Origin of the sequence: Polyangium sp. y55x31, from assembly GCF_029946505.1 — a bacterium.
Lineage (GTDB): Bacteria > Myxococcota_A > Polyangia > Polyangiales > Polyangiaceae > Polyangium.
Map to the genome: position 1 here is coordinate 1 of NZ_JARZHG010000039.1, position 57,671 is coordinate 57,671.

A 57,671-nucleotide genomic window follows, 5' to 3' on the forward strand; every position below is an offset into this window, starting at 1 on the left:
GATGCGCCTGCCGTCGGAGCTCCACGCCGCCGAAGAGACGCGATCCTGGTGCCCCTCGAGCCGCAGGGGCTTGCCCGTCCCATCGGCGTTCCACACCCGGGCGGTCTTGTCCAAGGAAGCGGTGACGATGCGCCTGCCGTCGGGGCCAAATGCCGCCGAAGAGACGCCATCCTGGTGCCCCTCGAGCCGCAGGGGCTTGCTCGTGTCATCGGCGCTCCACACCCGGGCGGTCTTGTCCCCGGAAGCGGTGACGATGCGCCTGCCGTCAGGGCCAAACGCCGCCGAATAGACGCGCTCCTGGTGCCCCTCGAGCCGCAAGGGCTTGCCCGTCCCATCGGCGTTCCACACCCGGGCGGTCTTGTCCCCGGAAGCGGTGACGATGCGCCTGCCGTCGGGGCTCCACGCCGCCGAATAGACGCGAGCCTGGTGCCCCTCGAACTGCAAGGGCTTGCCCGTGCCATCGGCGTTCCACACCCGGGCGGTCTTGTCCCAGGAAGCGGTGACGATACGCGTGCCGTCGGGGCTGAACACCGCGGAATAGACACGATCCTGGTGCCCCTCGAGCCGCAGGGGCTTGCCCGTGCCATCGGCGTTCCACACCCGGGCGGTCTTGTCCCAGGAAGCGGTGACGATGCGCCTGCCGTCCGGGCCAAACGCCGCCGCATGGACGCTGGCCTGGTGCCCCTCGAGCCGCAGGGGCTCGCCCGTCCCATCGGCGTTCCACACCCGGGCGGTCTTGTCCCCGGAAGCGGTGACGATGCGCCTGCCGTCGGGGCTAAACGCCGCCGAATAGACGCGATCCTGGTGCCCCTCGAGCCGCAGGGGCTTGCCCGTGCCATCGGCGTTCCACACCCGGGCGGTCTTGTCCAAGGAAGCGGTGACGATGCGCCTGCCGTCGGGGCTCCATGCCGCCGAATAGACGACATCCTGGTGCCCCTCGAGCCGCAGGGGCTTGCCCGTGCCATCGGCGTTCCAGACCCAGGCGGTCTTGTCCCCTGAAACGGTGACGATGCGCGTGCCGTCGGGGCTCCACGCCGCCGAATAGACGACATCCTGGTGGGAGAGAACCACGCTCGCGATTCCCTGGTGCTTGGCCCAGAGGGCCAGCTCGCGCCACCGCGGCGGAAGCTCGCCCGCAGGCTCCATCTCGCGTAGGAGGGCGAGGACCAGGGTCGGGTCGGACTGATGCTCGCGGGCGCTCGCCATACGGCTGGCATTCCGCGCCTCGGCCGCCCGCTTGTCCGCCTGGGCGGCGCTCTTCCGGGCGTCGTCGGCGCTCTTCTGCGCCTCCGCGGCGCTCTCTTGGGCCTCTACGGCCTTGTCATCGGCCCGCCTCGCCTGGCTTTTGGCCTGCACGCCGAGGAGCGAGACCACGAATGCAAAGAACGCGAGAAACGCAATGACCCCGCCGGTCACCTGGCGGCGGCGCCGCCGCGACAGCGACGCGAGCCGAACGACAGCTTCGAGATACCCCCGATCCCGCTTCCCGAGCCCGAGCGTCCCCTCCGCGTCGCCTTCGGCCTTCTTCCGCGCGAGCCATTGCTCCGCCTTGCTCGCCGCCTCGTCGCGCCACAAAAACCCCTCCGCCTTGCCGTTCTTCTCCCATTGCGAAGCCGCGCTCCGCAGCTCGACCAGGAACTCCGCGTCCTTCTCGTTCTCGTCGAGCCATTGCTCGAGCTTCGCCCACCGCTCGATGAGCGATTCATGCGTCAGCTCGACGGTCTTGCCCTCGCGCTCGCCGCCCGCCTCGATGGAGAGCAGCCGCGCATCCGCCAGATGGTGCACCACCTGCTCGGCCATGGACGCCTCCTCCGAGAGCGCGCAGAGCTCCTCCAAGCGCACCACCGCGCGCGTCCGCTCCGGCGTCACCAGGCGCAAGAAGATGGCCCGCGCGAGTTGCTGCTCGGACACGCTCATCCCCGAGAGGACCGCGTCCGCGTGCGCCGAGAGCGCGCCCGAGGCGCCGCCGAGCGCGCGATACGCCTTCCGGGTCAAGAGCCGCTCTTGCCGGTCGCGCGCCTCCCATAACTTCGTCGCCGTGAACTGCAAGAGCGGCAGCGGGCTCTTCATCCCTCCGAGATCGCCGAGCATCTCGTCGCAGAGCCCCTCGTCCTCGAACCGATAACGCGCCGCCTCGAGCGGCGTTTGGAGCGCGCTCCGCATCCCATCGGCCGTCATGGGCGGCAAGAACATGAGCCCCCGGGTCATCGCCGAGAGAAACCGCCGGTCCTCCGACACGCGATCGAGAAAATCCGCGCGGATCGTCACGATCACCCGCAGCGGCGACGACGCGTCGTCGGCCACGCCCTCGAGGCACGCGCAAAACGCGGCCCGCTCCGACGCTTCGCTCCCCAGCGTATACAGCTCCTCGAGCTGATCCACGAAGAGCAGAATACGGTGCTCGCCCCCGCGCCTTCTGCACCGCGCGCGCAGCCTTTCGCCGAGCGCTCCCGGCTGGGTCCGCAAGAGCTCGGCGAGCGCCGCCGGATCGGCTACACCTTCCGCCGCCGCGTCGCCCGAGCTATCCGCGAAAAACGCGAGCACGTCGGCGAGCGCGGCGAGAGGACGCCGCCCCGGGCGAAGGACGAACGCCTCCAGCTCGCGGCCCGCGCGCCGGAGCGCCGGGATGACGCCCGCTCGCACGAACGAGGATTTCCCCGCGCCCGAAGCGCCCGCGATGGCGACGAGCTGCTGATGGCGGAGCTTACCGAGCACCGCGGCGATCTCGTCGTCACGCCCGAAGAACCGCGCGGCGTCCGATTCTTGAAATGCCGAGAGGCCCGCGAAGGGGCTCTCGTCCTCGGCGAGCGCCGCGGGCTTCTTCGTCTCTGCGCCGAGCCGCTCGAGCAGCCCCACGAGCTCCTTGGCCGATCCGATTCGCTCGCTCTTGCGCTTCTTCAAGCACCGATCGATCACCTCCGCGAGCGCATGGCCCGCGCCGAGCTTGTCACGGGCGCTCGGCATGGGCGTATCGAGATTGGAAACCCCCATGAGATCCGGCAGGTCGAGCGGCGCGAGCGGATGCGCGCCGGTCGCGAGCTCGAACAGGATGAGCCCCGCGGCCCAGACATCGCTGCGCCCGTCGAGTGGCTCGCCGAGCCATTGCTCCGGCGACATGTACGGCATCGTGCCCACGAGCGCGCCATCCTGCGTCAGAGTGGACCATTGGGGTTTGGAGCCGACCGCGGCGGGCCATGTTTGCATGAGATCGAGGGAGACCTGCTTGGCGATGCCGAAATCGACCACCTTCACCTGGCCGTCGTCGGCCAGCAGGATATTTTCGGGCTTCAGATCCCGGTGGACGATGCCCATGGCGTGCGCGCAGGCGAGGGCGCGCGCGACGGGGAGCATCCGCTCCACGACCACGGCTGTGGTGTCATGCCCCCTCTCCGTCATGGCCTCGCGCAGCGTGCGCCCCTCGATATACTCGAGGACCATGTACGGAGACCCGTGCGCGTCGTCGACATCGTAGATGACGACGATATTCTCGTGCTTGCATTGCGCCGTCGCGCGCGCCTCGGCGAGGAAACGCGTTGCCGCTTGCCCCGTATGCTCGAGCAGAAACTTGATGGCGACGAGCCGGCCGAGGCGAACGTCACGGGCCAGAAAGACCATCCCCATCCCGCCCGCGCCGAGCTTACGAATGAGCTCGTAATGTTTGAGGACCGTGCCTGGCTGCAAATGGAGATGGGCGCCGGAGGCTCCCGCGGGCATCGCCCGATCGTGTGGAGTGACGGCAGGCACGGCGCTCGAAGGCGCGGCGAGCGTGTCCATCAGCGCATCCGCGGGCGCATGCGGTGTGGAGGCGCCTTTTCGAGCCGCGGAGGATGAATCGTCGGAGGAGGCCATGACGGTGCGACTTTAGAGACGTGGGGAGTGATGCTCGGCCATGTTCTTCCGACAGCGCTTCCCTGTCAAAGGACAACCCTCGCGCAGCTCTGGACCCGCGGACCTACGCATCGGACGGCGCCTTTGGCCATCGAGATCAAGACGCGGGCCGCATCGCGCAGCCGCTCGGGCCCTTCCCCTCGGGACAAGCGCAAGGGCCGGCGTCGACCTGCGGGTCGGATCCCGGGTCGGAGTCGAAATTTCCGCCAGCGTCCGGAGGCAAAGGGGCGAGCGGGTCGTCGGGCGCGGAGACGCAGCCGGTAAATGCGGACGCGATTGACGAGCACAGCGCAAGCTGCCAAGGAGAATTCATGCAGAATCGAATCGCTGTCTTCCTTTGCGCCATCGCCGGTATCGCGGGCGGCGCCGCTTGTCGTCCCGACACGTCCACGCCGAGCGAGAGCATCAGCCATGATACGGGCGGGCGCGGTGGGAGAGCCGGCGCCGGCGCGATGGAGCTCCGCGCGCGTTTTCCTCAGAAAGCGCCGGCGATCCTCGACGTAGGAGAGAGCTTCCTCCCTGTGGAGAACGGCTTCGCCTCTCCGTCCCCGCTCTCGCGCACCTCCGGCCGCAGGGGGCTCATGATGAGCCTGCCCGCGGCGGCGCCCCGCGCAGTCGTTTTGCATACGCCCGACGGATTCGAGATCCGCGTGCGAGAGCGAGGCCTCGTCGGCCCGGGCGCGCCCGAAAACCTCGCGGTCGTGTATCCTCGCGAGGGGGGTTCGTCCTTCTGGACCGCCGTCGAGGCAGGATATGAGGAGTGGCTCCTGCTCGACGAGCACGCGACGGCGGGGGACGGGCCCGTCGCAGCGTGGGACGTCGAAGGCGCCGCGCTCCGGCAGGACGGGGACGCGGTGGAGGTGCTCGACGCGGCGGGCGGGACGCGTGTGCGCGTCACGGCGCCGGCAGCCTGGGCCGAGGACGGGCGTCCTGTGGACGTGAAGCTCGTCGCGCGGGAGGCCACGATCGAGCTCTTCGCCGACATCGAGGGCGAGTCGCTCCTCGTCGACCCGTTGTGGACCTCGCCGCCGGCCATGACCACGCCGCGCTGGAACCACGCGGCGGCGCTCCTGCAAGACGGCAGAGTCCTCATCACGGGCGGCGCGACCACGGGCAACTGGGATTTACCGACGGCCGCCGTCGATATCTACGACGTCGCGACGAACACCATCACCGCCGCCGCGCCGATGCTCGTCCCCCGCAATTACCACACGGCGACGGTCCTTTCGGACGGCCGCGTCCTCGTGGCCGGCGGCTTGACCACGAACGGTGTCTCGCTGCAGAGCTGCGAGATCTACGACCCGACCATGAACACCTGGTCGTCCGCCGCGGCCATGAATGTCCGGCATCGCCGGCACGCCGCGGATATCCTCTCGAATGGTCAGGTCGTCGTTGTCGGCGGCTACGCCGACACCTACGCCACTTCGGCGGTCGAGCGGTACGATCCCGCGACGGACACGTGGGCGTCCGCGGGGAGTCTCTCGCTGGCTCGCGCGGATTTGCGCGTGACGGCGCTCCCGGACGACCGCGTGCTCGTGACGGGCGGCTTTTCGACGGTGCCGGGGGGCGCGGCCTACGTCTACAACGCCGACATTTGCAGCCCGATGCAGGGCACGTGTACGACGCTCGCGCCGATGAACGCCTTCCGCGGGATGCACACGGCGACGCTGCTCCAGAATGGCCTGGTCCTCGTCGCCGGCGGCCTGACGAACGGCTCGACGGCGACGTCGGCGGTGCAGCTCTTCGATCCCGCGACGAACGCGTGGCTGCCGGCCGCTTCGCTTGGCGTGGAGCGTGGCCACCACGTCGCCGCGCGCTTGCTGAACGGCAAGGTCCTCGTCGCGGGCGGCGGGTACGGCGGCACCTACCTGGCGAGCGCGGAGGTCTACGACCCGCAGACGAACACCTGGACGAACACCGCGTCGATGTCGGGGACGCGCATCCGGGCCACGGGCACGACGCTGCCGAATGGCAAGGTCCTCGTCACGGGCGGCTTCAACGGCACCCCCACCGCGAGCACGCGGCTCTACGATCCGGCCGAGGCCAACGGCGTGAGCTGCGCGGTCGCGAGCGACTGCGAGAGTGGCTTCTGCGTCGACGGCGTCTGCTGCAACACGGCCTGCGACGCAGGCGACTGCGACGCGTGCTCGATGGCGGCCGGCGCGGAGGCGGACGGCACCTGCGCGCTGCTCACGGGCCCGGTGTGCAACGATGGCGACGCCTGCACGCAGGTCGACACGTGTACCCATGGCGTATGCGAGGGGAGCAACCCCGTCACCTGCGCCGCGCAGGACCCATGCCACGAGCCCGGTACGTGTGATCCTGCCACGGGCGCCTGCTCGAACCCCGAAAAGCCCAACGGCTCTGTCTGCAACGACGGCAATGCCTGCACCCAGGCCGACACCTGCAATGCAGGCACCTGCACCGGCGCCGAACCCGTCACCTGCGCCGCGCAGGACGCATGCCACGAGCCCGGCACGTGTGATCCTGCCACGGGCGCCTGCCCGAACCCCGAAAAGCCCAACGGCGCGCCATGCCCCGGTGGTGCGTGCATGACCGGAACCTGCGTCCCGGATGGCGCTGGCGGCGGCGGTGGTAGCGGCGGCGCTGGCGGTAGCGGCAACGGTGGCTCCGGCGGCAACGGTGGCTCCGGCGGCAACGGTGGCTCCGGCGGCAACGGTGGCTCCGGCGGCAACGGTGGCTCCGGCGGCGCTGGCGGTAGCGGCAGCGGTGGCTCCGGCGGTGGTGGCGGCTCCGGCGGTGATTCCACGGGCACCGGCACCGGCGGCTCTACCTCCTCCGGCGGCAGCGCTCCCCCCCAGGACGGCGGTTGCGCTTGCCGCACCACTCCAACGCCCTCCGAGAGCCCCGCCCGCTGGGCCGCCCTCGTCCTCGTCGCCGCCGCTGCTGCGCACCGCCGCAGGCGGCCCCCGGCGCTACGCTAGAACATCGATCCGTTCGTTGAGCTGCGAACTTCGGGCTCGCATGAAACGTGAGGCCAAAGCCGAGCCGCGCGGTGCCGCCCACCAGCGTCAGCGCCGGCGTGCCGGGCGGCGATGAGGGTCTGCGCTATGGATGATTCGATTCCGCTTCGGTGACGCTCAGGACGGCCTGCGCGGAGCGGTCTTGCCAGCGGGTGCCGACCCAGATATCGTATCGGCCTTCCGGAGCGTTCGAGAAATCGATCGTCGGATTCCGCGTGCCGTACGAGTCGTCGGAGCAGTACCATTGGCCAGACGGGTCGGAGATGAGCAGCGTGGTATCTTCGCCCGACGTCACGTAGAAGCGCAGCAAGGTCGTGACGCCCTCGCGACGGACGCGGTAGTCTGGCGCATCCGCAACGAAGCCTTCGCAGCCGGAGCGGACCGAGCTCGCGTTGTTGTACCCACCCGCCGTGACAATCACGAAAAATGGGTCACTCGAGAAACCAGCCCGAAGCGTGGTCTCGCCCTCGCGTGGGTTCAAGGAAAAGTCGATCCTCGCGAACGCGCTGGTCGCCACCAATAGCGCGGTGAGGCCTGCGAAATAAGCCACGGATGACTTTTTCATGGAGTTCTCTCCTCCCGGTCGCTCTCGAGAGCGTCCTCTGGATCATGTTGTGATGTGGACGTCAGGCGGCAAGCGAGCCACGACCCGACGATGCGCGGCGAATGAATCCGTAACGGAAGCGGCTATGGAAGCGGAGGCGCACCTCATCGGCCCCCTGCACAGGCTCACGCGGCGATGAGGGTCCGGGCGTGCCGTCCGTCGCAGGACGGCACGCCTTCTGCCAGCTTGGATCACCCATGAGACACAAAAAAGGCGACGCCAGCCGGCGCTGACACACCGACCGGCGTCTGACCCGAAACCCGCAAGCACGGAGTTCCAGGCTATGGCCAAGGTAGACGTCCCCCCCGAATCCGCCAAGAAACCTACACGCATTCCCTCCCCGGAGGCGTCTTTCGAGCGGTTTTACCGCGAATGCCGCCCCTTCGTCCGCTCCACCCTTCTCCGGCGCGGCGTCCCGGAGCGGGAGGCAGACGACCTCGTGCAGGAGGTCTTCGTCATTGCCTGGCGCCGCCGGGACAACCTCGTGACGCCCGAGGGCGCGCGGTCGTGGGTCTCCATGATTGCGCTGTATGTCGCCTCGAATCATCGAAGGCTCGTGCGATATCGCGTGGAGCATCTGGCCGACGGCGATCTGCCGGAGCCGGCGTTCGAGCCGCGGGTCGTGGAGGCGATGGATGCTGCGCGACGGATGGAGCGGGCCATTCGGAGGCTCAGCCGGAAGGTGTGGGCGGTGGTCCGCGCGTATTTGATCGACGGCCGATCGATGCCGGAGATCGCTCGGACGTTGCGGATTCCGCTCGACACCGCGTATGCCCGGCTCGGGCTGGCACGTCGGCGGCTTTTGCTCTGACCTCACCCACCCCAACCCTCCCTTTCCACGGCAATCGAGCTAAGAGTTTCGCGCACTTAGCAGCCTGTGGAATTATCGTCGCGAGCGCCCCGAAGCTAGGGCGACGGAGCGAGGAATCCTGAAGGATTTCGAGCGATGTCGACCGCCGATTCGGGGCGCGCAGCAGATAAGTCCACAGGCTGTTAGCGAGATGAGATCCCTGGTCAGCCCACCACCCGCTTCCTCTTCCGCGCCCCCGCCCCCAGCGCCTCGAAGCTCGCGCGGTTCGCCTCATCCTTGGCGAACTCCATCCGCCCCGCGCCTTCGATCCGCGCGACAGCCGCCAGAATCCGATTCCCCATCCGATTCCGCTCCTGCGTCGTCAGCGGCGCGCTTGCGCGCTTTTGCTCCTGCACCGCATCTGCATTCGTGATCGCCACGAGCGCCGCCGCGAGCCCATCGAGGTCCTTCTGCACGATCCCGAGGGACGCGGCCTCGGCCGGGTTCTCCTTGGCGCGGTCGAGGATCTGCTGAATCGCGGCCTTCACGTCGCGCACGCTCGTCTCGTACACCTTCTGACCGATACCGTAGGCGTGTTTCACGTCGGTGGGGGCTTGGGCGCGCCGAATGGCAGCGCGCATCTGCCGCACCTGCGCGTACCCCTGCGCGAGCGCGACGTTTTGCGCGCTCGTGGCGGCGACCGCCTCGCTTCGGGCTTGTTTTGCTCCGGGGACGACGTCGCCGAGCTTCTCGATGTCGTCCGAGAGGGCCTCGATCATCCCCTGTGGAAGCCGCGGGCCGAGGGCGGCGGCGTGGGTGACGGCGAGGTTCAACGCTTTGAGGCCGAGTTGCGTGATCGCGTTGAAGTCTTTGCTCGGATATGTGCTCTTCACAATCGAAGTCGTATTCATGACGGTTCCTCCCTCGACGCGTCGTGGAGGTACGGCGTCGTGTGTCGGCCGCGGGCCGTCGCCCAGCCATGCTAAACACGACCCGGGACAAGCGCAACGGTACCCCGGAAAAGCGCAACACCATCCCGGATGAGCGCGACGACACCACGGAGGAGCGCAACGACGCTCCGGACGAGCGCGACGACATCACGGGTGAGGGCAACGACACTCCGGAGAAGCGCAGCAACACTCCGGAAGAGCGCAACACCATCCCGGAAGTGCACAACACCATCCCGGAAGTGCACAACACCATCCCGGAATGGCGCAACACCACACGGGAAAGACGCGATGACACTGCGGAAGAACGCGACGACGTTCGGGAACAGCCCAACGGCGTCATGGAGTGACAGAACCCACATCCGGAGGGCGGTGAGCCATCCGGAGCACGCTAGAACGAACCAGTGGACCGCTCCAAAACAGAGCAGCCCTGGAAACGACGAACCCCCCGCCCCCTTACCCTCCGAGCCTCCCCATCCCCGCCCCCGCCGCCCTCCCCGCGCGACCATGGAACCCTCGGATCCCGCGCCCTGAACATCACCGCGCCTCGTGCAACCAAGCCTCCCACGAGCCCGGCGCCCGTCTTGGCGCCCCACCCCCCCGATGCTAGGTTCCGACCCCCCAGGCACGGTTGCCGGACGCTCCTCAGAACCGCATGAAACGCGCGCTCATCACCGGCATCACGGGCCAGGACGGCTCCTACCTCGCGGAGCTCCTCCTCTCGAAGGGCTACGAGGTCCACGGCATCATTCGCCGGTCCTCCTCCTTCAACACCGAGCGCATCGACCACCTCTACCGTGACCCGCACGAGCGTGGCGTCCGCCTCTTCTTGCATCACGGCGACCTCAACGACGCCTCCTCGCTCCAGTCTGTCATCGCCGAGGTCCAGCCCGACGAGATCTACAACCTCGGCGCGCAGAGCCACGTCCGTGTCTCCTTCGACATCCCCGAGTACACCGGCGAGGTCACGGCTCTCGGCGCCATTCGCCTCCTCGAGGCCATGCGCAAGATGCGCGTCTCGGCGCGCTTCTACCAGGCGAGTTCGAGCGAGCTTTACGGCAAGGTCGCCGAGATCCCCCAACGCGAGACCACGCCCTTCCACCCCCGCAGCCCTTACGCCGCGGCCAAGGCGTATGCCTTCTACGTCGCGCAGAACTACCGCGAGGCGTACGGCATGCACATCTCGAACGGCATCCTCTTCAACCACGAGAGCGAACGCCGCGGCGAGACCTTCGTCACCCGCAAGATCACGCGCGCCGTCGGCCGCATCAAACATGGCCTCCAGCGCGACCTCTGGCTCGGCAACCTCGATGCCCGCCGCGACTGGGGCCACGCCGAGGACTACGTCGAGGCCATGTGGCTCATGCTCCAGCAGGACCAGGCCGACGATTTCGTCGTCGGCACCGGCGAGACCCACTCCGTGCGTGAGTTCCTGGAGCTCGCGTTCCGGCATGCGGGCCTCGACTGGCAGGAGTACGTGCGCATCGATCCCAAGTATTTCCGGCCGGCCGAGGTCGACGTCCTCCTCGCCGACCCCACGAAGGCGCGGGAAAAGCTCGGGTGGACGCCCAAGGTCACGTTCCCGGAGCTCGTGCGGCGCATGGTGGATTCGGACCTCGAGCTCGCGGCGCGGGAAAAGCGGGCCCGGGGATGAAGGGCGCGTTCGGGTACGTCAGCGGCAGGCCCGGCTCCCCGATCGACGAGGTCCGGTTCGCCCCGAACGCCGTGACGTCCCCCGACGGCCGCTTCACGCTCGTTTTCGACGGGGACGTCGCGTCCCCGGAAAGCGTCCTCGCCGCGTACGCCGCTCACGGAAAACGCGCGATCGAATCCCTCCGCGGCGCCTTCGCGCTCGGCCTTTGGGACGCAACCGAGCGGACCCTCCTCCTCGCCCGGGACCCGCTCGGCGTCCGGCCCCTTTATTTCGCCACTGCGCCCGGAAAACTCGCCTTCGCCTCCGAGGTCTGGCCGCTCGCCACCCAGGGTTTTGTCGAAAAACGTTTGTCCCGCCGCGCCGTCGCGAGTTTCCTCGCCACGGGCGCCGTCGCCGAGCCCGACACCATCCTCGAAGGCGTCTCGCCCCTCCCGCCCGCCACGATTCTCACGTACCGCGAGGGCCACGCGCGCAGCGCCACGTACTGGGAGATGCCGATCGAGCCGCGCAGGCCCCATGCCGGAGCGCCCTTCGAAGCCGTGCTCGCCGAGGCCCTTTCGACGCCGACGACCCCACCCCGCGCCCTCGACGAACGCGACATCGCGGAGGCCATCGAGGCGCTCGATCAACCGTCCACCTCGTTCCCGGGCGCCTTCCACGCCGCGAAATCCGCGGGCGGGGCGGCCTTTTCGGGCCTCGGCAAGAGCGCGCTTTTCCCCGCCGTGGGCCGCGTCCTGCGCTTCAGCGCGCTCCTCGCCGCGGGCCGATCCGTCGAGCGCGCGTACACGGAGCTTCGCAGCACGACCCCCCCCAACGAGCTTGCCTCCCTCGTTTCTCCGGATATCGCCGACGCCACGCTCCTCCCGGTCATGATCCCCGAGAAGCTCGAACCCGCCCTCGCGCGCCGCGCCCTCCTGCCGGATCGCGCCCTCGCCGCGCTCGACCTCGCGAACGACCTCCGGGACATGGCCCTGCGCGACGCCGACGTCGCGAGCCGCCGCCTTGGCATTCCGCTCCGCGCCCCGCTCCTCGATCGCGCCCTCGTCGAGCACGCCCTTTCCCTTCCTCCGCCGAGGTACCGGCTCACCCTCGCGCGCCCGGCGACCGCGCCGTTCGCCGCGTGGCTCAAAGGCCCGCTCCGCTCCTTTGCCGAACGCCTCCTCCTCGACGAGGCCCGGACACGCGCCCCTTTCCTCGACGTCCCCGCCATCACCCGGCAGTGGCGCCATTTCCTCGCGGACGAACGTGACCTCGGGGCGCCGTGTCTCTTTGCTTTGACCACGCTCGTCGCCTATCTGAAGAGCCATGACGCAACGATCTGACGGAGGACTCTGCTGACATGGGACTCGGCGCAGCACGCAAGACCGCGCTCGTCACGGGCGCCGCGGGTTTCCTCGGCTCGCACCTCGTCGATCGATTGCTCGACGAGGGCTACGAGGTCGTCGGCATCGACAACCTCATGACCGGCGACCTCGGCAACCTCGAGCGCGCCGGCCGCGACCCGCATTTCCACTTCCAGATGGGCGACGTCCGCGAGCCCATTCACGTCTACGCCGAGCTCGTCTTCAACTTCGCCTGCCCCGCCTCGCCCATCCATTACCAGAGCGACCCCTACGCCACGCTCACCACGAGCGTCATGGGCGCCCTCCGCCTCGTCGAAATGGCCCGCGGGCGCCGCTGCACCATCGTCCACGCCTCCACCTCCGAGGTCTACGGCGACCCCACCGTCCACCCCCAGCCCGAGAGCTACTGGGGCAACGTCAATCCCATCGGCGAGCGCTCCTGCTACGACGAAGGAAAACGTTGCGCGGAGACGCTCCTCAACGACGCCCGCCGCGCCTGGGGCGTCGACGTCCGCATCGCGCGTATCTTCAACACCTATGGCCCGCGCATGGCCTTCGACGACGGCCGCGTCGTCTCCAATTTCATCGTCCAGGCGCTCCGCGGCAAACCGCTCACCCTCTTCGGCGACGGCAAACAAACCCGCTCCTTCTGCTTCGTGAAGGACCTCGTCGAGGGCATCCTCGCCCTCGCCCGCCCCGAGCCCATCGAGGGCCCCGTGAACCTCGGCAACCCCGAGGAATTCACCATTCGTGAGCTCGCCGAAGAGGTCCTCCGGCTCCTCAACTCCGACCTCGACATCATCCACGCGCCTTTGCCTGCCGACGACCCGCGCCAGCGCAAACCCGACATCACCCGCGCCCGCGAGCTGCTCAACTTTGCCCCGCGTATCGGCCTCCGCGACGGCCTCCGCGCCACCGTCGCCGATTTCCAGGCCCGGCTCGCCGAGCGCAGCGCGAAAGGACGATAGGCCCACCCATGGTCCGGATCGCGATCCTCGCGACGCACCCGATCCAGTACCAGGCGCCGCTCTACCGCGCCCTCGCCGCGCGCGACGACGTCGCGATCAAGCTCTTTTTCTGCTGGGATTTCGGCGTCAAGGAGACCCGCGACCCCGGCTTCGGCAAGACCATCCGCTGGGACGTCCCCCTCCTCGAAGGGTACGACCACGAATTCGTGCCGAACGTCTCGAAGCGCCCCGGCACGGACCATTTCTTCGGCCTCGTCAACCCCGGCGCCTTCGCGCGCATGTCCACGTTCCGGCCCGACGTCATCATCGTCCACGGCTACGCCCACGCCACCGAGCACGACGTCATGGTGCGGGCCCACCGCAAGGGCATCCCCGTCCTCCTCCGCGGCGAATCGAACCTCCTCGCCGAGCGCCCCGCGCACATCGCGCTCGCCAAGCGCCTCGCCTTGCCCCCGATCTTCCGCCGCCTCGGCGGCGCCCTCGCGATCGGCACCCTCTCCGCGCAATACTTCGAGCATTACGGCGTCCCGAAAGAGCGCGTCTTCCTCGCGCCCTACAGCGTCGACAACTCGTTCTTCCAGTCCCAGGCCGACACCGTCCGCGAAGAGGCCCGCGCCTTCCGCAAGGAGCTCGGCATTCCCGAGAACGACCTCGTCGTCAATTACGCTGCCAAGCTCATCCCCGTGAAGGGCTGCGCCGATCTGATCCGCGCCTTCGCCGCGCGCCCGCGCCCGAATGCCCACCTCGTCCTCGTCGGCGACGGCCCGCTGCGCGGCGAGCTCGAATCCCTCGCGAAATCGCTCTCCGCCCGCGTCCATTTCGTCGGCTTCGTCAACCAGAAGCGCATGCCGGCCGCGTATGCCCTCGGCGACGTCTTCGCCTTGCCCTCGCGCTTCGAGCCCTGGGGCCTCGCCGTGAACGAGGCCATGAACCTCGGCCTCCCCATCATCGCCTCCGATCAGGTCGGCGCCGTCCCCGACCTCGTCGGCCCCGACAATGGCTGGGTCTTCCCCGCGGGCAGCGTCGCGGCGCTCACGCGTGTCCTCGACGAGGCCCTCGCGCACCACGACGCCCGCGTCTCTCGCGGCAAGGCCTCCCTGCGCCGCATCGCCGCCTGGGACATCCCGCAGACCGCCGAAGGCTTCGTCCGCGCGGCTCGCGCCGCCTCGTCGCGCTCATGAAGCTCGCGTTCCTCTGCCCCGACCTCGTCGACGCGCCCCACGGCGGCATCCCCACCGTGAGCCGCCAGCTCCTCCGCCAGCTCGAACGGATCGCCCGGGAACGCCGCGTCCCCCTCGATTACGACGTCTGGGCCCTGCACGACGCGCCCCACGATGCCCGCGACGTCGCCCGCGAGGTCGGCCTACAAACCCCGCCGAAACGCTTCCGCTCCTTCGGCGGCTCTCGCCTCGGCATGCTCGCGGCCGCCGCGCGCGAGCGCTCGGACGCCGACCTCGTCTTCACGACCCACATCGGCCTCGGCCCCGTCGCGCGCCTCCTCCGCCCTCGACGGGTCCCCGTCGTGCAGTTCCTCCACGGCGTCGAGTGCTGGCGCCCCTTGCCCGCTCACCAGCGCGTCGGTATTTGGGGCACCAATCTTTTGATCAGCAACAGTGCCTTCACGCTCGGCCGCTTCCACGACTGGAACCCGGAACACCGGTCCACGCCGAGCAAGGTTTGCTGGCTCGGGCTTTCCAATGACCGCGCAGTTGACGCTCGGGGGCTACGCTCGGACGAGCCGAGCTACGCACCCGAAGACACCGGCCTCTCCGCCCTGATCGTCGGCCGCATCCACCCCGAGGAGCGTTACAAGGGCCACGCCGAGCTCCTCGCCGTCTGGAACCACGTCCGTCGCCAGTGCCCCGGCGCGCGCCTCGACATCGTCGGCGACGGCGCCGCGCGCCCTGCCTACGAAGCGCAGGCCAAACGCCTCGGCCTCCTCGAAAGCGGCGCCGTCCGCTTCTGGGGCCGCATCCCCGACGACGAGCTCCGCGCCCTCTACCAGCGCACCACCGTCTTCGCCATGCCGAGCCGTGGCGAGGGCTTTGGCCTCGTCTACCTCGAAGCCATGGCCGCGGGCGTCCCGTGCATCGGCTCGCTCGACGACGCCGCGCGCGAGGTCATCGTCGACGGCGAGACCGGCCTCTCCGTGCGCTACGGCGACCACGAGGGCCTCGCGCGTGCCCTCGTCGAGCTCTTCAGCGACCCCGCCTTCCGCGCCCACCTCGGCCACGCCGCCCGCGCGCGTGTCCTCGCCTCCTTCACCGAAGACCATTTCGGCGCGCGCATCTGGGACGCCCTCGCCGCGCTCCACCCCCGAGCTTTCGCGGCAGGCACCGCATGAGCGCCGCCGGGGCCGAGCAAACCGAACGCCTCGGCGCGCCCGGCATGGCCGAGCGTGTCCTTCGTGGCGTCGCGGCGATGAGCGTCGTCGCGCTCGTCGGTTACGTCGGCCAGTTCGTCGTCGTCCCCATCGGCATGCACGCCTGGGGCCCCGCGCGCTACGGCGAATGGACCTCGCTCTCGGCCCTCGTCGCGTTCCTGACGATGACCGACCTCGGCGTCCAGTCGCATGTCGTCAACCGCATGTGCGCGCATCACGCGCGCGGCGATCACGACCTCTTCCTCGCCGACCTCCACAGCGCCCTCCGCCTGCAAACCCCGCTCGCGATCGGCATCTGGATCGTCGCCGCGCTCGTCACCGCGGTCTTGCCGCTCGAAACGTGGCTCGGCATCACCACCGCGACGCACCTCGAGACCTACCTCACGCTCGCGCTCCTCGGCATCGAGCTGCTCATCGGCGTCCCGCTCGGCGCCGTCCGCGGCACCTACCGCGCCACCGGCCAGCTCGTCCGCGCCGCGTATCTCACGGCCATCAAGCGCGCCGTCGAGATGGCCTTGCCCGCCGCGCTCATGCTCGCCGGCGCGCGTTTTCCCGTCGTCGCGCTCGCCCGTGTCGTCTGGGCCCTCGCGCTCGACGTGTACGTCCTGCGCGACTTGCACCGGCAAAACCCCTGGTTCCGCCTCACGCCCCTCGGCGGCGATCGCGCGACGGGCCTGCGCATGCTCGCGCCCGGCGCGCTCTTCTTGCTCGCGGGCCTCGGCGAGTTCCTCGCCAACCAGGGCAACCTCCTCGTCGTGCAGTCCGTCATCGGCGGCGAGGAGGTCTCTCGCTTCGCGACCCACAGGAACATCGCGAACATGGGCCGCATGCTCTCGATCCAGTTCACGACCGTCGTCTGGCCCGAGCTCACCGCGCTCGACGCCCTCGGTGATCCCTCGCGCCTCGTCCGCGCGCATCGCACCACGGCCAAGCTCTCGGGCTTCGTCATCGGACTCGCGCTCCTCGGCTTCTTGCCCCTCGCCGAGCCCGTTTACTCCGCGTGGACGCTGAAAAAACTCTCGCTCGATCTGCCCACGCTCGGGATGCTCGTCGCGCAGGCCATCCTCTGGGGGTTCTGGGGTGTCGGCTCCACCGCGCTCCTCGCGACGAACCGCCAGGGCCGCGTCGCGGTCCTGCTCACGGCGAACGCGGCGCTCGTGTTCGTCCTGTCCGTCCTGCTCGTCCCGCGTTTCGGCATCCGGGGCGTCGCGGCTGCCGCGCTCCTCGCGGATCTCGCCCTCGCGGCCTGGATCGTCCCGCGCGCCGCGTGCCAGGCGCTCGGCGACCGGTTCAGCGGGTATGCCCGGGAAATCCTGGGCGCGCTGGGCCTCGGCTTGCTCGTCCCGGCCGCGGTCTCGGCCGTATTTTGGTTTTTCCTCCCCGAGGGCCTCGTCCGGGCTGTCGTCGTGCCGCCCGTGTTCGGGGCCCTCGCGCTCACGCTCTTCTGGATCGCGCTCGCCCCCGAGGAGCGCGAGACTGCCCGGGGGATCGCCGGGAAAATCCGTCGAAAGCTCGGCGGCACGCGGGGAGATGCCGCATGATCCGTACCTGCGACACGAAGGAAAGCGCCTCATGAAAGACAAACACATCCTCGTGACGGGAGGCTTCGGCTTCCTGGGCAGCCACCTCGTCGAGCGCCTGCTCGCCGACGAAGACGCCCGCGTCCACGTCGTCGACAACCTCAGCACGAGCCCCCTCGACCACGAGGCCTACGTGCGCCGCGTGAACGACCCGCGCCTCACGTACGACATCCTCTCCGTCGAGGACTACTACACGCGCGGCTCCTTCGCGCCTTTCGCCGAGATCTATCACCTCGCCTCGGTCGTCGGCCCCGTCGGCGTCCTCGCTCATTCCGGCAAGATCACGAAGAGCATCACGGACGACACCTACCGCGTGATCGACATCGCGAACCGCACGGGCGCGCGCCTCTGCGACGTCTCCACGAGCGAGATCTACGGCGGCGGCCGCGACGGCTACTGCTCGGAGAACGACAACAAGATCATCACGCCCAAGGTCTCGGTCCGCCTCGAGTACGCCGTGGCCAAGCTCGCGTGCGAGATCGCGCTCGTCAACACGTGCAAGGTCTCGGACCTCTTCGCCGTGATCATCCGCCCCTTCAACATCGCGGGCCCGCGCCAGTCGGGCAAGGGCGGGTTCGTCTTGCCGCGCTTCATCAAGCAATGCCTCGCGGGCGAGCCGCTCACGGTCTACGGCGACGGCAGCATGATCCGCGCCTTCACGCACGTCGTCGACGTCGCCGAGGGCATCGTCCGGGCCTTGCGCCTCGGCCGCCGCGGCGAGGCCTACAACATCGGCAACCCGCAGAACAAGATCAGCATCCGCGACCTCGCCGAGCGCACCGTGCGCCTCACCGCCTCCGAGAGCCGCATCGATTACGTCGACCCGAAGGCCCTCTTCGGCCCGCTCTTCGAGGAGGCGAACGACAAGTACCCGGACGCCGACAAGGCCATGGGCGAGCTCGGCTGGCGTCCTCGCGCAGACCTCGACACCGTCATTCGCGACAGCGTGGAGTACATTCGTGCGGGGCGCCTCGACTGATCCTTTGCCTCCCAAGCTTTCCCCTCGGCCGCCGCCACGCGACGGAGAAGCGCCCCCGCGTGTCTCCGTCGTCATGCCGACGTACAAGCGCGCGCGCCTGCTCGGCGCCACGCTGCGCTCGATCCTCGCCCAGACATTCGGCGATTTCGAGCTGCTCGTCCGCGACGACGGCCCGGGCGGCGACGGCACCGAGGAGGCCGTGCGCGAGGCCGCGGCCGGCGATCCGCGCGTCAAATACCACCGCAACCCGAAGAACCTGCGCATGCCGGCGAACCTCAACGCCGGCATCGAGGACGCCGCCGGCGAGCTCATCGCGGTTTGCCACGACCACGACCTCTACCACCCCGACTTCCTCGCCGAGCTCGTGCGCCTGCTCGACCGCCACCCGCGCGCGCTCTTCGCGCACACGGGCCTCGAAATGGTCGACCAGGACGACGCGCCCCTCGGCGCGGTGCACGTCGGCCCCTGGCCCGAGCTCACGCGCGGCCGGGCTTGGCTCGACTTCATGCTCCGGAGCTTCAGCTCCCCGGTCTGCGCGCTGACGCTCGTCCGGCGCGAGGCCCACGAGCGGTATGGCCTCTACGATCCGACGTATGGCTTCATCGCCGACGTCGAGATGTGGATGCGCCTTTGCGAACACGGCGACGTCGCGTATGCGGCCCGCCCTCTCGTCCGCGTGCGCAATCGCGAGGACGGCCACGACGTCGACGTCAATCCCTGGCCGATCCACGCCTTCTCCTTCGCCATTCACCGCAAGTACGTCCCGCGCCACTTCCAGGGCCCTTTGCGCCTCGCGAAAGAAGCCGCGCTCGCGCTGCGCGCGGACAAACAGGTCCTCCACGAGGTCGCCTCGCGCCTCCGTCACGGAAAACCCATCGGCCTCGGCGCCTCGCTCGGCCCGCTCCGCGAAAGCGCCGGCCCGCTCTCCCGCGCCCTCTTGCCCCTCGTGGGCCCGCTCGAATCCCTTCTTTCGGAGAAACGATCGTGAAGACCTCGCTCCTCGTCGGCCAGAGCCCCCTCGGCATGATCCCGCGTGTCCTCGACGAGATCGAGGGCACGCGGATCCTCGACGTCGGCTGCGGCGTCGGCGTGTACGGCTTCATGCTCCGGCACCGCTGGCAGGACACGCCGCTCGGCTTCCGCCAGGTCCGCGAATACGACCGCCGCGACCCGCGCCTCGACGAGCCCGAGCTCCTCAGCGGCTGCGACCTCACGGTCCACAACCTCCGCCGCACCGCCCATCACCGGAGCTACGACGAGCTCGTCCTCGCCAGCGCCGATGCCCTCCCTTACCCCGACGATTACGTCGACACCCTCCTCTGCATCGAGGTCCTCGAGCACCTCGACAAACCCGCGGCCCTGCGCGCCCTCCGCGACTTCGAGCGCATCGCCCGCAAACGTATCGTCATCACCGTCCCGCGCGAATCGCTCGACCCGCACACCGGCCACGACGAGCGCGCCTTCTTGCGCCTCGACACCCCCGATCCCGACGTCCAGGCCTGGACCTTCGCCGAGACGCACCGCTCCGCCTTCACGCCGGCCGAACTCCGCTCGCTCGGCTTTCGTTGTGGCCGCAAGGTCGAGCCGGGCCCGCGCGCCCCGCTCCAGCTCGCGATGGCGCTCTGGCAGACCTACGGCCCGCCCGGCGGCCAGCTCCTCGCCGTGAAGGACCTCGACAAACCCGAGCGCGCGGGCCGCGGCGCCCTCCCGAAGGCGCCCACGACGACCGAAGGATTCCCCGATTACCGGCCTGCGGAGCGCCGCCCGGCGCATACCCCTGCCGTCGAGGTCGGCTGAACCGCATTCCGCATGGACGCGACGCTTGCCAGGCCCTTCACGCCCGCCGCGGGAGCCCGCGCGGGAGGCCTCCTCGACCGTCGGTACGGCCCGCTCGTCCCCCATGCGCTGCTCCTGTTCATCGGCTTCGTCACGCTCTGGCTCTCCAACGAGCCCTCGACCACGCTCTACGTCACCGGCGCCGCCGTCATCGTCGTCTTTCCGTGGATCATTCTCCTCGAGGTCCGACGCGCGCCGCTCGGCCTCAGCCCGATCTCGTTTTATTTCGGCTGGAACACGGTGTCCCTCGGCTTCGCGGCCATCCACCACGCGAACAAGCTCGCGGACGGCATTCCGATCCGCTTCAGCGTCCAGCACATCTACCCGGACGAGCTCGCCGCGGGGTATCTCATGTACCTCGTCGGCTCGTTCGGGCTCCACGCGGGGCTGCAGTTCATGCGCCCCATCCCGGAGCCCGGCGATCGTTCGCCGCCCGTGGGCTCGGGCTTCTTGCTCCTCTGGGCGCTCGGCATCGCCATGCGTTTCGCCGGCCCCATCCTCGGAAGCCTCGGCGCCTTGCGCGGCATCGTGCAATGGGGTTCGCTCGCGGCGCTCACCGGGTATGCGATCCACCAGGGCGGAAACCACAGGCGCGCCTCGTTCTGGATTCTCTTCACCATTGGCACGGCCGCCGAGTTCGCCGTCAACCTGCGCGCCGGGTCGAAGGCGTTCCTCATGTTCAGCTTCCTCCCGGCGGCCCTGCTCTTCGCGCGCCAGCGCCCCTTGCGCCGCTGGCTCCCGGTCCTCGGCATCGCGCTCAGCGTGTTTTACCTCGGCGTCATCGCGCCCGTCGTCTCCGCTGCGCGACAGGCGTCCGAGGTCGCCGGGGAAAACCAGAGCGACCGCATCGTCCGCACCTACACGCAAGGCGATTACGGGGACGGCGACAGCATCACCGATCAGGCCACCGCCTTCTTCGAGCGCTCCTTCGAGCCCATCCCCGCCTCCTTCCTGTACGGCGAGGTCGAGCGGCACGGCTACCGCTATGGCGACACCCTCGATTACCTCGCGTACGCCTTCGTCCCCCGCCTCTTCTGGCCCGACAAACCCGCCGTCTCCCGCGGCGCCTGGTTCTACTATTACATCGGCGCCGCCCGCTCCGAGGACGAGGCCACGACCTCCATCGCCCAGACCGCCTCCGGCGAGCTTTACTGGAACTTCGGCTTCCCGGGGGTCGTCTTCGGCATGGGCGCGCTCGGCGCGCTTTTTGGTGTCCTCTGGCGGCTCACGACGCCGTTCCCCGAGCAGGATCCGATCCGGCTCGTCCTCTATATCGCCCTCGTCTTCAACATGATCGACATGTCCGAGGCGGGCGGCACCCTCGTCAACATCGTGTTCCGCGCCCTCATCCTCGTCCCCTCGATCCTCCTCCTCGACCGCACCGCGCGAAAAGGCGCGGAGGCCCCTCCCGGGGCGCGAGCCCTCTCATGATCCCCGCCGCCCTCACCCGCCTCGCCCACGCATTGCCGCCGGTTTGTCACGCCCGATTGCCGCGCACCGGCCTCGGCAACATGCTCCTCGTCTGGGCCCGCGCCGCGGCGTTCGCCGAGCTCAACGGATTGCCCCTCGTCACCACGGGCTTCGGGGCCGTGCGCGTCGGCCCGTGGCTCCGCGGCGAGCGCCAGAAGCGCATTTACGTCGCCGATTTCCTCCCGCCCTCCCCGGCGCGCCTCGCGCACGCGACCACGCTCGCGCTCGCCGGCCGCGTCGTCCGCGAGCCCCCCGTGGCGCGCCTCCCCGAGGGCGCGGACAAAAACGGCACGGTCTACGTCTACGACACTCTCCCCGACTTCTTCATGAGCTTCGCCGAGCACCGCGATTTCTTGCGCCGGAGCCTCCTCGCGATGCTCGCGCCCACGCGCCGCCGGGCCCTCGACGCGGCCGCGGCTCCGTTCATCGGCGTCCACGTCCGCGGCGGAGATTTTGGCCCTCTCGCGCCGGGCCACGACCTCTCCCGCTCCCTCGGCCCCACGCCGCTCTCCCATTTCATCCGCCTGATCGAAGGCATTCGCGCGATCGCCTCCGAACCCGTCCCCGTCACGGTCTTCTCCGATTCGAGCGACCACGAGCTCGCGCCCTTGCTCGCCCTCCCGCGGACCACGCGCGCCCCCGAGCGCCCGGCCATCGTCGACCTCCTCTTGCTCGCGCGGAGCCGCGTCGTCATTCCCTCCGCGTGGAGCACCTTCAGCATGTGGTCCGCTTTCCTCTCCGACGCCCCTGTCCTGCTCCACCCCATGGAACACGAGCACCTCCGCTCGATCCGCCCCGCCTCCCTCAATCGCCGCTTCTACGAGGGCACGGTCCCCCAGAACATCGCCGACTGGCCCCCGCTCCTCCGGGAAAACCTCGCCGCCTTGAAAACGAGGACACCATGAGCGGCCTGCGAACACGCCTCCTGCAAGCCGCTCGCCTCGTGGGCCTCGATCCCGCGGCGCTCCGCGACATCACCCGCGGCCTCCCGCGGTTTGCCCGCGACGCCCGCGCTTATCGTTCGGCGCACGGCGGCCGCGGCCCTTTCCCGCTCGAACCCTCCTCGCTCTATCCGATCGTCACCGACTGGCAGGAGAGCGCGGGCCTCGCGAGCGGCCATTACTTCCACCAGGACCTCTGGGCCGCGCGGAAGATTCATGCCCGCCGCCCCGCGCGCCATGTCGACGTCGGCTCGCGCATCGACGGCTTCGTCGCGCACCTGCTCGCCTTCATGCCCGTCGAGGTCGTCGACATCCGCCCTCTCGAAAGCAAGCTCGAAGGCCTCACCTTCGTGCAGAGCGACGCCACCACGCTCGACCAGTTCCCCTCCGGCAGCGTCGAATCCCTCTCGAGCCTCCACGCCGTCGAGCATTTTGGCCTCGGCCGTTATAGTGATCCCATCGATCCGGACGGCTGGCAAAAAGCGATGCGCTCGCTCGCGCGTATCCTCGCTCCGGGCGGCCGCCTCTATTTCTCGGTCCCCATGGGCCGAGAGCGCCTCGTCTTCAACGCGCATCGCATCTTCTCGCCGCGCACCGTCCTCGATACGTTCAACTCCGCGGGCCTCTCGCTCATCTCGTTCGCGGCCGTGGATGACGCCGGCGACCTCGTCGAGAATGCCGACCCTGCCCATTTCGAGGCCGCGCGCCACGCGTGTGGCCTCTTCGAGCTCGGCCGATGAGCGAGGGACGAGGCACGACCGAACCGGCCCGTATTGCTGGCCTCGATACGCTCCGCTTCATCGCGGCGGCGATGGTCGTCCTCTCCCACCTCGGCCCGCCGCCCTTGCTCGCGGGCCTCGAACGCACGAACCGCGTGGCCTTTCTCCTCTCCGCCTCGTATGGCGTCGCGTGGAACGGCCCGGCCGCGGTCATCGTCTTTTTCGTCATCTCGGGCCTCTGCATCCACTGGCCCACGCTCACGCGGCGCCCGTACTGGCCCGAGTATTTCGCCCGCCGCTACGTCCGGATCGGCATTCCCCTCCTCGCCTCGATCGCCCTCTCCACCGCGGTCGGCATTCCCTACGTCGGCCTCTCCGAGTCGATCCTGTGGAGCCTCCAGTGCGAGCTCATTTATTACACGCTGTATCCGATCCTCCTCGCGCTTCGTGACCGTTTCGGCTGGCGCCCGCTCATTGCCGCCTCGTTTGCCCTCGCGACCGCGGTCATCGTGCTCGTCGATCCCCGCGCGCTCCCTTATCCGGCGTACGGCTGGGCGCTTCAATGGATCATCGGCTTGCCCTGCTGGCTGCTCGGTTGCTTGCTCGCCGAACGGATCCACGAACGCCCGGCCCGGACGAACCCCCGCATCTGGGCATGGCGCCTCGCCGTCTGGCTCGCGAGCGCGGTGGCCCTCGCGCTCCGGTTTCATTCTCCGATCGGTTATCCCTGGACGCTGAACGCCTTCTCGCTCCTCGTGTACGCGTGGCTCCTCGTGGAGATCCCGCACCTCGCGACCGTACGCGTGCCCCGCTTCTCCGAGCGCCTCGGCCTCTTCAGTTATTCGCTCTACCTCGTCCACCTCGCCGCGTGGGAGGTCTTCAAGAAATACTATCACTGGAAGCTCGGCTACCTCGTCGACTGGTCGCTGCTCATGGCCCTCTCGCTCGGCGTCGCGTACCTCTTTTTCCGCGTCTGCGAGGATCCCTCGCAAAAACTCGCGCGGCGCCTCGCGAAATCGCTCCGCCCGAAACCCGCGGCGCCCCTCCCGGCCGCCTGACGCGCGCCATGCGCTCGAACCTTCGCGCCGCCGCGCTCCTCGCCTTCACCTTCGCCGCCGGTGCGCTCGCCGGCGCGCTCGTGATGCGCCGTGCGGACAAACCCGCCCCGTCTCCACGCCCCGAAGCCACGATCCCCGCGCGCGTCGCCCTCCCGCCCGAGCACCTCGGCGCGCTCTCGCTCTTCGTCCTCGCCGGCCAATCCAACATGTCGGGCCGTGCGCCCCTGCCAAACCCCCTCCCATCGGCCATTCCCGGCGTCTACGTCTTCGGCAATGACGGCCGCTGGCACGAGGGCCGCGAGCCCGTCGATTTCGCCGAGGGCCAGATTGACGACGTCTCCGCCGACCCCGGCGCGGGCGCCGGCCCCGCCGCGGCGTTCGCGGCCGCGCTCCGCGACAAACGCAAAGACCGCCCGATCGGCCTGATTCCGTGCGCGAAAGGTGGCTCATCCCTCGCGGAATGGCGCCGCCACCTCGGCGACCACACGCTGTACGGCTCGTGCCTGAAGCGCGCCCGCGCAGCGTCCACCGCGGGTACGATGGCTGGCGTCCTCTTCTTTCAGGGGGAAACGGACGCGATGGATCCCGCCCTCACGGCTGCGGACGCCCACCCCGACCCTACGAACTGGGCTGCTGCATTCGAATCGTTCGTGCGCGACCTCCGCCGCGACCTCGGCGCCCCCGATCTCCCCGTCGTCTTCGCCGAGCTCGGCCCGCAGCCCAAGGACGGCCGATTCCCCGCATGGGAGCGCGTCAAGGAGCAACAACGCGCCGTCACGATTCCCGGCGTCACGCGTATCCACACGGACGACCTGCCGCTCGGGGATGCCGTGCATTTCGGGATGGAAGGGTATGAGGCGATCGGGAAGCGGTTTGCCGAGGCGATGGATGGGCTCTTGCAGCGGTAGCGGGACAGGGGCTCGGTCCCAGAAATCGCATGTGGGGGACGGGACGTTGGCTGGAGCGCCAAAAACTAGCCCCCTCCCCGCGCCCCCGGCTACGCTCACCTGGCCCCTCCCTGGGCACGGGTGACCCATGGCCATTCAAATCGCTTCCGGCGCCACCGCGATGTGCAGCTTCGGCATGGCGCCCTCCTCGATCATGGTCCTGCCTGCGAACATGGTCAATGCGACCGCCTCCGCCGCGAACATCGCCGACATGGTGGCCGCGACCAATGTCCTGCCTTTCGGCGCTTGCACGTCGATGTCGAATCCCACGGTCGCCTCGGCCACGGCCGCCGCCCTGGGCGTCCTCACCCCCATGCCCTGCGTCCCCGTCCCCGCCGGCACGTGGATCCCCGGCAGCACCAAGGTCATGCTGAAGAGCCTGCCCACCCTCCACAACTCCTGCCAGCTCATGTGCTCGTATGGCGGCGTGATCCAGATCCTGAGCCCGGGCCAGTTCAAGGTCATGGCCGGCGGATGAGCTCCCCGTCCCCCGCGCCCCCGCCCGGGAACCTGCTCCTCGAATTCACCCGCACCGCGCAGGCCGACGAATCGTTTGTCTTGCCAGACGGCGAGGTCACGTACGTCCTGCGCACCGAGGGCGGCGGCGCCGAGACCGTCACGATCGACTGGACACCCGCGCTCTTCGCCGACCTCGACGCCGTCCGCCGCCCCGGCTGCGATCCGGCCATCGTCCAGCGCCTCGGCCGCGCCCTCCGGCGATTCCTCGCGCCCGCGGGCTGGGCACGCCACGAGGAGAGCATCCTCGACGCGTCCTCGCGCGGCGATCCGGTGCGGATCACCCTCCGCTCGAATGCCGCGGAGCTTTATGCTTTGCCCTGGGAGCTCTTGACGCTCAAATCGAGCGGCCAGCACCTCGGCGAGCTGCCCAATGTCCTCGTTCGTTATGCCTGGCCCGAGAGCACCACGCGCCCCGAGGATCCCTCGCCCATGCCCGAGGGCGGGCGAATCCTCTTCGGCTGGTCCGCCGCGGCCGGCGCCGTGCCCCTCGCCGAACAATCGAATGCCCTCCGCGCCGCCGCCGAGCGAGGACATCAGTCCTTCGATCCCTCCCGCGACGTGATCGACCACCTCTCGCTCGGCCGCCTCTCCCGCGCCCTCGAAAAGGCCGCCGCGTCGGGCGAAATCATCAATGTCCTGCACCTCCTCTGCCACGGCACCCAGGTCGGACAAACCCACGGCCTCGCCTGGGACGCCGACGACGGCAGCGGCGAGCGCGCCCTGCTCGACGCGGGCAAGCTCCGGCAGCTCCTCGCGCCCCACGCGGGCCGCATTCGCCTCGTCGTGCTCTCGGCCTGCGACAGCGGCAATCCCGGTCAGATCGGCAATCACCTCGGCAGCGTCGCCCAGAACCTCCACCAGGCGGGCATCCAGGCCGTCGTCGCCTCCCGCTTCCCCCTCTCCGTCGCCGGCTCCATTACCTTCACGGAAGTATTTTACGACAAACTCCTCGTCGAGCCCACGTCCGTCGAAGGCGCGCTCCTCGCGGCCCGGCAGCGCCTCCTCCGCGAGGGCGCAGGAAGGCTCGACTGGGCGAGCCTCACCCTGCACGCTCGCCCCGAGGACGAGGGCGATACCCGCCCGATCGCGTTTCGCCCTTATCGCGGCCTCCTCGCCTTCCACGCCGCCCATCGCCGCTTCTTTTTCGGCCGCGAAGCCGAAATCGAGGAGGCGCTCGCCGACCTCGCGGCCCTCGCCGCCTCGGGCAAACCTCGCTTTCTCGTGGTCGCGGGCGCCTCCGGCACCGGCAAATCCTCCATGGTCCTCGCCGGCGTCGTCCCGCGCCTGCTCGATCGCGGCGCCACGCGCGTCGACACAGCGGACGCCGACGACGTCAGGCGCACCATCGAGCGACTCGCGCAGCTCCTCGGCCGCAGGAGCCCGGGCGCCGCGGCGCAGCAGGCGCTCTCCGTGCTCCACCGCGAAATCACGGCGCTCGCCACGGCCGCGGGCGGCGCGTGGGAAGCCGTCGTCATGCGCCCCGGCGGCTCTCCGCTCGCCGCCCTCGAATCCGCGCTCGCGGCGCGCCGCGACAAGGACATTCCATTCCTCCTCGTCGTCGATCAATTCGAGGAGATCTTCACCCACGTGCAGGATCCGGCCGAGCGGCAGGCGTTCGTCGCCGAGCTCTGGAAGCGCTGCTCCGGCGAAGACAACATCCATTGCATCACCAGCATGCGCGTCGATTTCGTCGGCGAATGCGGGCAGATCGTGCTCGACGCGAGCACGGGCCTCAGGCTCGATCGCGTGGCCTACGACGAGGCGCACCGCGTCTTCGTCGCGCAGATGGGCCCGGCGCAGCTCCGCACCGTGATCGAGGAGCCCGCGCGCAAGGTCGGCCTCGCCCTCTCGCAGGGGCTCGCGGGCCGCATCATCGCCGAGGTCGGCGCCGAGCCCACGGCCTTGCCGCTCGTCGAATACGTCCTCGACCTCCTCTGGCAGAACCGACGAGGAAAGACCCTCGACGCGGCCCGGTACGAGGAGCTCGGCGGCGTGTTCGGCGCGCTCGAACGAATGGCGGATGCCGTCGTCGACGAGCTCGACGAGCCCTCGCAAAAGCTCGCCCGCCGCCTCTTCTCGCGCCTCACCCATTTCGGCGAGGGCGGCGCCTCGAACACGCGCCGCCGCGTCCCTTTGGCGCGCATCCTCCCCACGGATCCGGAGCGGCGCGCGCGCTTCGAGGCCTTGCTCGAGCGATTCGTCGCCGCGCGCCTCGTCTCGCGGCAGGACGAGGGCGGACGCATCGTGGTCGAGGTCGCGCACGAGGCCCTGCTCCGGCGGTGGAACCGCCTCGCGACCTGGCTCGCCGAGGATCGGGCGCGCGTCATCGAAATGGGCAAACTCGAACGCTGGGCCGCCGATTACAAGGCCCACGGCGCCCTCCTGCGCGGCGCCCAGCTCGGGTATGCCAAGCAAATTCGCGCGCAGGCCGAGGACGAGCTCGACGAAGACACGCGCGCCATGATCGAGGCGAGCGAGCATGCGGAGGAAACCGAGGCCGAAAAGGCCCGCGAAAAGCAGCGCGTGGAGCGGCGCAAGCTCGTCCTCGGCGCCGCGGGGGCGATTGCCGTGGCCGTCGCCATGACGCTCCTCGCGCTCCGCACGACCCGGGCCAAGGCCGAGGCCGACGCCTCGTGGAAGCAGGCGGTCGAGGATCGCGCCAAGGCCGAAGAAGCGCACAAGCAGGCCGACGCGGAGCGCGCCATCGCCGAGAAGCAATTGCGCATCGGCGGCGCCTTGAACCTCGTCGCGCGCCACCAGTACGCCGCGGCCGCATCCGTCATGTCGGACCGGAGCGGCCCGTTCCCCGAGCTCCGCACGGACTTCCGGCACCTCTCGCTCGCGCAGACCCTCCTCGCCCTGCCCATTCCGAAGGTCACGCTCTCCGGGCATTACGAAAAGTTGTGGCACGCCACCTGGTCCCCCGACGGCCGCCGCTTCGTCACGGCCTCCGAGGACGGAGCGGCCCACCTCTGGGACGGCAATGGCCGGGGCAAACCCATCGACCTGCCCCACGGCGCGCCCCTCTCGTCGGCGGTCTTCGACCGCGAGGGCCGCCGCGTGCTCACCGCCGCGTTGAATGGCATCGCGAAGATCTGGGACGTCTCCGGCCCGGAGCCGCTCGTCGTGGCCGAGCTCCGCGGCACCTCCCAATCCCTTTGCGCGGCCGTCTTCTCCCCCGACGGGACGCGCGTGGCCACGGCGACGAGCGAAGGCGCCATCGAGATGTGGGACCTCTCCCCGGTCACCGGCCCCGTCCTCGAAAAACGTTTTACCGGGCACGAGGACGTCGTCGCGGCCCTGGATTTTGATCCCGAGGGCAAACGCATCGTCAGCGCCTCGTGGGACCGCACGGCATGCCTCTGGGATGCCCGAAAAGGCACCCGCGCCTGCCTCGAAGGGCATACGGGCCCCCTCTCGTCGGCCGCGTTTTCCCCGGACGGCGAGGCGATCGTCACGGCCTCCTACGACGGCACCGCGCGCATCTGGGACGTCGAGACCCGCAAGACGACGGCCGTGCTGCGGGGCCACATGGGCCCGATCAACCTGGCGGTCTTTCATCCGAAGAGCGGCCGCGCCGTGGCCACGGCCGGCGACGACAACACCGTCCGCATCTGGGCGAAAAATGGCGAACAGCCCGGCACGTGCGAAGCCGAGTCGGCCTCGTACGTGGAAGTCGCGGTCCTGAATGGCCACGAGGCCGACGTCACCACGGTCGCCTTTTCGCCAGACGGCCATCGCCTCGTCACCGGGTCCTGGGACGAGACCGCGCGCATCTGGGACCTCGGACGCCTCCCGCGTCCCGTCCTCCCGCGGATCCTCGAGCATTACGTCACGTATGCGCTCGAAAGCCCCGCCCAGGACCGCGTGCTCCAGAACGCGCCCACGGGCGAGCTCGCCGTGTACGACGTGCACCCGAATGCCGAGTTTTACGACGGCATTCACCCGTTCGGCCTCCTCTCCCATGGAAAGCGGCGTATCCTGACGGCTGCGTGGCGCCCGGATGGCAAAAGCATCCTCACGGGCGACGAGGCGGGCAACATCGCCATCACGACCATCGGAGAGCGCCCCGCCTCCCGCGAGCGGCTCCCCCCGCTCCCCTCGCGGCTGCTCCCTCCACAACACCACGCGTCGATCCTCGCGCTCGCGTGGAACCAGAGCGGCGACCGATTCGTCAGCGTCGCGGGACAGGGTGCGCCGCTCGTATGGGACGCGGACAAACCCGAGCGCCCCCCGGTCCCGCTCCAGGTCTCCGCCGAGAAATGCGACAATCCCGGCGCCTCCACGTCGGGCAAGCACGTCTCCGCGAATGCGGGCGGCTTCACCTCCGTCGCGTGGAGCTTGCGCCCGGGCGCGCGGGAAATCGTCCTCGGCCGTGACGACGGCTGCGCCTGGTGGGTCGACCTCGACGGCCGGGACAAACCCAAGGTGCTCGGCCGCCATCACAGCACCATCACCGCCGTCGCCTTCTCCCCCGATGGCGAGCGTGTCGCGACGGCCTCGCAGGACCGGACCGTGCGCGTCTGGAAGCGCGACGGCACCTACGTCGAGCTCGTGCATCCCGCCCCGCTCCTCTCCGTCCTGTTCGACGCGCGCGGCGAGCGTGTCATCACGCGCGCCCGGGACAACACCGTCGACGTGTGGAAAGTGGACGGCTCCGGCCAGGTATTCGCCCTCGCGGGCTCCGCGTCCACCTTTCCCATTGCCGCATTCGACGTGAAGGGCAAAGGCATCCTCACCGTGGACGCGCGGGGCTTTCTCCAGCGCTGGGATGCGGAGCCCGACGCCATCATCGCGAGCCTCGACCGCGCCAATGACGACTGCGCCACCGCTGCGCTCCGCGAGCGCTACCTGGCCGAGGACAAGGCGGAGGCGGAAAAAGGCTGCCGCGCCTGCGCCGAGAAGCAGGGCCTCGATCCCGACAATTGCACGCGCGACGAGAAGACCGGCTCGCTCAGCTCCAAGAAATGATACCGTCCGTGTGAATCGAGGACGCCATGCCTGCGAATGCCCTCCACCTCCTCCTCAGCCATGACGACGACGGCAGCGCCTTTCTCGAAGGCGGCTTGCCGACGGACGCGGCCGCGGAGCACGAAGAGCGCCCCGAGGCGCGCCCCGGCCCGACGCACCTCTGGGACGAAGGCGACGACCCGGATGACCTCACGGCCCAGCGCTGGGGCGTGATCGCACCGGAAGGACAAACGGGCGATCGATTGCTGGAGCTCGTACGCCCCCTCCTCGAAGCGCGCCGCGCGGCCCAGGGAGGGCACGCGATCAAGATCTTCCGCGCGCCCGCGCGCCTCGACATGGCGGCCGCCGCGCGCTGGCGCAAGGACATCTTCGATCGGGGCGCCGACCTCGCCGTCGATTTGCCGCGTTATCAGCTCATCCTCGGCGATCTCGATCAGGTCCCCTTCGCGCTCCAGCAGGTCCAGCAATCGGACGGGTTCGTCGGACGGCTCGCTTTCCCGGACGAACGCGGCTACGAGGCCTATGTCCACAAAATCCTCGCCGCCGAGCGCGCGGCCGCGCTCGCTTCGCCCCCGCACGCCACGTTTTACACGGTGCACGACGGGACGGCGGCGACGGCGGCCACGTACCGCGCGCTCGTGCGTCCGGGCCTCGATCTCGTGCGCCAGCGCCTCGATGCCGGGCAATTCCCCGCGAGCACCCTCGAAGAGCGTGGGCGCATGGACGCGCCTTCCCCCGACGAGCTCCTCGAGGTCGCCTCGCGCCCCGATCCGGGCGTGCTTTTCAGCGTCAGCCACGGCGCGGGCGCCCCGCGCGAGGGCTGGAAGAGCTTCGCCGAACAACGCGCGCGCCAGGGGGCCATGCGATTCGGCCGCGAGGGCACGTTCGCCGCGAGCGACCTCGGCGAGCGCCCCTTCGCGCCGGGCGGCATCTGGTTCATGGTCGCCTGTTATGGCGGCGGCACGCCGGATCGGAGCGCTTATCGCCACTGGCTCGAACGATTGCAAAGGCTCGGCCATTACGGTGGCGAGGCCGAAGAGGTGCTCAAGGCTCTCCCTCGCAATGCGCCGCCCTTCGTCGCCTCGCTGCCCCGCGCCGCGCTGGCGAACCCGAATGGCCCCCTCGCATTCCTCGGGCACGTCGATCTCGCCTGGACCTACAGCTTCGAGGAGCGCGACGCGGGCACGCCGATCGCCCGCCCGGCGCGCTTCATGTCGGTCGTGCGTTCCCTCGTGCGCGGCGACCGCGTCGGCGTCGCGTTCCGCGAGCTCGTGCGATTCTTCGAACAGGCGAACACCGAGCTCACGAGCCTCTACGATCAGGAGGCGAGCGGCGGCCGGCGCGACGAGGTGCGGCTCGGGCACCTCTGGATGCTCCGGCAGGACCTCTCCGGCTACATCCTCCTCGGCGATCCCGCGGTGCGCCTGCGTGTCCCGAAGGCGCAGAAGAACCTTCCCGTCGAGGCGCCGGCCCCGACGGCGGCGACTCTTTTCGGGTTTGGCCAGGCACAAGCGCCCGCGCCTGCGCCTGCGCCTGCGCCCACGCAAACCCCCGCCCCTGCACCGTTGCCGATCGCGCAGGTCGAACCCGTGGCGCTCCCCATGGAGCTCGAGCGCCTCGAAGAGGCCTTCGGCCACATGCTCGTGGGCGAGCGCGGGCACAAGGAGATCGCCAAGGAATACGGCATCGAGCTCGGCGAGCTGCGCAAGCTCTTCGACCGGTACAAGAAGGGCGGGCGCGGATCGCTCGGGCACGGCTGAGCCGAGCAGTTGGCCGTGATTCGCGACATGCCATAGGCTCGGAGCGTCGCCTCACGCCTCGAGATCCACATGCCCGACGATCGTTCGCGCGCCCCTCGCCCCCCGCACCCCGCGACCGCGCACCGCCCCGGCGCAGCGCAGCCGAAGCCGATGGCCACGCCGCGCCCGCCGCATGCGGCGACCTTGCCCGGCGATCGAGCCGCGCAACCCAAGACGGCGAGCCCGCCGCGCGCGCCCCATCCGGCGACGGTCCCGAAGCCCAGCGCGGCGCAGCCGAAATCGGCCACGTCGAAGCCCGCGACGTCCCCCCGTCAGCCCCATCCGGCGACGTTGTCGAAACACGCCGCGCAGCCGAAAATGGCGTCCCCGCGACGCCTGCCGCACCCGGCCACGACCCTTCAGGCGAAGGCTGCGAGCGGACCGACGAGAACGGTGCAACGAATTGCGGAGTTCCGCGGGCGGCTGCAGATCACGCGTCTCGGCGACGGCGACATGGAAGACGTGAAGGAGCTCGTCCTCCGCGCGCTCGACGACGAGCTCAGCGAGATCGACGAGATCGACGGACAGGACCGAAAGATCGCCTTCCTGTCGAACTACGCCGAGAGGCACGGCTACGACGTCCGCGAAGACTTGCTCGCAGATGCGCTCGAAGAGCTCCTGATCGAAGCGGAGAACGAGGACCAATCCGCGGGCGTCGTCAGCTTCAGGGACACGGACGGCGAGACGGTCTGGTTCGAGCAACACCAGGGCAAGCACGTCGGCGGTGGCTTTTATGGCTACAAGGGGAGGAAGGGCACGGTCTTCAAGGGAGTGAAGGCGTCGGACCTCAGCGCCCTGGAGGACATCTGGAACGCGGCGAAGGATTTCGGACTCCAGAAAGAAGAGAATCCCGACGACGCCATCGTCACGACGAGCTCGAAGACGGACACGAACGACGCGTGCGATTATGTCCGCATCCAGTACTCGTGGAATGGAGCCTCGTGGTCGATGCACATGTATCCCACGACGACCGACGACAACGAGCTGAACATCGGTTACGTTCGAATCTAGTGCGCCCATCCCCGCGAAGCCTCGCCGTCTCCATGGCCGCGCTCCTCGCGCTCGCCGCCCCCGCGCGCGCGGACGACATCGCCCTGCCCCGGTTCCAGCCCGCCTTCGCCGGTGATCGCATGCTCGGCGTGCAGTCCCCCTATGCCGCCGGGGACTTCACCTTCCACGGCATGCTGCTCGTCGATTACGCTCGCAATCCGTACGTCCTCAAGACGACGGACGGCGTCACGGCGTCGGAGATCGTGGGCCGGCAGCTCTTCCTCCACGCGAACGCCACCTATTCGATGTGGAATCGCCTCTCGGTGAACCTCGACGTGCCCGCCGCGCTCTTGCAGACGGGCGACGCCGACACGTCGCCGACCACCGCCGATTTCGGCGACATCCGCCTCGGCGCCCGCGTGAGCATCTACGGCGGGTACGAGGATCCCTTGCAGATCGGCATCGGCGGCTATTTCTGGATCCCCACCGGCACGGGCGCGTACGTCACCGATAGTTATGTGCGTGGCCTGCCGCAGCTCCTCCTCGGTGGACAGCTCGGGGACCGCTGGGTCTGGTCCTTCGCCGTGGGCCCCGAGATCCGCGACAAACGCGCGACGGAGGACGGCGTCGTGATGGGCACGGCCATCACCGGCGGGGCCGGCATCGCGATCCTCCTCGGGGAGGACCGCGCCCTGCAAATCGGCTCGGAGCTCGACATCTCGCAAGTGCTCCTCGACGCGAGCAGCCAGAATCGGAACATCGAGCTCGCGCTCCAGGGCCGATACCGGTTCCTCGACGACTTCGAGGCGGGCATGGGCATCGGCGCCGGCCTGAGCGAGGGCATCGGCACGCCTCTGTTCCGCGTGGTCGCGATGGTCGCCTACTCCCCCTTCCTCTCGGAGCGCCTGCGGGACAGCGACGGAGACGGGATCTTGAACGATCGGGACGCCTGCCCCGAGGTCCGCGGCGATCGCAGCGTGTACGCCGTCGAGAATGGGTGCCCGTCCGTGTACCGCAAGCGCGCGAACGACGCCGACGGCGACGACGTCATCGACGATCAGGACGCCTGCCCGCGGGTCTACGGCATTCCCCAGAGCGACGAGACCCGCAATGGTTGCCCGCTCGACGACGAGGAGGAGGCGGCGCTGCTCGAACAGTACCGGGACAATCGGCCCGATTCGAAGGGCGACACCGACGGCGACGGCCTCGGCGACGACGTGGACGCTTGCCCCGAGGAGAAAGGCGCGCCGAGCGACACGGCCGCGAAAAACGGCTGCCCCGAGGCCGTGCGGGTCACGGACGGCGAGATCGTCCTCTTGCGTGATCTCCTCTTCGACACGGGCCGGGCCACCCTGCGCGCCTCGTCCCGGCAGATGCTCGAAGAGGTCGCCGAGGTGCTGCTCCAGCACCCCGAGATCACGAAAATCGAGGTGCAGGGCCACACCGACAATCGAGGCACTCTACCTCGAAACGACGCGCTCGCCCTGCAGCGGGCCCAGGCCGTGCGGGACCTGCTCGTGCGCCGCAGCATCGACCCGAAGCGCATCGTCATCAAGGCGTTCGGCCCGAACGCCCCGGTCGCGACGAACACGACGCCGGAGGGGAGGCAACGCAACCGACGCGCGACGTTCGTCATCCTGGAGAGAAAGCCGTCGCCCGCGCCTCCTTCTCCTTCCCCTTCCGGCGTCACGCCGGCGCCGTAGGAAGCCACTGCGCTGGGGCGCTGCCCCAGCAAAGCGGCTTCGAGATGAAACCAATGCTCAGCCCCAGGGTGGATCCGGCCGAGGCCGATGGGCGTACCCTCGGAATGAGTACGCCCATTTTCAGCCGCTTTCACTTCACCCACCTCCTCTTGCTCGCGGCCACCTGCGCGGGCGCGACCGCGTGCCTCTCCGCCGGGGACGAAGGCGACGTGCGAATCGGCGACGCCCCTGCGGGCGACATCCAGGGCATCACGATCGTGCCCACGAACCCCACGTCGCCGCCCCCTCCACCTCCACCTCCGCCGCCCCCGTGCGTCACGAACGTGAATTCGAATCCGGCCTTCGCCTGCCTCACCGCGGCCTGGATCTACGGCCCGGGTGTGGGGCTCGAATCCATGCTGAGCTCGGCCACCGGATGCGGCTGCGAGGCCGAGGTCGTCACGACCGGCGTGGTGCCCGCCGCGTGCAACGTGCAACGCGTCGCCGTGAGCTGCAGCAGCGGCACGCCTCCGTTCAATGCCGTCTCGCCCATTCCTCCGGGCGAATATCCGTGTGAAGGCCTCACGAACGACGACGGAACCCCGAAGGTCGTCGAAGTCAACACGAACGAGCTCCCATTCATGGGCATCCACATCGATCCGGACAACAACGGCCAGCTCTGCGACGTCACCCTCGATCCCTTCGTGGGGCCCATCGACCGCGAGATCAAGGAAAAGTGCTCCAGTTGCCACACGGACAACGAGCCCAATTGGTGGCCCGAGGTGGCCGACACGGTGGAAATCGAGCTCCACGAATAAATGAGGCGCTCGCCTCCTTCAGGCGACGCGCCGACGCCGCCGGCGCACGCACGCCCCGGCAAGGACCAGCCCGAGGAACCAGCCGCCCTCGCCCGCCTCCGAGGCTGGGCCGCCCGCGCTGCGGCACGCGCATCCGCCGCCGCTCGAAATCGACCCCTGATCGGGACACACCGTGCCGCTCAGCGGGTAATCGCAGATGCCCGTCAGCGGGTTGCAGACGCCGTCGCCGTGGCAATCGTCGGGCGGCGGCAGGCATTCCACGAGCTCGGAGCCCGTGCACGCGCCTGCCTGGCACGTATCCATCCTCGTGCATGCATTCTCGTCGTCGCAAGCCGTGCCGTCCTCGGCCGCGGTGAACGAGCATTCTCCCGTCGCCGGATCACACGTCCCTTCGCCGGTCTGGCAGGCGCCCGGGGCCGGACAGACCACCGGCGATCCGCCCGTGCACACGCCGTCCTTGCAGAGATCGAGCGTGGTGCACGCGTCGCCGTCGTCGCAGACGAGCCCATTCGGCTGATTCGGATGGACGCACGCGCCGGTCGCCGGATCACAGGCGCCGTCCTCGTGGCACGCGTCGGGCGCCGGGCACGCTTTCGTGGTGCCGCCCGTGCAGACACCCGCCTTGCAGGCGTCCGCGTCGGTGCACGGATTGCCGTCGTCGCAGGCGATGCCGTCGGGCAACGTGCCGTTGCATTCGCCCGTCGCGGGGTCGCAGATGCCCGCGACGTGGCATGCGTCGGCCGCCGGACAGGACTTCTGCGCCCCCGCGCAGGTCCCCGCCTGGCAGGCGTCGTTCTCCGTGCAAGGATCGCCGTCGTCGCACGTGTAGCCGTCCGGCAGCGTCCCCGTGCATGCGCCCGTGAGCGGATCACACACGCCCGCGATGTGGCATTGGTCCGGCGCCGGGCAGCTCTTTTGCGTGCCGGCGCAGGTGCCTTGCGCGCAAGCGTCGTTCTGCGTGCAGGGATTGCCGTCGTCGCAGGGGACGCCGTCGTCCTTGTCGACGTACGTGCAGAGGCCCGTCTGCGCGTTGCACGAGACCGACTTCTGGCAGGCGTTCGGCGGCGGGCACATGACCGGGTTCGCCCCGACGCACGTTCCCCCCTGGCAAGCGTCCGCCTGGGTGCAGGCATTGCCATCGCTGCACGGCGTGCCGTTCGGCAGCGCGGGCGTCGAGCACGCGCCGGTCTGCGGATTGCAGGCGCCCGCGGCGTGGCAATCGTCGATCGGCTGGCACGTGAGGAATGGGCCCGCCGTGCAGATGCCGCCCTGGCAGGCGTCGTTCTGCGTGCAGAGGTTTCCGTCATTGCACGGCGCCCCGTTCGGCTTCACGGGATTTGAACACACGCCCGTCAGCGGATTGCATACCCCCACGTCGTGGCATGCATCCTGCGCCTGGCAGGTCATGGGGTTGCCCAAACAAGCCCCGGCCTGGCAAGAATCGGCCAGCGTGCAGGCGTCGTTGTCGTTGCAGGGCGTCCCGTTCGCCTTGATCGGCGTGGAGCACTGGCCCGTCTGCGGGTTGCACGTCCCGGCATCGTGACAGGCATCGAGGGGCACACAAACCACCGGCGCGCTGCCGGTACACACGCCGCCCTGGCACGAATCCGCCTGCGTGCAGGCATTGTTGTCGCTGCAGGCGGCGCCGTTTGGCTTCGGCGGGTTCGTGCACATCCCCGTGGCGGGATTGCACACGCCGGGATCGCTGCACGGCCCTTGCGCCTGGCAGGCGAGCGGCTGGCCGCCGACGCAGATCCCATTCTGGCACGAATCGTTCATCGTGCAGAGGTTGCTATCGTTGCAGGGCGCGCCGCTCGGCTTGATCGGGTTCGAGCACTGGCCCGTCTGCGGGTTGCAGACGCCGGGGTCGTGGCATGCATCGCTCGGCGGACACGGTACGGGCGGGCCGCCCATGCACGCGCCGTTCAAGCAGATGTCGTTCTGCGTGCAGACGTTGTTGTCGTTGCAGGGCGTGCCGTTGAACTTGGGCGGGTTCGAGCACTGGCCCGTCTGCGGATCGCAGACCCCTGCGTTGTGGCATTGATCGAGCGGCATGCAGGTGACCGCTGGCATCCCTTGACAAACGCCGTTCTTGCAGGCGTCGTTCGCCGTGCACGCATTGCCGTCGTCACAGGTCGAGTCGTCCGGATCATTTTGCGCGGCGCAAGCGCCGGAGGCGTCACACACGCCCGACTTGCAGACGCCTGGGTCCGGACAGTCCACGGTACCGACGCAGATCCCCTCCACGCACGTATCCGCGGTGGTGCAACTCGCGCCGTCGTCACACGGGGCGTCCGACACGGGTACATTGAAGCACCCAAAGTCCCCGAAGCAAAGGTCCTGGGTGCACGGGTCATCGTCATTGCAATCGAACGGGTTACATACCTCCGGCGAGGAGGGTTCCCCCGGACGATCGCCTGCCGGCACATCTCCCTTCGAGGCCCCGGCCCGCGGCGCCTCTTTGGCCCAGCGAATCCCCGCGAGCGCCGCCTCGCCCCCCGCATCCACGCCGAGCGCCACACGCGCCTCGTCCACCCAAAGCCGCGCCGTCACCTCGCGCCCATTCGCCGCGTGGGCCTCGGGTGTCGTCACCCGCACGCGCACCACGCCGCGCTCGTCCACGAGCACGACCGCTCCCCCGTCCTGCCGCGGCGTCGCCCCCTCCACGTCCCACGTCGCCACGACGCGCTCCTCCGCGACCCCGGGCCCGAGGAGCAGCCACGCCTCGATTCCTCCGGTCGCGGCCGTCCAGAACGACGAACCCCCCTCGCGCCCGTACACGACCGCGCCCTCGGCTTTCGCCCCCGCGCCGCGCATCCCGGGCGAGCGCACGCGGATCTCCGCGCCGTCCGGCAAGACGAGCACGACCGCCCCGTCGCCCTCGCGTGGCAGGCGCGCCCCGAGCCCCTCCGATTGTGATTGGAAGACAAACGATTCGTCTCCCACGACGAACGCCTCTTCGCCCGCAAGCACGCGCGGCGCCTCCCCGGGGAAGCGGGTCCGAAGCTCCACGATCGCCGCCGGCTCGGCCTCGCCGCAGCCAAGGCACCCCTGCGCCACGGCGCCGAGGAGGACGAGAGGAACGAGGATCGCGAGATGCCTACCGAGAGGACGAATCTGCATACGAGCTCCGAGCGTCGAGGCCGTCGGCCGGCTCGGAAGAATCTCAAAGAATCGCGACCACGTCCATCGATTCGCGGGGTCGTGCTGCGTGCGTCAGGGCGCGCCCGGCACGCACGTCTCGCCGGACTTGCTGACGCGGCACAACCTGCTCCGCTCGATGCGCACCTCGATCTTCTCCGGCGGCGGTGACGACAGGAGCACCCGCCACGCGTCGCGGTCCGGCCGTTCGAGGAGCGCGTAAATCGCGAGCGTCCCCTTCTCCGGCACCGGCAGCTTGATCACCTTCGTCTGCCCGGGCAGCACCACCACCGATTTCTGCACCGACTCGTCGGGCGTGGTCACCCGTGCCGCGACGGACTCGTACGACTCCGCGCCGAACGTCTTTTCGTCGATGGCGCGGGCGAGCACGTACACCGAGCGCGCGCCATTCGCGTCGGCCGCCGGGCGGAGCACGAGCTCCACCTGGGAAGCATTCGACGACGCGCAGCCGGCCCCGAGCGCCGAGGCGAGAAGCGCGGTCAGGCCGCAGAGGGAGGCGTGACCTCGCACGAGCGCAGTATCAACGAGGCGTCGAGGCTTGTCCACTTAGCGTCGTGGAGGGCGGCGGCCGCGACGGGCAACGATACCCGCGGTTCGGCGGCGGGAGCAGCACGTCCCACGGATCCGAGCCGAGATCGAAGGCCACACGCGCGCCGAGCATCCACGACACCGTCGACCCTCGCCACGCCGGCGCCTCGCAAACGAGCCGGAGCGTCTGCCACGCGTCGCCCGTCCCCTCCTCGGACCGCGACGTCTTGCCGCCGCTCGAAAGGTCGGTGAGCTCCGCGCTCACGATCGCCGGCGTCGACGTCGACCAGGGCACGGGCAGCGATTTCCACGCCGGCGCCTGATTGAACCCCGCGACCGTCGTCTCCCCCGCGCTGAGCGAGGACATCGTCACGGCCACGCGATCATCGCGCTCCACCTTCGGCAGCGCATGCGGCCGCACCGAAAGCGCGATCGCCTTGGGTTTGCCCGCCTCGTCCCAGAGCAGGCTCGAAAGATCATCGAACCAGCCGCCGACCTCGAGCGCCTCTTTCGGGAGCACGACGGCGCGATAATCGAGCGGCCGCTTCGCCACCCACGCCCCGCCGTCGCTCCGCCGCGCGGCCGGCGCCACGCCGTCGTTGAAGGCGAGGCGCATCGTGCCCTTCACGCCGAAGACCGAATCGACCTCGCTCGGCGGCGCCTCGACCTTCGCCGTCGGCATGAATGGAAACCGCGCCCAGAGCGGCTCGCCGAGCGGACGAATCTCGCTCTTGTAGATCTTCTCGACGGCCTTCTCGACGTTCGTCAGGGCGTACTCGTAGACCTGGTTCACCGGCAGAAGGAAAGGCCTCCGCATGTCCCCGCCGGGAATCCGCGCCGCGTCGAGCCACGCTTTGACCTGCGGCATCGGGTGCTTCGGGTCGGGGTCGAGCAGGGACAAACCGAGCTTCCCCACGAGCGGCAAACGATCCCCGAGCGGCGCGCCCGCCGCCTGGAGCGGCCCGTCCTCCAGCGAGGCGATGAGCGGGGTCAGGATCGCGTAATACTTGTCGAGATTGACGGGTTTGCCCTTCTCGGGCTGGAGCGCCACGATCGGATCGAACGAGCGGAGCGCATTGCGCAAGATGGCGAGGTTCGGATCACTCCCCGGATCGACCGCCGCATTCTCCGCCACCGTGGTCCAGAACTGACCGAACCACGAGCTCGGCGTGGCCATGTCCTGCAGATCGGTCCGGAGCGACGCGAGCGAGCCCGCCGAGAAGCCGAAGCCCTGCACGTAGGAAAACAGCGCGTTCTGGTAGGCCGTCGCGTACTGGTCCATCCCGTCGCGCACGAGCCGCGCGAGCTCGTCGCGCTCCGTCTGCTGCACGCACGCCCCCGTGAGCGCGGTGTCGAGCTTCGTGAACGCGGGCACGAGCTCGTCATTGACGGCCCGCACCGTGTAGAGCCCGGGCAAGGGCCGGCTCGGGCCGCGCCCCGGCATGTCGCTCGCGCCCACCGCGGGGAACGTCTGGTTTGGCCCGAAGAACGGCGAGCGCTGCTTGGCGCGGACATCGTCCACGAACGCCTTCACGTACGCCGACGACTTGCTCGACGCGACGAGCCGATCCCAGTCCTCCGCGCGATAGACGCGGTTCTTGTCGATCGGATACGTCTCCTTCGAGGCCGCATCCCCCGCGGGGCATTTCATCCCCTCGAGATCACCCACGATCTGCCGCAGCGTCCGGTTCTCCGCGCTCGGCACCTCGACCTTCGAGCCGTCGACCTCGCCGAGCAGCCCTTCGAGCTCCTTGCTCTTCTGCTGTGCCCAGTCCGGGATTTGATGGCTCCCTCCGGGGCCGAGCAGTTTGTCCGCATCCTCCGGGCTCTCCGTGCGGAGCAGGGATTCGAGCTCCTTCTGCGAGGGAGCGTCATCCACGCCGCGCAGCGCATCCGAGAGCCTGCGCGCGCTCTCCGAGAGCGCGCCGATCTCGCCCGGCGGGACCGCGCCCTTCTTCAACGACTCGTCGAGCGAACCCAGAAACCCTTCCCAGTCGCCCCGCGGAATGCCCTGGTCGAGCCCCTCGATCGCCCCTCGCCACGGCGAATACGAGAACGTCACGTAATCGCCGACCACGCTCTCCGGCACCTCGAGCACCCGCGCGAACGTCTCCTTGTCGCGCAGCGCGAGCTCGCCGAGATCGTTCTCCTCCGAGGCCCGGAGCAGCGCCACCGCATAAAGCCGCACCGGCAGCGAGGACGCCCTCGCCGCCGGCAGGAGATACACGTCGCGGATCTGCCGCAGGAACTGCTCGCGTTCGCCGCCTCCGTCGCGTTCGGTCCGCGGCCGGTCGATCTCCTCTTTTGCGTTCGGATACGCGAATCGCAAAGGCCACCAGCGTGGCCGGAGCGCCGCTCGCAGCGCCTTCGCGGCTTTCCCTTCGGCCCGATCGATCTCCACGTTGCGCGGCGGGCGCAGCGTGGAAAACCCCGCGACCTGCGCGGACACGGCCTTCACGTCCTGCCAGTGCCACAGATACAGCCCGCCGATGAGCCCCGCAATGGCGGCCCCGACGACCAGCGCTCCCAGCGTCCGCCGCTGCTCGTGCGCATTGAAATCGGATTGCACCGCCTGCGCGTCGAGGCCGAGCGGCTCGCCCACCATCCCCGCGTCCGCGCCCTCGGGCAAACCCGAAACCACGATCCCGTCGAGCGCGGGCGTCGCGACCTGCGTCGCATTCCCCACGAATGCATCGAGGAACGGCTCGAGCGCCGCGAACACGCTGCCCCCGCCGCCCGCGAGCAGCTTCGTCACCGCCGCCGTCTGCGCGGCCGGCAGTGTTTTGATCGCCGAGGACAAACAAGGGTCGAGCGGCGCGAGCAGCCCTTCGAGGTCCGCCGCGCGCCGGCCCGCGGGCTTCAAGGTCTGCGTCGCGTGGCCCTCGTCCTCGGCCACGCGCGCGAGCGGGACGAACCCTTCGAGGCGCTCGTCGAGGTGTGAAAGGACGACGCGCACCCGCGGCGCGCGCCCGCGCCGGAGCGACGTGAGACGATCGACCACGTCCCGCCCGAGCGCGCCGAGGCGCCGGAGGCCCGCGGGCGTGAACGAAGGCGCGCGCGCGTCGATCACGAACAGCACGACCGGCACCCGGAGCGCGATGGGCTTCCAGAGATCGGCGAGCGAAGAGCGCGCCTCGGGCCGCGTGTCTTCGAGCAGCTCGCCGCTGATCTCCTGCACGAGCGCGTGCTGGCCCGCGAACATCGAGAGCCGCGCATCCGACGTATCACTCGGCGCGACCTGCGAGGCCGAACCCGAGCGCGCGAGCCCCGTCTGGATCACGCTCGTCTTCCCGGCCCGACGCTCCCCGAGCACGACGACGATCGGCGCGCCCTGCACGCTCTCCGGCAGGCGGCGCACGAATTCGTCCCACGTCCGGCCGAGCGAACGCGGCGAGGGCGCCTTGGGCGCCTCCTCGCCGGACTTCTTACGAGACCGTACGAACAAATAAATGCCGAGGACGAGCAGCAAGACCCCCACGAGGGCGATCGCGGCGATCACCCAGGGGTTCAAGGACGCGACTTGCGTTGCGGCCTGCTGCATCGCGCGCGCCTCCTCGCCGCCCTACCCCCCCGCCGCGGGCGCACGTCGCCCGGCGAAGAGAAAGGCCTCGAGTAGCTCCTCCACCCGATCGAAAGCGAGCGCGAGCGCCTTCGGATCCCGCGCCTCGGGCGGCAACGCGAGAGCCTCGCGGATGGGCTTCACGAACGGCGCGAGCACGTGCGGAGGCACGACGCCCGCGGCGCCCGCCTCGACGGCCGCGAGCAGGGCCGCCGCGTCCGGCGGAGGCGGCGAGCGGGGCGCGGCGTCGACCTCGATCCGGGGAGGCGGTGGGGGCGCGGACGGACGCCGCCCACTCGCTCGCCATCGTGCGAGCAGCGAGGACTGCGTATCGCTCTCCTTGCCTCCGGCCGCCATTCCCTCGGCACTTCACCACAGAAGGCTGACGAGGGCAAAAACCGCGTGAAAACCTGCCGCGACGCCCAGGGCGAGGAGGGCGTACCGCAGCGCAGGCCGGGCCCGAACCGTGGGGGCCGCCGTCGTCTTCTGCGCGGCCTCGCTCCGCGGCAGGCACCGCGCGAGCTTCTCCTTCCAGGCGCGGATCTCCTGGGGCTCGTCGAAATGACGGCCCACGAAACCACACTCCAGGCAATGCAGGTACGTCGCGACCACGAGCGGCTCGGGCTTGCTCTCGGGCGTGAGGAGCGCCGCGCGTTCGTAAAACTCGTCGCCGCCGTCGGTCTCGCCGAGCAGGTCCCATTGAAGGAGCGGCCACGGCGGGCTCTCGGGATCACCCTCGCGCGCGAGCCGCGTCTGCACGCGTTCGTCGAGGAAAACGACGAGCGGGACGAGGACGCCCTCCATGGTGCTTGGCGAGACCATCTTGTCGAGCTTCGTGTCGAGGTCGTCGAGCCTCTTCCGGAGCTTCGCCCGGAGCGCCTCGACGTCACGTGTCCTGTTGTTTCGCACGGCCGTGTCGAGGATCCGCCCGGTATCCTCGATGCAGGCGACGATCTCCGCGAATGCGCGGGTATCGAGCGTGCCCGTCGCGCTCATGGCTTCGTCCCTCCGGACAGCGCGCGCTGGCCCGCCATCGGGCGCGTCGTGATCTCCACGTCCACGGGCTCCTCCGTCCACGCGTCGAGCAGCGCGGCGATCTGCGCCGAGAGCCGACGCACGAGCGGCGCCTCCTCGGGGCTCCTTTGCCGCACCGCGAGCCGATACACGCGACGAATGCCTCCCGCGCGCCGTGCCGGATCCGGCGCCTCGCGAGAATCGAGCTCGTCGACGAGCGTGGCAAACCCTCGATACGCCCCGTCCCCGCTCGCGCCGAGGATCTCCAGCATCCCCACGAGGTCCCGCCGCCCGAGCGCCGGCCGCATGCGGAGTGAAAGCACGTCGAGGCACCGCGCCGCATCCCGCGCGAGCGGGCTCTCCGCGGGCGCGCGCATGCTGCCGACGAGCCGGAACGAGACGCCCGGCAAATGCCGCGTCTGCAAGCCGAGCGCGAGCTTGCCCGGCGACGCCGACCAGAGCACCGGCTGCGAAAAACGGGCCTCGGCGAGCACCTTGCAGGGCTGCTCGAAGGCGCCGTCGATCGAGAGCTTGAGCTCCGTCACCCCGTCGCCTTCTTCGATCTCGTACGTATCGCCGTCCTGCGCGAGCGCCGCCGGCAAAATCGGTACGAGGCCACGATCCGTGGCCTTGTAGACCCCGCGCACCCCCGCGGGCTCGACGCCTTCGAGCAGCGGCGAGGGCGAACGCACGGGCGCCGTCGTGCGCGTGCCGTCCCAGAGGATCGGCTCGGCGAAATCGACCCACGCGTTCTCCACGGGCACGACGTGCAAGCGGAACGTATCGTTCGAGACCGACAAAGTCGTGGGGAACTCCTCGTCGAGCTCCAGGAAGAGGTCGAGCGTGTCCCACGGGGCGCGGGTCTGCGGCACCTCGACCTGCACGAAAAGCTCCTGCTCGGGCAGGTGGAAAAACGAGCGAATGCGGGCCAGCGAGCCGCGGTCGTCGCCGTCTTCGAGGGCGCTCGCGCGCGGGGCGCCGAAGGAGACGCGGCAGGTGATCTCGGGCCCGTCCGAGCCGGCGACGGCAAAGGCGCGCGTGAGGTGGCGGGAGAGCGCATCGTGCAGCGCGAGGGAGGCGCGATAATCGTCGAGGCGCCGCACGTAAAACGAGAGCGTGGCCGCGTTTTTCCAGGAGCGCCGGGCGCGGAGGCGGATCCGCACGAACAGCCGCCGGTTCTGCTCGACGAGCCGCGCGCCCGCGACGTCGATCGGCAGGATCGCGAGCGGTCGCATCATCGCAAAAAGCCCGACCTTGCCCTCGGTCGACATCGCGCGGAAAAGCGTGCCTCGCGGCAGGACCGCGGGCTCGACGCGCTCCTCGCCGACCACGCATTCGACCATCATTGACGCGGGCGCCGGCACGAGCAGCTCGTCGAGCGTGCCGGCGGCGATTCGACGGACGGCCGCGGCCGTCGCGCGCTGGGCGGCGGCGCGTGTCCTCGCCGAAAAAAACGCCTGTGCTTCGAGGATCCGGCGCACGTCGGGATCTTCGGCCCCGAGCGAGAGCGCGCCCTCGGCCTCGCGGCGCGCGGCGAACGCGTCGAGCGCGGAGAGCTCCTCCAGGAAGAGCGAATTCAAGGTCTCGACCTCTGCCATCGTCCCCTCCTATCCGAGATTCACCAGGTTTCCCTGCACGTTCGTCATGGCGCCCTTGAGGGTCGCGATTCCGGACGATTCGAGGTTCATCGTGCCATCGGCCTTGGCCTCGATCATCGCGCCCTTGGCCGAGATCTGGCTCGTCCCTTCGAGCGTGAGCGTCGCCGACGTGGACAACGTCGCGCCCGCGCTCTCGAGCGTCAACGTATTCGAGCTCGCGCCCGTGAGCCCCACCTTCGACGTCCCCTCGACGGTGACGTTCTGCGCCCCCGAGATCGACACATTCGCGTCCGAGGCGATCGTCGCGTCCTTCGTGCTTTGCACGGAAAACGTGTCCTGGCTCGTCCAGCTCGACGCCTTCGTGGAGGTCATGGTGATCGTCTCGTCGGCCGTGACCTCGAATTGCTTGCAGGCGATCGCGATCTTCTCCGACGTCTGCGTGATCGTGCTCGTCGCCGAATCGCCGGCGACCTTGATCTCGATCTTCGTCCCGTCCATCACGATGGTCTGCGTGATGCTGGCGTCGGCGTTGACCACGGTCACGGTGATCCCCGCGGTCTTGTCCATCTCGATGGTGCAGACCAGCGGCATGACCGATTACCCTCCCGTCTCCTCGACCTTGAGGGTCATCTTGCCCTCCTCCAGCCGGAGAAGCACGGTGTCCTTGTCGTTCGTGCGCAAGACACGCAGGACCGGCTTTTCGTCCTGGTAATCGTGGAGCACGGAGGTGTTGTTCGTCGAGGTTTTCCCGAGGAAGAGGTGCTGCCCCTGCCCGTCCTTGGCCACGCGCGCCTCGGCGCGCCAATCGAGCATCCGGATGACCGTGGCCTTGCTGAAATCGAGGGCCACGAGCACGCGCTGATTCTTGTAGAGCGGCAGATACAGGTTCCCCGCCCCGCTCTCCGGCTCGTACGGCGCGGTGATCTCCTTGTTCTCGAAGAGCGGGATCTTGACCGTGTATTGATCGATCGACGTATCCTCGTCCGTCGCGAAATCGTACGTGATGTCCGTATCTTCCCCGACGGCGCTCACCACCTTGCCTTCGAGGTGACCGGGGAAGCGCGGATCGACGGTGGACGGCAGGCGAACACGCGCCTCGCTCTTCTCTTCGAGGCGAGCCGTGCATTCGACGGAAAAACTCGCCGCGGTGTCGCCGTAGGTCGGCTCGGACCCGTCATCGAGGGCGCGCGCTTCGAGCGAAAGAAAGAACACGCGGAACGATTCGGTCGCCGCGATCAGGTTCGAGCTGTGTCCGCCCTTCGTGGAGATGTCGAGCAAGCTGCCCGGCGAGACGGCCACCGTGGGAAAACGTCGAAACGAAAGCTCGACTTCGCGCTTGGGCAGGAGGGGCCGCGCGGTCTCCAGGGTGACGCGATCGTCGACGTCTTGCGCGATCGGCGTGCGAAGGAGCGTGTCGCGATACATGCCCGTGGCGGCATTCGTGTTGTCGACGAGCTCGGTCGCCGTGCTCTCCGTGTACGAGTTCAGGACGCGCGGCTTGTAACGCGGGACCTCGGGGAAAAACGAGGTCATGGAGGAGAGATCGTCGAGCAAAAGCTCCGAAGCCTCCCCGCTCGTATCCTTTGCTCCCTTGATCGAATACGTGCCCTCGGCGTGGTCGTACGTGAAGACGCCGTTCCGGTGGCGCACGTACCAGATCACGAGATCGTAAAAGCTCGATCGCGCGGCCGGATCGAGGTGGAAAAAGATCTGCGACGCCGTCGTGGTGATGACGTCCCAATCGTAGGTCAGGCTGATCTTGTCGCCCTTGTGGGCCTCGATCACGTCCTTGAACGTCGTCTCGGTATAAAGCGCGCAGGGAAAATGCTGCCGCCAGAGCGCCTGCGCCGGGTCCACGAACGTCACGCGGTAGCGCCGGACGAGCACCGCCGGCTCGTCCATCACCCGCTGCATCGTCTCCTCGCGCACCGACTTTTCGAGCACGAGGCCACTCGTCGTGATCTCCGCGTCGTCCGCCTCGGTGTCCGTTTCGAGGTGCCCCGGCTTGATCGAAAGCGAGACCTCGCCGAGATCGGCCTTCACGAAATCCGCGAGCAGGTCGTCGGTGTATTTCCCGCCCCACGACGAGTCGTCCTGCATGACGAACTCGACGGAGCCCGAGACGCCCCACGCTTCCATGCGCAAGGAAAAACCCCGCACGTTGCCGCCCGGGATCGTGTGCTCCGTCCCCCCGACCGTGAGCGCCAGCGTGATTTCGAGTTTTTCCTTCAAGGCCCGCCTCCGCAGGACGAGCCTACCCGCGGCGCACGGAGACGTTCCGGAAGACGCTGTGCATGAACACGTGATACGTCACCGGCTGTCCGCCCACGAGCCCCGTGAGCGTGAATCGCACCCAGAGGCCCTGGTCGCGGCCGATCAGGGTGAGCTTCGGTTCGCGCAGCCGCGGCTCGTAGGCCCGCACGACCCCGAGCATCTCGGCGCAGAGCTCGTCGAGCAAGGGCTTCGTCGCGAAATGGCCGTCGTACCGGCCGAGCCCGTACACCTCGACGGCCGAGGCATAACCGCCCTTCGCGTTGAGCGACACCTCGAGGTTGCGCGCGATGCTCTCCAGACGGGGTTCGTGATCGCCCCTGAGCTTGCCGAAGAACGACAACGACGGCCTCCTCCGCGGTCCCTTCTATCACGACCGCCTCCAGGAGAGCAGCACCTGCAAGCCCTCGAGCTCTTTGGGCATCAAGAAACAGATCGCCCGCTCCCGGAGCACGGCCCCCCACTCGCGCGCGTCGTCGCCCGCCGACGAGCCCGCCCCCACGATCCGATAAAAATCCACCGGCCCGCCGAACCGATGCCGGAATGGCGGGTTCGGCGAATACACGAGGCGCATGCCGCGGAGCGCGTGCTCGCGCACGAGGCGGAGCCGCCCCGGGCTCGAGAGCACCGTCCCTTCGAGCGGCAGTTTGTCCGCGGTCCGATTCTTGAGGACCACCACGTAAAGCTCGGTCGCGCCGAGGGCCTCGGGCGGGAGATCCCCCGCGACGAGGCGCCCATTCTCGGAGACGAACGAAATCGCAGGCTCCTCGGGCGTGGGCACGCGGGCGCGCGACGAGATCTCGTCGAGCACGACGCCGAAAATGCGGGCGAGATCGTGGTGGTCGTAAGGAGGCGCCGAGAAGGGCGCGGCCCGCTCGTCGAGCAGGCCGAGCTCGAGCGCGAAATTACGCAGCGCCGAATAGACCGGATACGGGTGCAGGTGGACGCCGCGGTCCATGTCGTCGAGCAGCCCGCTGAGCTTGCGGGCCTCGACGCGCACGCGAAAGAGCGGCGCCGCCGAATCCCCGCGCGCCACGGCCTCCAGCGCGAGATCGTCGAGCGCGCCTTCGATCTCGGCGAGCTCGCCGCGCAGGCGCGTGAGGCGCGGCGCGAGGTACGGCGTGGGGCCGATCCGCACGAGCGGCGGGATGAAATCGGTCGAGAGGCGGAATTGCCCCCCGGTCGTGACCTCGAATTGGCCGAGCTCCGCCCGGCCGATGCTGCCTTCGATGCTCGCCTCGGCCGAGAGCACGACGCGGAGCAAGACGCGCGGGATTTCCTTGGGCGAGGGCGGTTCGAGCGCCCCCTCCGCGTTCGCCTCGTCGTCCGGAGGCAATACGTGGGCGAACACCTCGACGCGGCGCCGCCCGGCGGCCTTGAGATCGAGCGGCGCGCTGAGGCGGGCATTGCCGGGCACATCCACGAGCGCCCCGTCCGGCAGGACGGCCGTGAGGCCCGACACCCAGAGCACGCCATTCTTGGGATCGTCGCCGTTCCATTCGAGCCGCGCGATCCCGGTGAGGGGCAAACCGATGTGGCTCGCCCTGAGCGCGGCTTCGGCCGAAAGCGCTTCCTCGAGGCCGAGGAAATGCTCGGGGAGCAGGACCTGCCCGATCCGCCATTTCGGCCGTGCCAGCGCCGTCACGGTTCGTCCCGGCTAGCTTTGCGCCAAGCCCCAGAGCTTGGCGAAGTTTTTCCCCTTGCCGACGGCGACCTGCAGCGATTGCGCCGAGGGCTGGGGCTTGATGCCGGTGTTGAACGTGAAGTTGATGGGCGACTGCACCTCGGTCGACGCGTCGTCCGCCACCGAGAGGTTCAGCTCATCGCCCCGCTTCTCCAGGATTCCATTCATGTCGGTCGAGTTCGAGTGGAAGCAGAGGTAATACTCCTTCTGCACCGGATCGTACTCGTAGACCGAGAACTGGAACGTGACCAGCACGTTCGTCATGGAGGTGTAAATCAGGAGGGCGATGTTTTGCTTGTTCGACGCGGAGACCTGCCCGGTCAGATACACCGCGTCGGTGACGCCCGTCTCCCAGAGGATGTCGCGCAGGACCGCGACGACCGCCAGATCCTCGGTCGGGTTCGTGGGGTTCTTGCACGTCAGATCGGCGGTCAGCGTCGTATCTCCGACTTTGATCGACGTGATGAAACCGACCGCTGTCTGCTTGTCCTTCTTGTAGTTGAAGCCCTGATAAACGTCGAGGACTTTACGAAACTCCGGCATGGCCGTTCATCCTTTCCTGAATGCTCGATCCCGTATCAGGGCCCGCCCAGGGCCGCTTCGAGCCGGAGCTCGACGTCCATTCCTTCGAATTGCGCGTGCGGCAGAACCGAGATGACCGACTTGTACCAGCCGAACGGACCCGGCTTCGGCTCCACGCTCACGCTCACGGCCTTGAACGGATAGAACCGCAAGGTCAGATCGTCGGGATTGACGACCGTCGTGACGTACCCGCCGAGCCAGTTCGCCAGCACCTGCTGGATGTACGGCCCGTCGGCCGTGCTGCCGATGTACTCGCGCATCATGCGCTTGACGAAATGCGCGATGCGCGTGATCGAGAACGAGTACGCGAGGTTCGTGACGAGGTGCGCGTTCTTCGTGTTGAGATCCTCGACGAACGTGCGCGGCTTCTTGAGCGACTGCGCGCTGAAGAACGTGGCCACGGCCTCGTTTTTCTTGTGCACGAGCGGGATGAAGCCGTTCGAGGCGAACTGCAGCTCGCGGTAATCGGGGATCGCGATCTCCACGGGCGGCTGCTGGTGCTCGTAGCCGTTCTTCTCGTACGTGTAGACCGTGAGCCCCTCGACGATGCCGCCGCCGCGCGGCCCGCGAATGTGCTGGGCCCAGCCCGAGCCCTCGAAGGAACGGACCATGTTCTTCGCGAAGAGAATGGCCGCGTTGCCCCAGAGGAAATTGCTCGCGTCGTCCGTGCGGCCCGGCTGGACCGTCTCCTTGTAACCGACGAGGTTGCCCGCTTCGAGCTTGTACGAGTGGCCGAACGGGCGGCGCAGGAGGTAGCGCGGCAGCACGAGCCCGAGGTACGCGGCGTAATCGGTGTCGCGCAGCTCGTTGTACTTGCCGAAATGCGGGTGCGTGAGCACCGCGTCGAGGTCGCCGATCTCCGCGACCTCCTGCATCGTCTTGCAGGGCGAGAAGAAGTCCGGCGCGACCGACGAGACGAACGGGCAATGCGAGGCGTTCGCCACGCGGCCCATGGCGCGCAGCCAGTCGATGTCCTCGTCCGACGAGTCGAACTCGTAGAGGCCGATCATCGTGGCAAAGGGCTTGCCGCCGTACCGATCGTACTCCTGGATGTAGACCTTGTTGAAGAGGCTACCGCCGAAGATGTCGGTGTCGTGATCGATGACGTCGGCGCCGATCTCGGCCTTGCTCCCGTCGAGGAAATCGATGATGACGTCCTCGCTCTCGACGCCCGACGCGAGGTGGTGCAGCCCCCGCCAGACCGCCTCGAGGGCCTGGAAATCGTCGTCGTGGAAGACGTCGTCGAGGTGCTTGCCGAGCTTCTCGTCGACCTTCTGCGCGACGAGCGCGATCGCCTCGACGACGTTCGAATAACTCGCGAAGACGTGCAGCGGTCCGAGCTCCTCGTCGCGCGAGAGCGTGAGGTCGTCGCTGCAATTGACGAGCAGCGCCGCGAGGTCGTTCATGAACCGCGCGCCGTCGTTGATGTTGACGTTGCGGTCATCGAATTTGAGCGGGGCCGTCGCGCCGGAATCGTCGGCGAGGGAGAGCGCGCCGTCCGTGGAGCCCGTCGGCTGCGCCGCCGGCTTGACCTCGCTGATGAGGAGCTTGAGCGAGTCACCTTCCTTGAGGTCGCCCGCGGTCTCGCCGAACGCCCCGAGAAGATCCGCTTTGAGTTCGTCGGCGGTTTTGGGAGTTGTATTCGTGACAGGCATGATCGCTCCTCGACCTCAGATGGCGAGCACCTTGTAATTGTCTTTCGCCCACTTCTGGAGCTCCTTGAGCCCGTCGGGCGAGGCGAGCGCGCGCTTCATCTGGGCGCGCAGCTCGGGGCGGTTGCGCAGCATGGATTGGAGCTCGAGCATCATCAGCTTGATGACGCGGAGCCGCTGGAGCTCGGGAATGCTGCTGGCCACCGCGTCCGGCGTGAAATCCTTCATCGACGCGAAGGCCACCGTGCGCTCCGCGCTGACCTTGAGCGGCGTGGTGATGGGCAGGACGTACACCCGACCCTTCGAGACGTCGTCGTCGTCGCTGTCCTCGGCCTCGGGCTTGGGCACATTCGCCGCGTCCAGCGCGACCACGCGATTGCGCAAAAGGCCCGTCACGAGGCCGACCTTCTTGCGGGTCGACGGGTCGATCGTATCACCGGCGACCTCGCCGGAGAACGTGATCGTCGCGCCCTGGACCTCGAGGTTGCCCCCGTCGTCGATCGATTTCACGTCGAGCGTGCCGCCCACGATGATCTCCCCGTCGACGCGGCTCAGGCCGTTCTCCTCCGGCGTGCTCTCGAAACGCGCCTTGCCGGAGAGCGGATATTTGCCGGCCTCTTTGCGGGCGATGGCGCCGCTCGGGACCGTGCAGACGATCCGGTCGAGGGTCACGGTGCCGGGCAGGCTCGATTTGAGGTGCGAGAGCGCCTTCGGCAAATGCCAGGTCGGGACGATCTCGCTCAGGTGATCGTCCACGGTGGTCCCGCGCTTGATCGAGCGGACGTTCCGCTCGGCGAGGGCGGGCAGGAGGCCCGCGGCGCGCTTGGAGCGGCCCTCGAACTCACCCAGGACCAGGACCCGGTAGGGCAGCTTCTCTTGCTGCGGCGTGCCGGTGATGTTGGTCCGATAGGTGATGGTGAGCCTGGACTTGAAAATCTGGTCCTGGATATACTTGCTCAAGATCGGTTCTCCTTCCCCACCACCTCGTCCAAACGAGGCAAGACGCGCGTTTGCCAGCGATGCGACGCTCGCCTTTGCCCCCCTCGTGCAGAAAACCCGAGGACCGAACCGTGGGGGCTCGGGGCTTTACGGTTCCAATCGCGCATAGCGTTCCACGGGCGCGCTCCCGGGGACAAATTTGCCGTCAAGCCGGGCGTTCGGGCGGGCGCCCCTCGAAGAGCGTGTGGATCTCGGAAGGCCGCGATTTGGCGAGCGGATCCCAGCCGAGCTCGCCCGGCCCGCGGACGATGAGCTTGCCCGACGCCTCGTGATCGACGAGCAGCACGCGCAGGTGCACGGCCGCGCCGGCGAGCGCGGGCAAGACATGATCAAAAAGACGAGCGCGCGCCTCGCGTGTCCACGGTTCATTCGTCCAGGTCCGCGACGCGTCGGTCACCAGAATGGCATCGATCCCGGGCACCGAGACCTCGGCCTCGCCCCCGAGCGCGGAAATGCCGAGCGTCGCCTGTCCAATCCGCGCGTCGGGCGCGGGCAAGCGACGCTCGTGCCCAGCGCGGCGCACCGAGACTTCGAGCTCGGGATACACCTTGCGAAAGAGCCAGCCGAGCGTGATCGGCGACGAGGGGCGGGCGAGCGCGAATGCCGAGCCGCGCAGGGAACGAGGGCGCGGGACGAGGCGCTCGCGCTGCACGGGCGCACGCGAATCGGCGTGATCGGCGAGGAGCCGATGGTCGGCGAGCGCGACGATGCCTTCGAGCGCGGGACCCGCTTGCGGATGCGCGAAGAGCTCCTGGAAATACGAGGGCAGCGGGGTCGTGACCGCGCGCAGGCCGAGGTTCAGGGTGACGATGATATGGTCGCCGAAAAACTCGACTGCGCGCACGAGCGTGGGTTCGAGCGCGAGCGAGGGGTGGCTGCGAAATCGCAAGAGGCGGTCGGGAAAACGCGCACGGAGCAAGCCCAAGAGGGCCGGGAGCTCGAAGGCGGGGGCCGCGCGCGAAATGGCCTCCTCCAGCGCGACGCGACCTGCGCCGGGCGGGGCGGGGGGCATTTCGGAGGACAGCGGCGCCGGCCCGTCCATGCGTCAGGTCCCGACGAACGCGTCGAGGTCGACCTGATAGAGCTGCTCGAGCGCCTGCCACGCCGGGCCGCCCTCGGCCTCCCAGTGGGGCGCGATGTCGCCGATGTGCGACGAGAGAAGGCGAAAATGAGGGGCGAGCAGGGCGGGCAGGTACACGCGCGGATCGAATCGATCGACGACGCGGCGCACGTCCTGGGCCACGATCGCGGCCTTGCCCATCTCGCCGCGGCTCACGAGGAGCTCGAAGGCTTCGAGCTTGCGGATGAACTGCTCGAGCGCGGCCGAGACCTCGATCGTGCGGGCGGGCGGCGCGCTGGGATGGGGTTTTTCCGACTCGAACACAGGCTCGGGATCGGAGGGCGCATTCTCCTCGGGCTCGTCCAGGGCTTGCTCCTCGATCGGCTCCGGCTCCGCGGGCGTGACCTCCGCCGGGGGCGGCGGCGGGGGAGGCGGAGGCGGCGGCACGCGCTGGAAGACGCTCTCGCTGCGGGCGCGCAGCGCGGAGAGCTCACGCACGGATTGTGGAGATTCGATCGCGGCCGTGATGGCCTTGGCGAGCGCCTCGGCCTCGGCGGCGGTCTTCGTCAGCAAATCGCGCGGGATCGTCGTGGCCCAGGTCTTCCACGTCGCGTCGCGCTTGGTTTCGTGGAAGTCGATGGACGCTCGAATCCCGCGGAACAAAAGCGTCCAGGCCGAGTCGGCCACGCGCGCCTTGCGCTGGAAGGGCCGGAGCGCGCGGAAGCCTCCTTCGAGGGCGAAACGTGTGGTCGCGAGGATCTCGGGCAATGCCATCGGGCCTCGCTCGGCGAAGACGCCGAGCAAAAAGGCCGCGACGAGCCGGGCGTCGGTCGCGCCGGCTTCGATCGAGAGCGAGGCACGCTCGGCGGCGGCGCGCAGCTCGCCGCCCTGGGCGAGGCGCAACGTATCGTCCACAGCCGCGGTGGTCGCATCCATTCCGGGGCCGGAGAGGGCGTGCGTGACGAGGTTCGGATCGAGCATGACGAAGACCTCGGACCGAGGTGTATGTCGGGACAGACCCGTCAGGTCCCGAGCATCTGCGCCCGGAGGCCGGTCAGATCGCGGAAGACGGGGCTTTCCGCCTTCCGCAGGAGGATGCCCGAGGAGTATTGCCGATGGCACCAGTCGAGGTCCAATTCCTTGCCGACGCGCCGGGGGAAGAGGGGGAAGATCTCGACGCGCTGCGGGAGGAAGTCCTCGCCGAGATCATCGCGGATCGTGCGGGAAACGAGGGCGGAGACATCCTTTGCGGGGACGTCGCTCGCGCCCGTGAAGACGAGCAGGAGGAAGGCCCAGCGGGCGCCCGGTTCTCCGGTCGGCACGGGCACGACGGCGGCGCCCACGACGCCGGGCAGCGTGGAGACGCGGGCCGTGACCTCGCTCGCGGGATACACGCGCGCGGCGCGGCGCGGGAGCAGGGTCGAGCCATACAGGAACTCGGCGCCGAGGCTCGCGAGAATGAAAAACCCTTCTTTGCCGGGCAGGGGGACGAAGACGCCGGTCGCGCCGACGGCAGGTTCACCGCTGCCGCCGGAATCGAGCACGAGGTACGGACGGCCGGGCGCGGGCAAGGCGCGGGCATTGCTGCTGCCGGGCCGGCGGGTGGAGAAAAGCAGGCAGCCGCCGCTGGCCGCGTCGACGAGGACGTTGCTCACCGGAGCACGCGCGAGGTCGTTTTTTTTGATGAACTCGTTGTGACCGATCCAGTCGAGAGGCTCGTCGACGCTCCGGAAGACGTGACGGAGGCGCGCGAGGCGCGCGGGTTTGCGGCGAAGGTGGGCCGCGACCGTCGGGGCCGCGCCGAGCACGGTGATCGGCGATTTTTCGAGGAGGGTCGGGTCTTCTTCGAGGTCGGCCTTTCGAACGTCAACGAACGTCGCGCCCGCGAGAAGGGTCGAGAGGAGCAGGGCCGGCATGTGCTGCTGCATCGGGAAATCCGGCGCCGCGAGGGCGTCGCCGGGGCCGATGCGATAAGCGAACACGGCGTCGCGCAAGGCGTCTTCGAGGGCACGCGCGGCGGGAAGATCGACGGGGACGAGCAGCGGCGCGCGCAGCGGGGAGAAGAGACGGCCGCAGGGCTCGTCGGGCGCATACGCATACGGGGGCGCGCGCAGGGCGGGGCCATTCTCGACGAGGGGTAATGCGAGCGCGGCGAAATCACCGAGCGGCGGAGGATCGTCGGGATCGAAGATGACGTGCGCGGGCCCGAGCGCTTCGAGGCGCGCGGCGAGCGCGCTGGCGCCCGCGGGTTCGAGGATGGCAACGCAAAGGCCGAGGCGCAGGGCCGCGGCGAGGGCCACGACGAACGCGGGTCCGAGGGGAAGGACAATGGCGATCGGCGCGCCGGCCTTGGCGCCGCGTTGCGCCCAGGCGGCTGCACACGCGGAGGCGCGGGCGTCGAGCGCGGAAAACGAGAGCGAGCGCGCCGTGGAACGTTCATACCAGACAAACGCCGGCCGGTTCGCGGCGACGTGACGCAGGACGGCGTCGTGATAGAGATCCTGCGATTTTCCCGGGCGACTGCGGAGCGGCGGGCCTTTTTCGCGGACGAATTCGAAGAGGGCAGACCAGAAAGAATCAGGGGCCTCGCAGCTCGCGGCGAGCCAGTCGAGCGAGGGGACATCATCCTCGCGAGAGAGGTCGAGGCTCTGGACGAGGGCGGGGATCTCCATGAGGCGCCCGGGCAGACGAGCAGGGCGCGCGCAGCGGGGCAAGTTTTCCGCAACGCCGGGGCTCGCCCGGGCCGTGCCCCCTCAATTGCAGGTGGCCCCGTCCTCGAAGCATTTCTGGAAGTTGCAGCGACATACCACGCTCCGGCCGCCCGGCATGTCCGTGGTCCAGCCGTCCTTGGAGCAATCGGAGAACGAGCACCGCGTGCGGGCCGACTCACCGCCGGGCAAGTCCGTCTCCCAGCCGTTCTTCATGCAATCGGAGAACGAGCATCGCGTCCGCGCCGTCGTGCCATCCGGGAAGCTCGTCTCCCAGCCGTCCTTCATGCAATTGGAGAACGAGCACCGCGTCCGCGCCGTCGTGCCATCCGGGTAACGGGCCTCCCAGCCGTCTTTCATGCAATCGCCGAAGGAGCAACGCACGTCGATGTCGCCCTCGGGCGTCGAGGTCGTCCACCCATCCTTCAAGCAATTGCTGAACTTGCAGCGGCCCGCGGCGAGGACCGCGGCCGCCACGTAACGCGCAGTTTTCGCCTGCGCTTTTCGTTCGGTTTCCTGGGCCGCGGCCTCGGCGGCGACACGCTCGGCTTCGATCTTGCGGAACCTGGCGACGTCGCTGCTCGCGTTCGCCCATTTCAATTGCTTCGCGTCGTCGTGCGCCCAAGAGAGGCACGCGCCGGTGAAGGAAGGGACATCGTCTGCGGGGACCTTGGGCCTCACGCGATGGCAGGCCCGGAGAACGATGGCGTCGGCGTCGGCGTGCGGCGCGACTTCGGTGAGCAGGTCGAACGATTCGAGCGAGGGAGCTTTTTCGATCGACTTTTCGAGGTACCCGGCGGCCTCGAGCTCCAGCTTCGCGACCTCGATTTCGCCGTTTCTGACGGCTTTGGTGCGCCTCAGCTCCATCACACGCTCGGCGAAGGCTCCGGCGTCGTCGACGAGGTCCTTGCCTGCCGTGATCTTCACACGCAGCGACGCGAGCTCGGCCTGGATCTCCTCGACGCGCGTGGCCTCCGCGTCCTC

At 69.1% G+C, this 57,671-nt stretch carries 43 protein-coding genes (1 of these 43 running past the window's edge); 23 read left to right on the forward strand and 20 right to left on the reverse strand.

Annotated features, from left to right (window positions below):
• Positions 1–3,774: protein kinase (locus tag QHF84_RS40710; protein ID WP_281318972.1), on the reverse strand; the 3,774-nt coding region annotated here is incomplete at its 3' end.
• 425 nt (positions 3,775–4,199) lie between these two features.
• On the opposite strand from QHF84_RS40710, the gene QHF84_RS40715 reads away from it, so the two are divergent.
• Entirely contained in the window at positions 4,200–6,833 is a 2,634-nt protein-coding gene (locus tag QHF84_RS40715) for a kelch repeat-containing protein (RefSeq protein ID WP_281318973.1), read from the forward strand.
• Positions 6,834–6,957: 124 nt separating this feature from the next.
• Here QHF84_RS40715 and QHF84_RS40720 read toward each other — a convergent pair whose 3' ends face one another.
• On the reverse strand, positions 6,958–7,437 hold the full coding sequence (locus tag QHF84_RS40720; RefSeq protein ID WP_281318974.1) for a hypothetical protein: 480 nt from the start codon (positions 7,435–7,437) through the stop codon (positions 6,958–6,960).
• A 322-nt stretch (positions 7,438–7,759) separates the two neighbouring features.
• On the opposite strand from QHF84_RS40720, the gene QHF84_RS40725 reads away from it, so the two are divergent.
• Entirely contained in the window at positions 7,760–8,287 is a 528-nt protein-coding gene (locus QHF84_RS40725) for a sigma-70 family RNA polymerase sigma factor (RefSeq protein WP_281318975.1), read from the forward strand.
• Between the two features lie 203 nt (positions 8,288–8,490).
• Here the strand turns inward: QHF84_RS40725 and QHF84_RS40730 are convergent, their stop codons facing one another.
• A complete protein-coding gene (locus tag QHF84_RS40730) occupies positions 8,491–9,177 on the reverse strand; it encodes a hypothetical protein (RefSeq protein ID WP_281318976.1) in 687 nt (228 codons plus the stop codon).
• Between the two features lie 68 nt (positions 9,178–9,245).
• Between QHF84_RS40730 and QHF84_RS40735 the strand changes: the two genes are divergently transcribed.
• The 21 genes from QHF84_RS40735 (at position 9,246) to QHF84_RS40835 (ending at position 35,870) form a co-directional block, all read left to right on the forward strand.
• Complete coding sequence (locus QHF84_RS40735) at positions 9,246–9,563, forward strand: hypothetical protein (protein WP_281318977.1); 318 nt, start codon at positions 9,246–9,248, stop codon at positions 9,561–9,563.
• A gap of 305 nt (positions 9,564–9,868) precedes the next feature.
• A complete protein-coding gene (gene gmd / locus QHF84_RS40740; RefSeq protein ID WP_281318978.1) occupies positions 9,869–10,867 on the forward strand; it encodes a GDP-mannose 4,6-dehydratase in 999 nt (332 codons plus the stop codon).
• Positions 10,864–12,189, forward strand: coding sequence for an asparagine synthase-related protein (locus QHF84_RS40745; protein WP_281318979.1), 1,326 nt, complete (start codon positions 10,864–10,866; stop codon positions 12,187–12,189). Before gmd ends, QHF84_RS40745 begins: the two co-directional genes overlap by 4 nt.
• 17 nt (positions 12,190–12,206) lie before the next feature.
• A complete protein-coding gene (locus QHF84_RS40750; RefSeq protein ID WP_281318980.1) occupies positions 12,207–13,178 on the forward strand; it encodes a UDP-glucuronic acid decarboxylase family protein in 972 nt (323 codons plus the stop codon).
• Between the two features lie 8 nt (positions 13,179–13,186).
• The gene (locus QHF84_RS40755; RefSeq protein WP_281318981.1) at positions 13,187–14,359 is read left to right on the forward strand and encodes a glycosyltransferase family 4 protein; all 1,173 of its coding nucleotides are present in this window, start codon (positions 13,187–13,189) and stop codon (positions 14,357–14,359) included.
• A complete protein-coding gene (locus tag QHF84_RS40760) occupies positions 14,356–15,522 on the forward strand; it encodes a glycosyltransferase family 4 protein (protein WP_281318982.1) in 1,167 nt (388 codons plus the stop codon). The genes QHF84_RS40755 and QHF84_RS40760 overlap by 4 nt, the downstream gene beginning before the upstream one ends.
• On the forward strand, positions 15,519–17,102 hold the full coding sequence (locus QHF84_RS40765; RefSeq protein WP_281318983.1) for a lipopolysaccharide biosynthesis protein: 1,584 nt from the start codon (positions 15,519–15,521) through the stop codon (positions 17,100–17,102). The genes QHF84_RS40760 and QHF84_RS40765 overlap by 4 nt, the downstream gene beginning before the upstream one ends.
• 31 nt (positions 17,103–17,133) lie before the next feature.
• Entirely contained in the window at positions 17,134–18,120 is a 987-nt protein-coding gene (locus QHF84_RS40770) for an NAD-dependent epimerase/dehydratase family protein (protein WP_281318984.1), read from the forward strand.
• Positions 18,101–19,108 carry a glycosyltransferase gene (locus QHF84_RS40775; protein WP_281318985.1) on the forward strand — a complete coding sequence of 336 codons (1,008 nt, stop codon included), beginning with the start codon at positions 18,101–18,103 and terminating at the stop codon, positions 19,106–19,108. Before QHF84_RS40770 ends, QHF84_RS40775 begins: the two co-directional genes overlap by 20 nt.
• Positions 19,105–19,917 (forward strand): class I SAM-dependent methyltransferase, encoded by an 813-nt coding sequence (locus QHF84_RS40780; RefSeq protein WP_281318986.1) that lies wholly within the window; start codon positions 19,105–19,107, stop codon positions 19,915–19,917. The genes QHF84_RS40775 and QHF84_RS40780 overlap by 4 nt, the downstream gene beginning before the upstream one ends.
• Positions 19,918–19,929: 12 nt before the next feature.
• Complete coding sequence (locus QHF84_RS40785; protein ID WP_281318987.1) at positions 19,930–21,387, forward strand: hypothetical protein; 1,458 nt, start codon at positions 19,930–19,932, stop codon at positions 21,385–21,387.
• Positions 21,384–22,331, forward strand: a complete 948-nt coding sequence (locus tag QHF84_RS40790) for a hypothetical protein (RefSeq protein WP_281318988.1) — start codon at positions 21,384–21,386, stop codon at positions 22,329–22,331. Before QHF84_RS40785 ends, QHF84_RS40790 begins: the two co-directional genes overlap by 4 nt.
• A complete protein-coding gene (locus QHF84_RS40795; RefSeq protein WP_281318989.1) occupies positions 22,328–23,107 on the forward strand; it encodes a DUF268 domain-containing protein in 780 nt (259 codons plus the stop codon). Before QHF84_RS40790 ends, QHF84_RS40795 begins: the two co-directional genes overlap by 4 nt.
• The gene (locus QHF84_RS40800) at positions 23,104–24,144 is read left to right on the forward strand and encodes an acyltransferase (protein ID WP_281318990.1); all 1,041 of its coding nucleotides are present in this window, start codon (positions 23,104–23,106) and stop codon (positions 24,142–24,144) included. The genes QHF84_RS40795 and QHF84_RS40800 overlap by 4 nt, the downstream gene beginning before the upstream one ends.
• A gap of 8 nt (positions 24,145–24,152) precedes the next feature.
• Positions 24,153–25,052 carry a sialate O-acetylesterase gene (locus QHF84_RS40805; RefSeq protein ID WP_281318991.1) on the forward strand — a complete coding sequence of 300 codons (900 nt, stop codon included), beginning with the start codon at positions 24,153–24,155 and terminating at the stop codon, positions 25,050–25,052.
• A 127-nt stretch (positions 25,053–25,179) separates the two neighbouring features.
• Positions 25,180–25,569: a DUF4280 domain-containing protein gene (locus QHF84_RS40810; RefSeq protein ID WP_281318992.1), complete on the forward strand. Its 390-nt coding sequence runs from the start codon at positions 25,180–25,182 to the stop codon at positions 25,567–25,569.
• Entirely contained in the window at positions 25,566–30,581 is a 5,016-nt protein-coding gene (locus QHF84_RS40815; protein ID WP_281318993.1) for a CHAT domain-containing protein, read from the forward strand. Before QHF84_RS40810 ends, QHF84_RS40815 begins: the two co-directional genes overlap by 4 nt.
• A 26-nt stretch (positions 30,582–30,607) precedes the next feature.
• Positions 30,608–32,341, forward strand: a complete 1,734-nt coding sequence (locus QHF84_RS40820) for a hypothetical protein (RefSeq protein WP_281318994.1) — start codon at positions 30,608–30,610, stop codon at positions 32,339–32,341.
• Between the two features lie 69 nt (positions 32,342–32,410).
• Positions 32,411–33,391 carry a hypothetical protein gene (locus QHF84_RS40825; protein WP_281318995.1) on the forward strand — a complete coding sequence of 327 codons (981 nt, stop codon included), beginning with the start codon at positions 32,411–32,413 and terminating at the stop codon, positions 33,389–33,391.
• Positions 33,392–33,423: 32 nt separating this feature from the next.
• Positions 33,424–35,073: an OmpA family protein gene (locus QHF84_RS40830; RefSeq protein WP_281318996.1), complete on the forward strand. Its 1,650-nt coding sequence runs from the start codon at positions 33,424–33,426 to the stop codon at positions 35,071–35,073.
• Between the two features lie 104 nt (positions 35,074–35,177).
• On the forward strand, positions 35,178–35,870 hold the full coding sequence (locus QHF84_RS40835) for a hypothetical protein (protein ID WP_281318997.1): 693 nt from the start codon (positions 35,178–35,180) through the stop codon (positions 35,868–35,870).
• Positions 35,871–35,888: 18 nt separating this feature from the next.
• Here the strand turns inward: QHF84_RS40835 and QHF84_RS40840 are convergent, their stop codons facing one another.
• The 17 genes from QHF84_RS40840 to QHF84_RS40920 all read right to left on the reverse strand — a co-directional run.
• The gene (locus tag QHF84_RS40840; protein WP_281318998.1) at positions 35,889–38,993 is read right to left on the reverse strand and encodes an MYXO-CTERM sorting domain-containing protein; all 3,105 of its coding nucleotides are present in this window, start codon (positions 38,991–38,993) and stop codon (positions 35,889–35,891) included.
• Positions 38,994–39,086: 93 nt separating this feature from the next.
• Positions 39,087–39,542, reverse strand: a complete 456-nt coding sequence (locus QHF84_RS40845) for a type VI secretion lipoprotein TssJ (RefSeq protein ID WP_281318999.1) — start codon at positions 39,540–39,542, stop codon at positions 39,087–39,089.
• 10 nt (positions 39,543–39,552) lie between these two features.
• Positions 39,553–43,101, reverse strand: a complete 3,549-nt coding sequence (locus tag QHF84_RS40850; protein WP_281319000.1) for a hypothetical protein — start codon at positions 43,099–43,101, stop codon at positions 39,553–39,555.
• A gap of 21 nt (positions 43,102–43,122) precedes the next feature.
• Positions 43,123–43,476 (reverse strand): hypothetical protein, encoded by a 354-nt coding sequence (locus QHF84_RS40855; RefSeq protein WP_281319001.1) that lies wholly within the window; start codon positions 43,474–43,476, stop codon positions 43,123–43,125.
• A 12-nt stretch (positions 43,477–43,488) separates the two neighbouring features.
• Positions 43,489–44,115, reverse strand: coding sequence for a DotU family type IV/VI secretion system protein (locus QHF84_RS40860; RefSeq protein WP_281319002.1), 627 nt, complete (start codon positions 44,113–44,115; stop codon positions 43,489–43,491).
• Positions 44,112–45,731 (reverse strand): type VI secretion system baseplate subunit TssF, encoded by a 1,620-nt coding sequence (locus QHF84_RS40865; protein ID WP_281319003.1) that lies wholly within the window; start codon positions 45,729–45,731, stop codon positions 44,112–44,114. Before QHF84_RS40865 ends, QHF84_RS40860 begins: the two co-directional genes overlap by 4 nt.
• Before the next feature lie 9 nt (positions 45,732–45,740).
• A complete protein-coding gene (locus QHF84_RS40870; protein ID WP_281319004.1) occupies positions 45,741–46,322 on the reverse strand; it encodes a hypothetical protein in 582 nt (193 codons plus the stop codon).
• A gap of 6 nt (positions 46,323–46,328) precedes the next feature.
• Positions 46,329–47,963 carry a hypothetical protein gene (locus tag QHF84_RS40875; RefSeq protein ID WP_281319005.1) on the reverse strand — a complete coding sequence of 545 codons (1,635 nt, stop codon included), beginning with the start codon at positions 47,961–47,963 and terminating at the stop codon, positions 46,329–46,331.
• A gap of 22 nt (positions 47,964–47,985) precedes the next feature.
• Entirely contained in the window at positions 47,986–48,345 is a 360-nt protein-coding gene (locus QHF84_RS40880; RefSeq protein WP_281319006.1) for a GPW/gp25 family protein, read from the reverse strand.
• Positions 48,346–48,372: 27 nt separating this feature from the next.
• Complete coding sequence (tssK, locus tag QHF84_RS40885; RefSeq protein ID WP_281319007.1) at positions 48,373–49,647, reverse strand: type VI secretion system baseplate subunit TssK; 1,275 nt, start codon at positions 49,645–49,647, stop codon at positions 48,373–48,375.
• Between the two features lie 12 nt (positions 49,648–49,659).
• Positions 49,660–50,229, reverse strand: coding sequence for a hypothetical protein (locus QHF84_RS40890; protein WP_281319008.1), 570 nt, complete (start codon positions 50,227–50,229; stop codon positions 49,660–49,662).
• A 35-nt stretch (positions 50,230–50,264) separates the two neighbouring features.
• Positions 50,265–51,923, reverse strand: a complete 1,659-nt coding sequence (tssC, locus tag QHF84_RS40895; RefSeq protein ID WP_281319009.1) for a type VI secretion system contractile sheath large subunit — start codon at positions 51,921–51,923, stop codon at positions 50,265–50,267.
• A 15-nt stretch (positions 51,924–51,938) separates the two neighbouring features.
• The gene (locus QHF84_RS40900) at positions 51,939–52,880 is read right to left on the reverse strand and encodes a type VI secretion system contractile sheath small subunit (RefSeq protein ID WP_281319010.1); all 942 of its coding nucleotides are present in this window, start codon (positions 52,878–52,880) and stop codon (positions 51,939–51,941) included.
• A 184-nt stretch (positions 52,881–53,064) separates the two neighbouring features.
• Complete coding sequence (locus QHF84_RS40905; protein ID WP_281319011.1) at positions 53,065–53,961, reverse strand: hypothetical protein; 897 nt, start codon at positions 53,959–53,961, stop codon at positions 53,065–53,067.
• Between the two features lie 3 nt (positions 53,962–53,964).
• The gene (locus QHF84_RS40910; protein WP_281319012.1) at positions 53,965–54,960 is read right to left on the reverse strand and encodes a type VI secretion system protein IglI family protein; all 996 of its coding nucleotides are present in this window, start codon (positions 54,958–54,960) and stop codon (positions 53,965–53,967) included.
• Positions 54,961–55,001: 41 nt separating this feature from the next.
• The gene (locus QHF84_RS40915) at positions 55,002–56,651 is read right to left on the reverse strand and encodes an AMP-binding protein (protein ID WP_281319013.1); all 1,650 of its coding nucleotides are present in this window, start codon (positions 56,649–56,651) and stop codon (positions 55,002–55,004) included.
• 81 nt (positions 56,652–56,732) lie between these two features.
• Positions 56,733–57,671, reverse strand: the 3' portion of a protein-coding gene (locus QHF84_RS40920) for a hypothetical protein (RefSeq protein ID WP_281319014.1). It continues 186 nt past the right edge of the window; 939 of the gene's 1,125 nt are visible here — the last part of the coding sequence; its start codon lies off the right edge, out of view; it ends in the stop codon at positions 56,733–56,735.

Coding starts and splice junctions, on each gene's coding strand:
- QHF84_RS40715 (WP_281318973.1), top strand. CDS start 4,200: ATGCAGAATCGAATCGCTGTCTTCCTTTGCGCCATCGCCGGTATCGCG.
- QHF84_RS40720 (WP_281318974.1), bottom strand. CDS start 7,437: ATGAAAAAGTCATCCGTGGCTTATTTCGCAGGCCTCACCGCGCTATTG.
- QHF84_RS40725 (WP_281318975.1), top strand. CDS start 7,760: ATGGCCAAGGTAGACGTCCCCCCCGAATCCGCCAAGAAACCTACACGC.
- QHF84_RS40730 (WP_281318976.1), bottom strand. CDS start 9,177: ATGAATACGACTTCGATTGTGAAGAGCACATATCCGAGCAAAGACTTC.
- QHF84_RS40735 (WP_281318977.1), top strand. CDS start 9,246: ATGCTAAACACGACCCGGGACAAGCGCAACGGTACCCCGGAAAAGCGC.
- gmd (WP_281318978.1), top strand. CDS start 9,869: ATGAAACGCGCGCTCATCACCGGCATCACGGGCCAGGACGGCTCCTAC.
- QHF84_RS40745 (WP_281318979.1), top strand. CDS start 10,864: ATGAAGGGCGCGTTCGGGTACGTCAGCGGCAGGCCCGGCTCCCCGATC.
- QHF84_RS40750 (WP_281318980.1), top strand. CDS start 12,207: ATGGGACTCGGCGCAGCACGCAAGACCGCGCTCGTCACGGGCGCCGCG.
- QHF84_RS40755 (WP_281318981.1), top strand. CDS start 13,187: ATGGTCCGGATCGCGATCCTCGCGACGCACCCGATCCAGTACCAGGCG.
- QHF84_RS40760 (WP_281318982.1), top strand. CDS start 14,356: ATGAAGCTCGCGTTCCTCTGCCCCGACCTCGTCGACGCGCCCCACGGC.
- QHF84_RS40765 (WP_281318983.1), top strand. CDS start 15,519: ATGAGCGCCGCCGGGGCCGAGCAAACCGAACGCCTCGGCGCGCCCGGC.
- QHF84_RS40770 (WP_281318984.1), top strand. CDS start 17,134: ATGAAAGACAAACACATCCTCGTGACGGGAGGCTTCGGCTTCCTGGGC.
- QHF84_RS40785 (WP_281318987.1), top strand. CDS start 19,930: ATGGACGCGACGCTTGCCAGGCCCTTCACGCCCGCCGCGGGAGCCCGC.
- QHF84_RS40790 (WP_281318988.1), top strand. CDS start 21,384: ATGATCCCCGCCGCCCTCACCCGCCTCGCCCACGCATTGCCGCCGGTT.
- QHF84_RS40795 (WP_281318989.1), top strand. CDS start 22,328: ATGAGCGGCCTGCGAACACGCCTCCTGCAAGCCGCTCGCCTCGTGGGC.
- QHF84_RS40800 (WP_281318990.1), top strand. CDS start 23,104: ATGAGCGAGGGACGAGGCACGACCGAACCGGCCCGTATTGCTGGCCTC.
- QHF84_RS40805 (WP_281318991.1), top strand. CDS start 24,153: ATGCGCTCGAACCTTCGCGCCGCCGCGCTCCTCGCCTTCACCTTCGCC.
- QHF84_RS40810 (WP_281318992.1), top strand. CDS start 25,180: ATGGCCATTCAAATCGCTTCCGGCGCCACCGCGATGTGCAGCTTCGGC.
- QHF84_RS40815 (WP_281318993.1), top strand. CDS start 25,566: ATGAGCTCCCCGTCCCCCGCGCCCCCGCCCGGGAACCTGCTCCTCGAA.
- QHF84_RS40820 (WP_281318994.1), top strand. CDS start 30,608: ATGCCTGCGAATGCCCTCCACCTCCTCCTCAGCCATGACGACGACGGC.
- QHF84_RS40825 (WP_281318995.1), top strand. CDS start 32,411: ATGCCCGACGATCGTTCGCGCGCCCCTCGCCCCCCGCACCCCGCGACC.
- QHF84_RS40830 (WP_281318996.1), top strand. CDS start 33,424: ATGGCCGCGCTCCTCGCGCTCGCCGCCCCCGCGCGCGCGGACGACATC.
- QHF84_RS40835 (WP_281318997.1), top strand. CDS start 35,178: ATGAGTACGCCCATTTTCAGCCGCTTTCACTTCACCCACCTCCTCTTG.
- QHF84_RS40840 (WP_281318998.1), bottom strand. CDS start 38,993: ATGCAGATTCGTCCTCTCGGTAGGCATCTCGCGATCCTCGTTCCTCTC.
- QHF84_RS40850 (WP_281319000.1), bottom strand. CDS start 43,101: ATGCAGCAGGCCGCAACGCAAGTCGCGTCCTTGAACCCCTGGGTGATC.
- QHF84_RS40855 (WP_281319001.1), bottom strand. CDS start 43,476: ATGGCGGCCGGAGGCAAGGAGAGCGATACGCAGTCCTCGCTGCTCGCA.
- QHF84_RS40860 (WP_281319002.1), bottom strand. CDS start 44,115: ATGAGCGCGACGGGCACGCTCGATACCCGCGCATTCGCGGAGATCGTC.
- QHF84_RS40865 (WP_281319003.1), bottom strand. CDS start 45,731: ATGGCAGAGGTCGAGACCTTGAATTCGCTCTTCCTGGAGGAGCTCTCC.
- QHF84_RS40870 (WP_281319004.1), bottom strand. CDS start 46,322: ATGCCGCTGGTCTGCACCATCGAGATGGACAAGACCGCGGGGATCACC.
- QHF84_RS40890 (WP_281319008.1), bottom strand. CDS start 50,229: ATGCCGGAGTTTCGTAAAGTCCTCGACGTTTATCAGGGCTTCAACTAC.
- tssC (WP_281319009.1), bottom strand. CDS start 51,923: ATGCCTGTCACGAATACAACTCCCAAAACCGCCGACGAACTCAAAGCG.
- QHF84_RS40905 (WP_281319011.1), bottom strand. CDS start 53,961: ATGGACGGGCCGGCGCCGCTGTCCTCCGAAATGCCCCCCGCCCCGCCC.
- QHF84_RS40910 (WP_281319012.1), bottom strand. CDS start 54,960: ATGCTCGATCCGAACCTCGTCACGCACGCCCTCTCCGGCCCCGGAATG.
- QHF84_RS40915 (WP_281319013.1), bottom strand. CDS start 56,651: ATGGAGATCCCCGCCCTCGTCCAGAGCCTCGACCTCTCTCGCGAGGAT.